Consider the following 57,671-nt stretch of genomic DNA (forward strand, 5'->3'; position numbering starts at 1 on the left):
TTGGCTAATATCATCATTAGTCTTATCACACCAGCTCAGAAAATCTCGAAGGAAGAATCACTGCGCTTACTAGAAGAAGAAAGGTCGATGGTGGATGAAGGAACAACACTCCCCCATGATCAAACCTTTACACAATAGGAGGATATCAATGGATCACACACCCTATATTGTTATTGATGAAAGCATTCTGTTGAAAAATATCAGAAAAATGAGTGAATTAGCAAAAGTAAATAATATTCACTTAAGACCACATATTAAAACCCATAAGATTCCCCACATTGCTAAATTACAGTTAGCTGAAGGGGCTGTCGGAATTACGGTGGCGAAAATTTCAGAGGCCAAAGTCATGGCGAGTTATGGAATTGATGATATCTTTATTGCCTATCCGGTTGTAACTCCTTCAAAAGCTGAGGAACTGCTTAAACTCAATCAACAGCTTTCTAACTTAATCGTTGGCGTGGATAGTCTAGATGGGGCTCAAGTTCTCAATAAATGTGCAGAGAAGCATCAGCAAAAACTACAAGTTCGATTAGAAATAGATACTGGGCTGGAACGGACAGGAGTTCAGTATCAAGAAGCTACTTCGTTAGCCAAACAAATTGTAGAACTAGAATCGCTCACACTGCAAGGGATCTTCACCTTTAAAGGAGCGGTTTACAAAGGCGAAGCAACAACAGATACTACTTTAGCTGGTCAAGAAGAAGGGCAACTAATGATTGAGGTAGCCAAACAAATCCGAGAAGCAGGGATTCATATTGAAGACATCAGCGTTGGCTCTACTCCAACCGCTGCTTCAGTCGCTGCCGTCAAAGGAATTACCGAAATTCGCCCAGGCACCTATGTATTTAATGACGCCATGCAAGTCAAATTAGGGGTTAGCGATTGGAAAGATTGTGCGGCCCATGTTGTAAGTACTATTGTTAGTCGTCCATCTGAACATCGTGCCGTGATGGACGGTGGTAGCAAAACCTTTGCTACGGATGTGCAGCCCAATTTCGCCCCGTTACATTTGAAAGGATTCGGTTCTATTCAGGAATATCCTGAAGCTGAATTTGTTCGCATGAATGAAGAACATGGTGTGATTAACACCAGTGATTCAAACCTAAAAATAGGAGATCAAGTAAGAGTGATTCCAAATCATATCTGCAGTACGATTAATCTTCATAACTATGTTTATCTGAAAAAAGAAAATAATGAATACCAAAAGCTATTGATTGAAGCAAGGGGAATGATCCAGTAAGGAGTGAAGTCTAAATGCTAGATACAATCATCAAAAATGGAAGAATCATAGATGGAACAGGCAACCCTTGGTTTTATGGAGATGTAGGCATCAAGGGGGGAAAAATTGTTACGGTTGGACACTCTACTGAGGAGGCAGGCGAGATTATCCATGCCAATGGCAGTATAGTGTCTCCTGGGTTTATTGATGGTCATTGTCACTCTGATCTCATGATTCTCGATTTTCCAGAGAGTGAAATTAAACTACAGCAGGGTGTCACAACGGAAGTAGTTGGAAACTGCGGGCTTTCCCCCGTTCCAGTCAATCCATTATACAAGGAAGAACTCCAAAATTATGTTGAGCCTGTCTTAGGTAAAGCGAATAAAGAGTGGAAATGGCAAACCATCAGTGACTATTTCAATGAGCTCGATCAAAGTCTAATTTCTGAAAATGTTGCCTCCTATGTCGCCCATGGTTCCTTACGTATTGCGGTTATGGGATTTGATAACCGCCCTCCTACTAGAGAAGAAATGGATGAAATGAAATATATTTTGGAAGAAGGCATGAAAGCCGGAGCTATTGGACTTTCAATCGGGCTCCTGTATTCACCAGGAAGCTATTCAGCCAAAGAAGAAATTGCTGAATTATGTAAGGTTGTAACCAAGTATAACGGGCTTTTTTCCACTCACATAAGAGGCGAAGGCAATAATTTACTTCCTTCCGTTAAAGAAGTTTTGTGGATTGCTGAAAAAGCAAATGTCCCTCTTCATATTAGTCATTTAAAAGCCGCAGGTAAACGAAACTGGGGCAAAGTCATGGAAGCGATGGAATTAATTGAAAAAGCACGGAGTAACGGAATGGATGTCACCTGTGATGTCTACCCGTATTCTGCAGGCTCTACCATGCTAACGACCTTACTTCCACCATGGGCCTTAGAGGGCGGATTAACAGCCGTTTTAAACAGATTAAGGGATCGCCACGAAAGAAGTAAAATCAAACAGGAGCTTGTTCAAGAGCAAGATGAATGGGATAATCTTGTCGTTTCAACGGGTTGGGATAGCGTCATTCTATCTTCTGTGAAATCTCCTGCTTTAAAGAAATATGAAGGTCAATCCATTCTCTCTATTAGCAGTGAAAACGGAAAAGACCCTGTTGATCAAGCATTTGATTTATTTATCGAAGAGAACGGAAACATCGGGATTGTCTTTTTCCACATGGATGAACAAGATGTACAGCAAGTGATGAAGTACCAAAACTCTCTGATTGCTTCTGATAGTTTAACCTGTTATACAGGGAAACCCCATCCAAGATTGTTTGGGACTTTTCCAAGGGTATTTTCTAAGTATGTAAAACAAGAAAAAATCCTTTCCATTGAAGATGCTGTTAGAAAAATGACTTCCTTCCCCGCTAAAAGATTTGGGTTAGGAAACCGTGGGCTCTTAGCGGAGAGTTACGCTGCCGATATCGTTGTCTTTGATATTGAACAAATCGAGGATAAAGCGACGTATGAAGACCCATCAAGGTATCCTGAAGGAATTCAATATGTCTTTGTAAATGGAAAATTAACAACCAAAAAGAAGCAGCATACAGCCCAAAAATGTGGCTGCTTTCTAAGAAACACTCCATCAACAATTCTTACGAGGTGATAACATGATAAATGTAGAAGCGAAATTAACTGAATTAGGGATTGTCATTCCGGAAGCCCCTAAACCCGGCGCCGTATATGTTCCTGCTAAAACCGTCGGCAACCTTGTCTATACTTCTGGTCAAGATTGCCGAATCGATGGCAAGCTTCTTTACGAAGGAAAAGTAGGAAGTGATTTAACCGTCGAACAGGGATATGAGGCAGCTAGACAAACCATGATTAATTGCTTAGCTGTATTACGAGCTGAACTAGGTGATTTAAGCAGGGTCAAACAAGTAGTAAAACTACTAGCCTTTGTTAACTCTGCACCAGGATTTGTTGAACAACCTTATGTAATCAATGGAGCATCTGAGTTACTTGAAGAAATCTTTGGAGAAAAAGGTCAGCATGCTCGCTCGGCCATTGCCGCAAACGAGCTGCCATTTAACACGCCTGTTGAAATTGAAATGATTGTGGAATTTGAATAATTCAAAAAGAGAGCTGATCAGCTCTCTTTTTTATATCCCAATCTCTCAGATATCTGATGGGAAGTATCGAGAAGGTAAGTCTTATAGTGATGATGTTCAATTCCCTCTTTAATACGGTCAATAGGACCTGAGATACTAAACCCAGCAATAATTTTATCCGTATAATCGTAAATAGGAGCCGAGATACAGTAGATCCCTTCTTCATGCTCCTCTCGATCATAAGCATACCCATTTAAGCGAATCGATTGAATCTCTTTAAAAAAAGCATCTTTCGAAGTAAGGGTATTCTTTGTAAATCTAGGGAGACCTGCGCTATCGATGATCTCTGTGACTTTTTGATCAGACAATCCTGATAATAGGATTTTCCCTACCCCGGTACAGTGGAGCATGGCCCTTTTCCCAATTTGAGAGTACATACGAATCGTCCGTTTACTCTCTACTTTATCAATATAAACGACCTCATTCCCATCTCGTATACAAACATGGACTACTTCATTTATTCGCTCCGATAATTCCTCTATAAAAGGTCTCGCTATTTTCCTTATATCTAGATGATCGATCATTTTAGCTGAGACTTGTGCTAGTTTCATACTTAGATAGTATCGTTCATTTTCTTGATCTTGATAAACAAAGTCTCGCGAAATCAAGCTATGTAACAATCGATGAACCGTACTTTTCGCTAAATTTAATTCTTTTGAGAGAGCCATCACCCCTAAGCCATTGGGATGTTCTCCTAAAATTTCAATAATAGAAAGGGCTCGGTCAACAGATTGGACGGTCATTAGTTCACACCTCTTCCGATAAAAACGAAATCAATTTTCCGATGATAGTTAGACAACTTTGCTTCCATTATAACAATAAATGTACAAATTATGTATTTCTTATAAGCCTGCGTTTGAATCTTTGAATTTTTTCTTATCCTATTTTCTTATTTTTGTAAAAAAATTCTCTATTTTCAAAAATTTGTTTGTCTACTTTGTGAATATTGGATAAAATAGAATTGTTTCTACTAATTAATTAAGGAGTGAAGCAAATGTCTGTAGATGTGTATCTTAATTTTAATGGTAATTGTCGTGAAGCAGTAGAGTTTTACGCTGAGGTGTTTGGAACTGAAAAGCCGCAAATTATGACCTTTGGAGAAACACCTCCAAGTCCAGAACATCCACTACCAGAAGAAGCAAAGGATTTGGTCATGCACGCTCGTCTCAATATTAGTGGAAGCAATGTCATGTTTTCTGATGTGTTTCCTGGAATGCGTTTTGTTCAAGGAAATAACGTTAGCCTTGCGCTCGTCAGTAAGAACCTGGATGAAGTGAAATCAACCTTCCATAAACTAGCAGAAGGCGGCACGATCGGAATGGAGCTTCAGGAAACCTTCTGGAGCAAATGCTATGGTAATTTGACAGATAAGTTCGGCATTGAATGGCAAGTGAACTATGATGATGGAGAAACAAATGTAATGTAGAGATACATAAAAGGATATGGAACTTTTCTTCTTAAGGAAAAGTTTTATATCCTTTTGTTATTTCCCCCTCTTTTCGTCTCTCTGAAGGCAATGATCATCAACATTGCTATAGAAAACGAACATGATGACAATATGACCATTGTTTTTTACAAAAAGTCACGATAAAAAAACTTTATCAGTCAAATTCACTTATATTTTAGAGGGAAATTAATTTATATCAGCCTAAAATTAAATGATATCAGTCTAAACTTCCAATATATCGACCAATTGACAAAAACCCGTAACATTCGTAACCTCCAAATTCAGCAAAAAAAGTTTGTCAGATAATCTCACATAATTTTTGATATATTCTAATAATATTTATATAATCATATAAAATTAGTACTCTACGTAATAAAATATGACATGGATAAACAATAGGGTTTTTCATTTAAAGTTAAAGAGGTGACGAAGTGTCAACTGATAAACAATCCTATAAAGATAAAAAAGTCATGACCATCGGAATTATCAGTGAAATTACAGGCTTATCCCAGAGAAAAATCCGTTACTATGAGGAAAGGAAATTAATTTTCCCAGAAAGAACAAAGCGAGGCACACGAAAATACTCGTTTTCAGATGTAGAAACACTGATGGAAATTGCCGAACAAATTGAAGACGGCGTCCAGACCTTTGAAATAAAAAAGGAAATGGCCAAAAAACAAACAAGAGATGAACGGAATAAAATGATCCGCGGGCAAATTAATGCACATTTTAATATTAAAAAATAGGATCTCTGCAGTTTTTAGGTCATGCCGACAGTTATTTTTACTCTTATTAAAAAAGTTTAGTAGTGATCAAACATGGTGTACTCCTTTTAGCTGAACGATTTCTAGGTTTCTAAAATGATTGAAAGTTCTGGTTAACTACGTATGGTTTTTAGAAATTGATGTTAAGCTTCTGATTCTCATTTTCTTATTAAGATTGCTCTTCCTAAATGTACTGACCCTATATGATTTTTTTCATTAGAATCAATCATCATAACACGATTCATAAATTGAGCAACGTTACTAACTTCTCACGGCATCAAAGAACTCTTTCGATACCGTCATATTTGCTTTTGCGGATTTTCACGTCACCAAAGAGCTCTTTTGATACCGTCATATTTGTTTTTGTGGAATATCACGGTACCATAGAACTCTTTTCTTACCGCCATTTTTGCTTTTGCGGATTTTCACGGCATCATAAAACTCTTTTCCTACCGCCATTTTCTCTTTCGCATTCACGGCACCATTGAGCTCCTTTCTTACCTCCATTTTCCCTTTTATGGCTTTTCAAGGTATCATAGAAAACTCCAGCTTTGCAATCGTACTATAACTTTAGAACGACAAAAAATAACGGAATTAAGTAATTTGAAATATATAGCAGACACTAAATAAATATTTATTTCATTAAAATTACAAACGCTTACATTTCTGTCGAATAGGCGGATTATATGTTAAAGTTTTAGTAGGATATTAATTTGCAATTATCTGATTTAACTATTTCATTAAAATATTTTAAATCAGTGAAAAAATGCAAACAACCTAGACAAGCAGAAAGTGGGAAACGAAATGCAGGAACAAAAATTAGAGAGAGGTCTAAAGAATAGGCACGTACAGCTCATCGCGATTGGCGGAGCGATTGGAACGGGCTTATTTCTTGGAGCAGGAAAATCTATTCATTTAGCGGGACCATCGATTCTATTTGCCTACATGATTACAGGGGTCATTGCCTTTTTAATCATGCGCGCACTTGGAGAACTGCTATTAACCAATTTGAAATACAATTCATTTGTTGACTTTGTAAAGGACTATGTAGGGAATATGCATGCCTTTATAACTGGGTGGACCTATTGGTTTTGCTGGATTTCCATCGCAATGGCGGACTTGACTGCCGTTGGTCTTTATACACAGTACTGGTTCCCAGAGGTACCCCAATGGATGCCGGGATTAATTGCGTTAGTGGTTCTACTTATTATGAACCTAGCAACGGTAAAGCTTTTTGGAGAAATGGAATTCTGGTTCGCATTGATTAAAGTCATCGCTATTCTAGCCCTTATTGTGATTGGGATTTTCATGATTATTAATGGCTTTTCCACTAATTCAGGCACATCAACTTTTACAAATCTCTGGAGCCATGACGGGATGTTCCCGAATGGGATAAATGGCTTTATCCTCTCATTCCAGATGGTTGTGTTTGCGTTTGTTGGCGTTGAACTTGTCGGACTGACAGCAGGTGAAACGGAAGATCCGGAAAGAGTGATTCCCAAAGCCATCAATAATATCCCGATTCGGATATTAATTTTCTATATTGGTGCCCTTACGGTGATTATGAGTATATATCCATGGAGTGCCATCAATCCATTGGAGAGTCCATTTGTTCAAGTCTTCGTGGCAGTTGGTATCGCGGCAGCCGCTGGAATCGTCAACTTTGTCGTGTTAACATCCGCAGCTTCAGCCTGTAACAGCGCCATTTTTAGTACAAGCCGTATGGTATACTCCCTTGCAAAAGAAAAGAATGCACCGAAATCATTTACAAAGCTTACTTCCCGTAAGGTTCCTTCGAATGCATTGTTCTTTTCAACTGTCGTCATTCTGATTACCGTTGTTTTGAACTATGTGATGCCTGAAGGAGTCTTTACATTGATTACAAGTGTTTCGACCGTTTGCTTCATCTATATTTGGGGAATTACGGTCATCAGTCATTTGAAATACCGGAAGACAAGACCAGATTTAGCAAAGGTGAGCAAATTTAAAATGCCACTTTATCCATTTTCCAATTACTTGATCCTTGCTTTCTTAGCATTCATTCTTGTTGTACTTGCCCTTGCGGAGGATACGCGTGTCTCCCTGTTCATCACTCCAGCTTGGTTTATTTTGCTTATTGTGATTTATAGGTTGAAGAAAACAAAGGTAGAACCTGTGGACCAAGGAGAGATCGTGGAAAATTAAGACGGGCATAAATCTTTCTAAACCGATTGTGTAGTTTTGTCCACTAACTGGAACATACTTAGGAAATAACAAATCCCCTGTCTATTAATATGAGACAGGGGATTTTCTTTATTCAAAAAACCATTACATCTATCGGCATTTATTATATTCTAAGTTTTACATTCTACTATTAAAAGATTTTAGAAGCATCCAGTGGTAATCGTTCTACCTGCTTTAAATACTCAGTCACACGCTTATCCTCTTCAAGGGGGTAATCAAAATGTAAATGATCAGCAACATAGATTGCTGTACTGCGAAACAGATTGACCATCGCAAATAATGCCCTCCACATATCTTCATAACTTCCACGAGGATAAGTGGAAAGAAGCTCCTGCCAATCTTTTTCTGACAGGTACTCTCCAAATATTTACCGCATTTCCCTACGCTAACGGAGTAATCCGTTTCAATCCCTACCTTCCACTCAAGCATTTTAATCAACATTGGTCTGACAAAATTATTAAGATGTTCTTGTGCATAAAGGATTTCTCTTCTCCATAATCCCTTTGCAACATATGTGGTTACCCACCAGAATTCATTGCAGCAATCCTTAAAGAATTCAAAGGATGGTCGAGTCACCCAATAATCCTCATCGGTTGGTGGTGGGACATCTGGAAGACAGCAATCCTTGTCCATTAAAATAATCGTTAGCTTATCCTCTTTACGATACCTCTCTTTTTCCTCAAACGGTACAAGGATTAGGTCAATCCGGTTTCCGTCTTCAAACAACATGAGATAGGAGAACCTCTCTCCTAACTCAGGTGGAAACATCGACATATTCTCAGGAGTTTGCATGATGATTCGTTCACCAAAAACATCTACCCAATTAGGATCTTCAATAAATGAATCCATATCCGTTACAAGGTAAACAATATCGAAATCCTGAAACATATCCTTTGGGACATTCGGATTCGTCCGTGAACCATTTAGTCCTACCGCACGAATTCTGTCATCATTTTTAGCATAAGTCAAAACTAATTCCATCATTTCTTTTTCCGTTCTCATTTCATATCCCTCCCATTTCTAAATATTATTTAACCAACTCGAATAATGATTTAGAAGGGGGAGATCTTGCTCGTGGGATAAAATCTATACGTTATAAGTGATCGAATAATTTTTTCATAATTCCTCCTTACTGTACCATCAACCAGCGTAACTAACGAGATTTCCTTACAATCGGTTTGTACTTTTATAAATCAGTCACCTATAACTTTCAATTCTTTCGATAAGTAATTCATGGTATCGGTTCTTTCTTGTTCATCTTGGTTGTCATATAAAAGTTGTTCGAGGAAATCCCAGATATCCTCCAATTTACGTCTTCCCTTATAAAACTGCAGAGCATCAAGATTGATAACAAAATTTTCTTGGTTTTTCTGATAGATTTTTAAAAATTCATCATAGAATGGCTGGTCAACTAAAAACATTAAATCAGCTTCAACCGGCGCTAGTTTCAGCCCTTCCCAGTCGATCAGAATCAATTGTTGTTCAGATTGCATCAAATTCCAATTATGAAGATCTGTATGGCACAGAACCATTTTCAATTGACTTTTTCTCAAAGATACAGACAGCTTTTCAACGGTATCAACGAGACTAATCATTTGTTCAATGTAAGGGTTAATTAAATCTTTTACGTCATCTGCCATATTTTTATACCCTTTATCCACAGTACCCCTCATTTGCTGCAAAAATGGCACATTAAAATCTTCGGTTATAGCATCCGTTTCTATCGGGATTTCCTCTCTATGTAAATGAAGCTCTGTTATGATTTCTGAAAGTTGATAAACTTGCTCCTTATTCAAAACTTTATCACCAACTGTATCTCCATCAATATATTCATAAAGCAGATAAATCCCTTCATCATCTTCACACATATAATCCCCATTCTTCGTGAAAAGAGATACAGGAATTTTCCCTTTCAAGCTGCTATGTTCACGAAGCCATACCATGATCGGAACATATTTATCTATAAGAGCCGTCCACTTTGGAGTAGACGCTCTGCTTTTTTCATAAACCTTCAAGAAATAAGTATTTGTGTTGTTAAACACTTTATAAGCGAGTGCTGACCAACCGCCCTGCTGTGGTGAAACGTTTATGTTATCTATTTCATAATGATTATTAAGAATCGTTTTTATTCTGTTCATCAAGTCCTCCCACAAAAGCGGTATCTTTACACAAATATTCTAACAAATTGAACTACATGACACTACCGAAAGGTCTATTTAAAACATATTTAAATTCAATATTACTATCAGGATAATATTTTACTTTTATAAGTATTTCACTGGAACAACATATCGGTTCTTGCCCGTCAAATTATACTTAATTTTTATCGGCTTAATTATTTGTGAATTCTGAATAAAATCCCTTTAATAGTTCTTGTTTAACGAACTCATACTTATAAATGAATACATATTTTGTTTAAAAAACTTTGACATCCTGATCAAAATAGTGTAAATTACCCAATGGGCGAACATTTATTATTTGAACAAACTATAATATTCGTGTTTAGGGGTGTAATGATGGAGAATGTATTTGATTATGAAGATATTCAATTGATTCCAGCAAAATGTGTGGTAAATAGCCGTTCTGAATGTGATACAACTGTGACTCTAGGCGGACATAAGTTTAAGCTTCCTGTGGTGCCTGCCAATATGCAGACGATTATAGATGAAAAGATTGCCGTGTACTTAGCGGAAAATGATTACTTCTACATTATGCACCGTTTTGAACCAGAGAAGCGTATTTCTTTTATTAATGATATGAAATCACGTGGATTAATTGCCTCTATTAGTGTAGGAGTTAAAGAGGAAGAGTATGGTTTCGTGAAACAATTAGCAGAAGAACAGCTTTCTCCAGAATTTATTACGATTGATATTGCACATGGTCATTCCAATGCCGTAATCAACATGATTCAGCATATTAAGAAACATTTACCTGATAGCTTTGTTATTGCAGGAAATGTTGGAACTCCAGAAGCCGTAAGAGAATTAGAAAATGCTGGTGCCGATGCAACAAAAGTGGGCATTGGACCAGGAAAAGTTTGTATTACGAAAATTAAAACTGGATTTGGTACAGGTGGCTGGCAATTAGCAGCCCTAAGATGGTGTGCAAAAGCTGCAAGTAAGCCAATTATTGCTGACGGCGGGATTCGTACACATGGTGATGTCGCAAAATCGATTCGATTTGGTGCAACGATGGTCATGATTGGTTCATTATTTGCTGGACACGAAGAATCTCCTGGTGAAACGATTGAGAAAGATGGCAAACTCTATAAAGAATACTTTGGTTCTGCTTCAGAATTCCAAAAAGGTGAAAAGAAGAATGTAGAAGGCAAAAAAATGTTTGTCGAGCACAAAGGTTCTTTAGAAGATACATTGCAGGAAATGGAACAAGATCTTCAATCCTCTATTTCATACGCTGGAGGAACCAAATTAGAAGCCATCCGTAATGTAGATTATGTTGTTGTGAAGAATTCTATTTTTAATGGTGATAAAGTCTATTAAGAAATTCTTTATTGATTTTTATAGTTAGATGAGCGGGATTCTATTTCTTGCTCATCTTTTTGTTTGAATGAGACTCATTTCTCTAGTTTTTCCTAGCTAAAAAATGGTCATAAACCAAAGCCTTAATAGAGTTATATGAGGTCGTGGAAAATCGCAGTGAAAATGACATCAATTTTCCTGGAATCAATTGTCTGAAGGTCTCCTCCCCATTTAATGACGTTTACTTTTTTAATAAACTTTTTCCGTCACCTTTAATACCTCAATCCCTATGCCTTTTTTGGTCAAATAAAATTTATTGTAGGATTTTTACAAATCGCCTAAGTTCCCTCTTATAACAAAAAATAAACGATTTCCCCATTCAAACTTGTCCCTCTCTTCATAAGATACCTTAATAGCAGAAAAAGGTTCGACCATGAATGGAGAAAGTGTTGATAAATGGGATACAGATTTAGAAATGGGTTAGCATTTTGTTAGCTTTTCATTCTCCTCATTGTCGTAACAAGCAGATTTCATCTTAAAACGACAAATAGGAAGAGGAGCATGAATGATGATTTTTATTAATAACAAAAAAATAGCCAGGGAGAGTCTTAATAGACCAACTTCTAAACAGACTTCTTTTTTAAGCGAAGAGGAATTACAATCGATTGATCGTTGGCTGTCCAAAATGGGGCAAAATATATTCGAGAGTACAAGTCAAATCGCAAGTAATGCTAAAAAGACAATGGGGTTAAAATACAAAATCATTGGCCACGGAGTCTTCCGCATTGTCTATGATCTCAATAATGGATATGTGTTAAAGGTAGCCATCCGTAGGAAAGGGCTTGGCTGCAATGAAACTGAAATGAAAACATACAGAAACAGTCCCACACATTTACGGAAACACCTCTGCCCAGTGAAAGAATACGGGCATGGCTGGATTATTATGAAAAAAATGGACCGTCTATCACCTATGATGGAAAAAAGTCATAAACATAAGATCTCAGAAATAAAAAGTGAATTTTTGCAACATGGAATCATACCCAAAGATATAAAAGAGGAAAATATCGCATTATCCAATGAAGGAGAAATCATTGTCATTGATTATGGACATTTTAGAGAAGAGGTGCGTTGGGGGTTTTGGTAAAAAACTTCTTGACCATATTGGCACTGCCAAAGAAGTCCCATTTATAATCAAAAGGAAAGAAATTTTCGATAGTCTTCGAAATTCCAACTACCTTTGAAACCTTACAGTACTTGTGTACTAAATTCAGTAAGCAATGTAGCTACCTAATGTATGCATTACAAGCATGACTTACATTTATTTCTACCATACTCCCGTTATCGATAATAGTATTAAAAATAAATCAAATTCATATAATACATTTAAAAAATCCATTATGATTGACATTATTTTTCCATGAGTTCCACCGACGAACTCCTTCAGTTAAATTTTAATGACGATAATTGCACGTTCTTTGTGCTTGTTTCGCATTTGGTATTGATTCTCAAATATTTAACCATAGGTATACCGAAAAAATCATCCACTTTTTTGCACACCACAAAGTAAAGTAAACGAAACAACCATTATCCTCAAAAAATAGTAGTTACTTTATCAATTGCTTCCTATAATTTTTACTATTATTACTATACATTCGCTTGGCATTTTTTCATAGTAGCGAATTTTTTTTGATGAAGGGATTTATCTAACAAAAAAGAACAAAAGAAATTGAAGATGACATTCATAAAAGGACATTAGATTTAATAAGGGCTTTTCAAGATAAAAATATAGACCCATTGCAATTAGGGTTACTTACAAAAAGGGCATTTTCACAAACTTATCAAGGAAATGAGTGGGAGGAAGCATGGCCGCAATATAACATTAATTTAAAAATTGACTTAAATATTAAAGATTATGGAACTTACCAGCAAAGGGAAACTGAAGGAGAAGAAGTATTCTGAGTTAATCTGACTAACATTTAAGTTCAGTTTGTCTAGACGATCGTGTACTTTTAATAAGAGTATGATAATTAGCTCGTTTTATATTCGAACTAACCGAACAATCTTTCTATAATAAGGGGAAAAAATAGATATTTGATTGTCCAATAACATTGATTAAATTATTTTGAAATCAAACTATTTCTAATCTTTTAGAAGTATTCTATTTTCTAACGAAAAAGACGCGTTCCTAAAGAAACTCGCTGATTATGGAAGATCAATTATATTTTCTATTAAATAATAAGCACTAGTTAGTTGGAAAGGTAACTATATTTTATCTCACTAAGAATTCCAATTGTGGTGTTTTCACATTTAGAGAAGGTGGGTTTTTAATTTCTTACCTTTTTAATAAACCCAAGAGGCCTTTAAACGCAAATGTGAGCCTCTAAGGCTTTTTACTTTTTCAAAAATTAAGATATGGTGAACCATTTGGCTAAAATCTATTAGAATAGGGTGTATGTTTTCCTGGAATAAGGAATCCTCCTTGATAGACAAAAGATCTAGTCTGTAATAATACTGTCTAAAATTACGTATCCCTATTCTCTCGATTCAGTTTAAGGAAGTGAAGGAATACTTTGGCTTTTCAAAGTATGGATAGGCAGAATGACATCAACTTTCGTTCCTTTCCCCACTTCACTTTCAATACATATTTGTCCTCCATGCGCTTCCATTATTTTGTAACAAATCATTAATCCTAAGCCGACTCCTTCTTCTTTAATACTATAAAAAGGTTCTCCGATATATGGCATTCGTTCTTTTGGAATCCCGCATCCTTGATCGATAATGCTAACGCATACTTGATGCTCATCAGATTTTTTGACTTGAATCAAAACTTCTCCGCCCTGCGGCATCGATTCAATGGCATTTTTCAAAATATTGATAAACACTTGTTTTAATTGGTTCCGCTCAAATGGAACGTATGGAATACCCGATTCGAACTCCGTTTTAATTTGGACATTGTTAATATTCACTTGAGGTTGGAATAAGAGGGTGACCTGTTCAATTATCATATACATATCATTAGGTTGAACCTTTACTGCCTGTGGCTTGGCTGCCGCCATAAATTCATTTGTAATGCCTTCTATCCGACTAATCTCTGATAATACCACATCTATATAACGATGGTGGCTCTCATGTTCCGTAGATTTTAGTAATTGAATAAACCCTTTCATTACGGTTAAAGGATTGTTCACTTCATGGGCGATGGCAGTGGCTAAATGCCCTACAACAGCAAGTTTCTCCGATTTTCGTAATAATTCTTCTGTTTTTAACCGGTCAGTGATATCTCGAGAGGTGGCCAGGAAAACTTCCTTCCCACCTAAGTTAAAACGTTGGAAACTAAGCTCCACATTCATTTTTTTACCAGATTTAAAAACATATTCGTCTTGTAAAGTGAAAGATCGTTGCCCTCCTCTAATTTTTTCCATAAATCTTATATATTGCCTAGAATCTTGCGGAACAACATCGGTAAGAGGCATCGAGAGAAGTTCTTCCCTGCTGTACCCAAATCGTTCACACCCAACCGGATTTATTTCAATAAATCGGGGAGATCGATCGCCATCCAATTCTACTAAGTATACCGCATCAGGTGTCTGTTCAAATAGAACACGGTATTTCATTTCACTTTCTTTCAATGCTTCTTCCATTAATTTATGCTCCGTAATATCCCTTAAGATGGATACGAAAGCGGTCACATTTCCCTTCGCATTTACAATCGGGGAAACGAAGCTGCTAACATCAATGAGACTTCCATCTTTTCGTTGCCTAATCGTTTCAAACGACATTACATGCCTGTTATTCAATATTTTTTGAAGGATTTCAGTATACTGGTCAACTAAAAAATCGGGAATAATAGGTTTTTTACTTCCTATTACTTCTTGTTCAGTCCAGCCAAATACTTCTTCAAAAGCTTTATTCACTTTTATGACATTATGTTTTAAGTCAAAAATAATAATTGAATCCATGGTATTTTTAAGGAATAAGTTCAATTGTTGTTTGGTCGATTGCAGATCTTCTTCCATTTGCTTATTTTCGGTAATGTCTTTTACAATTCCATAAACTCCAACAATCTCATTGTCTATAAAAATAGGAAAATTTTTTACTTTTATATCGATAGGGTATCCATTTTTGTGCTTGATCGCCACCACATATTCCTGCGGCTTTCCTTTCATTGTTTTTTCGAAATATTTCATTCCATTTTCCAGATATTCTGGAAGAATTAGTGATGGAAGCGATATTTCTTGAAGTTCTTTAACCGAATAACCAATCATTCTTTCCAAAGCCGGATTCGCATCCAATAAATTTGCCTGTAAATCACAAGAAAAGATTCCATCAGGATTATGCTCAAAAAGAGATTTATAAAAATCCGGCAATTTTATCGATCGTTTTTCCACCACTTGTTTCTTGTCATTAAGAGTGCGGTGTATTCCCTTCCTAGTAAAACTATTTATACTTAAGGAAGAAGGAAGCGTTCCATCTATCATACTTGGGAAGGAAGAATTTGAAGCAAAAGATATGTCATTAAAACTTGTTAAAGTCGGAGGAATAACATGAACAATCGAACCGATAGGCATTCCTCCATAGATATATGGCGTCAGCTCAAAACGCCACATTCCATTTAAATGTCCATATTCCCAATGCATCCTTGTCGTTGAGGATAATGAAAAAGAAGGAGTGCCGATCAAGAAATGGTTCGAATCAATTAACCCTTGCTCATATAATAAAGGAGATGCTTTCATCACCCTCCCTCCCCGATCTAAAACAGCTAAACAGGACTTTGACTGCAAAGAAATATTTTTGCTTTTGTAATATTCAAGCAGTTTAAACCGTTCCCCCTTTAACTGCCTCAGCAGCATCTCATTTACATCTCGTGCAGCTGAAGATACGACTGATAAAACATGAGGATGGTTGACTACCCATAGCCCTGCCATATTAATGACTCCCAAAATTTTTTGGGTAGCTGGATCACGGATAGGCGTAGCTGAACATGTCCACTTTTGTAACTCTTGACAAAAGTGTTCTCCAGCAAACACTTGAATCGGAGAACCCGTGACGATTGCTGTTCCGATTGCATTCGTACCTGCATTATTTTCTGCCCAAGACGAACCAGCGACCAAATTCATATCTTCAGCCTTTAGCATTAAAGACAAATCTCCGTCTAAATAAACGATATCGCCGGAAGAGTTGGTAAACGTTATCAAATGGCCAGAATCCATATACATATTCTTTAATTTCGTAAGTACCGGTTTTAAAGTATGAAATAAAGGATCCGTTGATACATATTCCATAATTTCTTCTTCACTGAGGTTAATGGAAGTCTTACTTTGAAGTGGACTGATTCCCTGCTTCAAACAACGCTGCCAAGAATCATACATGATAGGGCGGATTATCGTGGATGTGTTATGATTAGAAATAAATTTTTCCCACTCTTGTTGAAGCTTCTGCTTTTCTACTTTCGGGCAAGTATACTGATCCAGAGCTATTAGGTTATTTATTATCATAGCAATCCCTCCAAAGATATAATTGTAGTTGCGGATTCTTTTTCCTTCGAAATTTCTCGAATGATTATATTCTGAATTAATTGATTATTATTGGAGGGCTGAGCCCATTTTAACAGAATGTTGATCTTTATAAATCATATTTCCTATAATGTACGAAGGGGCTAACTTTTTTACGTAGGTTTACGCTAAAAATGTTGGCGGACCCCATAAACAGCTAGATAATGATAACAACTATTAAAGGTATTATTTTTTATTTATTATATCCCTTAGGATATTAGGACTACGTTAACGTCTAATTTACTATTACTATATATTAGTAAGGGAGTCTTATTAGTAAAAATGATATCATATTCCTTTTATTGTGAACAGTCGAAATATTCAGTCTATTATACAACAAGGATATTTTCTAAGTATCCTTTGGAAAATCCAGTTTATTTCGAAATCGTAAGACCTTATTAATCGATATTGGAATAAGTTTTACTATTTTAATCTTCTTAGTTATAATTTCGTATTTAAAACCTTGGGGAAAAGGAACAAAAATAGAAAAAAAGCAAAACCCTTCTAAAACACATAGTTAAGAGCGTTTACATTTTCATAATATGGCCGTTATATAAATAAATCGAGAAGGAGGGGATGCCCCCCTCCTTCTCGATTATTAGTTCTGTAGAAATGATTCCTTAAAAATTTCAAGTAGATATTCAAGTGTAATGGGATCACTGTAAGTGGATGCTTTCGTATTGATTTCAATAACACGGTTATTTTTCACCGCTGGTAGATTTTTCCATATTTCAGTTTCCAAGAATGAACTATCACCGTCTGGGTTTTTGCTAAAGACAATGTAATCTCCGGCAAACTCAGGAAGAACTTCTAATGATAGTGCATAGTAGCCTGGTTTTTGCGCCATTTTTTCCACTTTTTTAGGCATTTTCAAATCCATTGCTTGATACAAAATTTCGGTTCCGCGTGCCCATTTATCACCAAATACGTAAAGCTGCTTAGCATCATTCTCAATCACAGAAACGGTTGCATCTTCGCCAATTTTTGCTCGAATAGCTTCTCCTGTAGCTTCAGCACGCATTTTAAAGTCATCAACCCATTCTTTTGCTTCCTTTTCTTTATTTAAGAGTTTTCCGATTTCAAGTTGCTGTGATAAATAATCTAATTTTCCCCATGTAAAGGCAACTGTAGGAGCAATTTCATTTAATTTCTCAATATTTTTCATTTCAGACCCCACAATGATTAAGTCTGGATTTAGTTCAATGATTTTCTCCAAGCTTTCATCTGAAACCACTTCAATTCCCTTTAATTTCTTTTTAAAAAGGGGATTCATATTCGTCCATTCATCTACCCCAACAATCTTTCCGCCTAAAGAAATAACATTAGGGGCATTCGAGAGTGCAACAATCCTTTTGGGTTCTGCAGGAACTTCAATTGGACCCGTTTCAGATTGGTAGGTAATGGTTCCCGATTTGTTTTCGTCTGTAGCAGTATTGTTCTCTTTATCTGTTGTTGTTTTGCTACCGCAAGCACTAATAATTAACAACATTAGCATAAATGGAATTAGTAGTTTTTTCACTTTGTTTTCTCCTTTAAATAGAATTTATACATTTTAGTTTTTTCTCGGACCTCGACTGAAAACTGCATCAATATGAAATCCTTTTGAGTATGTCTTGCTAAATTATTTCATCATTAGTTCCCTGTTTCATAATTTCTTCTTTACAAAAAGAAAAATTACAATTGAACCGATAATGGTGGTAATTTTTTTATCCTGAAATCCCTCTATATTAATCTTTCGTAATTAAACGTTCTCCATTATCATAATCTAGCTCTATGTATATAGGCGAACCATTACCTAACCTCCTCTTATGAAAACAGGCATCTCTAATGATAATGATTATCAGTATCGATTAATACTATATAACTACCTTTTCCTACTGTCAATACGTTTATTGTGTAACTTTTATATTTATTTTTCTTTTTTAATACTTATTTTTTCACATGAGCAATACAAAAAGGATCCTACATATTAGACATGAATGGAGGATCCTTTTAAATCTTTGCAAAAAAAAACCGGCCTATTTTTGAAGAATGATGCAACATTACAGATTTTGCGAAAAGAAAAGCCCATTACGGTTTCGTTAGCGTTATCAAGCTTTTCAATAGGATAAAACCATATCCCTAAACTTTCCGGGATACCATTTATTAATTACTCTTTATTAAAGCATTATCTAATTCACGTACTTTATCATATGCCTGTAACAAGTGCTCAGGGACCAATGTTCTCCCGTAATCCCAAGCATTCGTTTCTATTTCAGCTTTAAGCTTTTCTATTTCTTCATCATCACCATACTTTAGAGTCCTTAAATCATGTTTGTTTTTCTTAAAATCTAAGTAATACCCAATCACATGATAAAGAATCAATTTAACAAAATTTTCATCGGTCTCTCTCATTCTAATTTTACTGATATAACCGTTAACTTGAAGATAATTAAATTTTATAGTATTTGTCGATACGTTATAACTCATTGGTACCGTAAGATTATTATTAAATTCATAGAGAATATTTAAATTGTGCTTATCTAATGTATCTGTAATGATCTTCTCAATATTCCATGTATAAAGCATTTTACAATCACTTCCCTTAAAGTTTAAAAACACCTGTCAGTTTCCTTTAATATGAATCTAGCACTACTTTGGTCTTCCCCACTATCAAAATTAGAATATGGCATTAAATAAGAGCTCATTTAAAACTATTCAAGTTTGTATCTTGAATATCCTTCTATTCTTTCACAATGAATTTTGATCAAACTATTATAATTTATCAAGACATAAAAAAATAGGGGTAATACATATTAGTATGAAATATGTATTACCCTTTTTTAATTTCTTGTTTTACTCAGTAAGGTAGATAAATTGGAGAATTACAAACTTATTGAGGGTACAAAACCTAAATACCTTCCGAAAGTAACGACTTCTTTTAGATGAACGGTGCAATTTAAGAGTATCGCAGTCAACCCAAAGTTTAAATGACCGATGCTTTATCCATTTTATTTATTTCAAATATGAGGATTCCACCATTTTGAACTAATGGTACCTATCCCCCTAAGCAATAAATCATTATCGCACTAAAGGTCAGGCACCCGTATCATTATTCGTTTAAATAGGCCCATGCAAATTGAGCATAAAGTTCTGCACCTGTAGCGAGTCCATCCTCATCAACATTGAATTTGCCGTGATGATGAGCCCATTCTGTATCTTTTTCAGGATTTCCTGCTCCAACTAAAGCAAAGCTCCCAGGTACTTCATCTAAATAGAAGCTGAAATCTTCACCGCCCATTGTTGGTTTTTCATCATAAATGACCTCTTCACCAAATGCTTCTGAGGCTACTTTTTGTACTAGTTTCGCACTATATCCATCATTGATGACAGCTTGAGTACCACGGATATAATCCACCTCTGCCACCGCGCCATATATATTGGCAACATTTTCTGCATAAACTTGAAGTTGTTTATCAATATGATCGCGCGTTTCAGGATCAAAACAACGAACTGTTCCTTCAATCACAGCATTTTCCGCAATCACATTGAAGCGCGTTCCCACGACCATTTTTCCAACGGTTACAACAGCAGGGTGTTGCGGATCGATGGTTCTTGATACTACGGATTGGACATTCATCACAAAGGAAGAAGCCACAATAGCTGCATCAATACAATCTTGCGGCATTGCCCCATGTCCACCTCTTCCTTTGAAAGTCACGGTGAAAATATCTGCTGAAGCAAACGAAGGACCTGGTGAACAAGCGACTTTGTGGGTCGGCATTTGGGACCATATATGGAGTCCAAATGCATGATCAACTCCTTCAACTGCTCCTTGTTTGACCATTTCTTTTGCACCTGTACCAACTTCTTCAGCTGGTTGGAAAATAAGACGTACATTGCCCGGTAACTCATCTTTTATATCATTTAGTGCTTTTGCTGCAATCAATAGCATTGCCGTATGGGCATCGTGACCACATGCATGCATTTTTCCTTCTTCTTTTGAAGCATATGACAAATCTTTATTTAATTCGACTACAGATAAGGCATCCATATCGGCTCTTAACGCTACAGTCTTACCAGCTTTCCCGCCTTTAATCTCTGCAATGACACCTGTTGGTTCTGTTTTCCGATGTGAAATTCCTAAATTATTTAGATATTCACTAACAAATGCAGATGTATTGACTTCTTCCCATGATAATTCCGGTTCACTATGAAGTTTTCTCCGGATTTCAGTTAATTCTTCCCCATATTTTTGTATAGCTTCTTTCATTTTTTCATTGATCACTTTGCTTCGACCTCCGTTAAGGACTTTGCTGCTTCGTAAAATATCTGTACGCCCTTTGCCAGATCCATGGCATCTGACCACTCTTCCGGACAATGACTTCGTCCATCTTTACTTGGGACAAAAATCATTCCTACATCGGTCACATCAGAAAAAACCATTGCATCATGACCTGCACCGCTATTAATGGAACAATATGGAACACCTAATTCTGTACTCTTTTCTTTTAGTAAAGCGACCATTTCATTGTTCATACCTTTTGGCTTCATATATAATGGCTGTTCAACAGATATTCGGTATCCTTGTTCTTGATAGGAATGAATCAACCCCTTTATTTTTGCGATGACATTGCTGATTGGTTCTTCCTGACTTGAACGGATATCGACGGAAAATTCCACTTTATTTGGGATAACATTCGCTCCATTTGGAAGAACATGTAGGCGACCTGTAGTAATGACTGTCCCATTTTCTTCTTCAATTGCAAGACCTGGGAATTGAGAAATAATATTGGCCGCAGCAATTAATGCATCTGTACGGCGGTCCATAGGAGTTGTTCCTGCATGTCCAGCTTTTCCTTCAATGGTTACTTCTAATTGTGTCAATCCAACGATTGCTTCTACTACACCAATGGGAATATCCTTCTCTTCGAGGATCGGCCCCTGTTCAATATGCAATTCAAGGAACGATTTTATCGTATTAGGATCTCTCCTTTTCGGAAGCGACGAATTTAATCCGATTTTCTCCATCGCTTCTACCGTTGTCACACCATCTTTGTCTTTTAATCTCTTAAAATCTTCTTCACTAAGCGAACCTACCATCCCTCTTGATCCCATAAGTCCTCCACCAAATCGAGCACCCTCTTCTTCAATAAGAGCAACAATTTCTAATGGATATTTAGGTGTTAGTTGATTCTCGGCAAAAAGAGCCGCCACTTCAAGTGCCACAATTACACCTGCTGGGCCATCAAATGAGCCGCCATTTGGAACGGAATCAAAATGGGAGCCGATTAGTACACTTGGGGCATCTTTTAAAGTACCTTCAAGTTTACCAAAAATATTGCCTAAACCATCTTCCCTAATTGTTAGACCATATTCTTTCATTTTTTCTTTAATATAATTACGTGCAAGTAAATCTTCGTTACTATACGTTAACCGTGTAGTCCCTTTACCAGGTGTCGACGTAAATTCACTTAAATCATTTATTTGCTTCTCAATACGTTCCTTAAGATTCAATTCGATCCCCTCCTAATTTATCGTTAATTACCGAGTAGTAAGACACCCATTTCAAAGGCTGAGTCATTTCAAGAAGCCTAAGTGGGGTGCCCCCCCCCAAAGATGGTTTCACATTATAGGAGTTGTACAAATACACCCGCTAAAATAACCGATACGATTGTAACTGATATAAATCCACCAACAAGCATCGGAGGCAGCATATGGCTTAATAATGCTTCCTTTTCTTTTTCATCTTTTGTTAATGAATTGACGACTTCATTAGTAATAATATAATCCGCTGGAAAACCATATAACGCTGTTAGAGATACTGCGAACGCCATTTCTTTACTGACTTTTAATACTCTCCCTACAATGAACGAAAAGATATACATACCGATAACGGCTAAGATGATGCAAACAACGAGTGGATAAAGGATGTCCATCATCATATTCGGTGTTGCATTTTTTAATCCATCAAAAATGAAGAGCATAAGGAGCATGATAGCTAATCCAAAACCATTTGCTTTTTGAAGAGGATGTTTTTCCAAGAAACCAATACTTTTTGCAATCACTCCAAATAGTAAGCATAGTACAAAGGCGTTAATGGAGACTACTGGAGCTAATATAGTTGATACAAGGTATGCGAAAAAAGCGACAACCGCAATTCGGAAAAATGTAAAGTACTCAGTATTATATTTTCCAGGAAGGTTTTTAAACAGCTTAAGCTCTGTCATGCCTTCTGCAGCGGATGAATGTGAATCATCCTTCTTTTCCAATTGGCCATTACGATATTGATCTAGAAGCTTCTTCCCTTCCTTTTTCAAGAAAATAGATGTTAAAGGATATCCAGCAAAGCCTTGCATCACATAAATAACAATGGCAAAAACAGATAAACTCGTTAATCCTGCATTGGCAGCACCTTCTGACATAATTAATGCAGATACCATACCGCCCACTAAAGGAGGAATCGCTACAAGGATTGTCTCTAAATCAAAAATTAGGGTACCAATTCCGAATAATACAGCTACAATTCCAAGGATACCTGAAAGAGAGATGACAATGGTTTTCCATTGTCTTATCAATTCTTTAACCGAAAGTAATGTTCCCATGTTGACAATGATCAGGTACATCACCATCGTTGCGACAACCGGCGGAACACCTGCTATTGAAACAATATCTTGTGGGAAGAATGTCCAATATCCAATTAAAAATAGGATCGCACAAATAAAAACGGAAGGTACCCATGCCTTTGTTCGGACGGCTACAAAATCCCCGATAAATAAAATAAGAAGTACAATAACTAGAGCTAACATTTGAGACATTTGAGTGCCCTCTCTTTCATTTTAATATTATTTCGATATAATACCACCTTATTTTTCGAATTGAAAGTATTTTTTAATAATTTTGTAAACACACATTATTCCAATTACTTTTCACTTAACTTCGGAATGTATGCTAGTAATAAACACAGGTGGGACAATTTACCGATGTAACCAGTAGCTGATTATTAATTTAAAGTTACGTTGTTGGAACGTGAAAATTTTAGTGTTTCTAAAAAAAAGCCCTGCAGAGATTTCTCTCTGCAGGGCTCCATTTCCTCTTTCCTAATGAAACAACCCAGACTCTTTCGATTTCTTCATCAAGGCTTTTGTCTTCTTACTTAACGGACCTTTCAGGAAGGTTCCGATCAACAATGCAATGAGACCAAAAATCATGAGAAACATGAGATCTCTATAAACTCTCTCCCAAACAATCCCTCCAACTGCTTCTCTCATTAAATCAATCGCATAAGAGAATGGTAAGAACGGGTGAATGCTTTGGAAAAATTCGGGGAGTAATGCAACAGGATAAGTTCCTCCTGCACCAGCAATTTGTAGCACAAGTAGCACAATTGCCATTGCCTTTCCAACGTCCCCAAATACCGAAACTAATGTATAAACCACCAGGATGAATACCAAACTGCTCACCAATCCAAACAAGATAAACCACACTGGTTCTGCGATATCAACCCCCATTATGAAGATATCTCCTACTGTCACTACCAATGTTTGAACAAACCCGATGCTAATAAAAGTGAAAAGCTTCCCAAAGTAAATTTGCTTTTCTGTAAAACCTTCTGAACGATGAATACCTGTAGCCAGCAAGGAAATTAACAATAGTCCACCAACCCATATCGCCAGTACGGTATAAAAAGGAGTCATGCCTGTTCCATAGTTTGCAATTGGAAATAAGCTGTTCTTATTGAGTTTTACAGGCTCCTCAAAGAATCCCTTCTCGGCTTCTGGATCATTTTGCAGCAACTCAATGATTTCATTAATGTCGGTTTCCCCTTGGATTTCTCGAATCCGGTCGGCCAATTGATTAATTTTATCGTTGACGTATGGAAATTCAGCTAATATATGCTTGAGCGTTTCTTCCCCTTCTCCCAAGTTACCCTCTGTATTTGAAAGGATTTTTTCCACTTCTGGGAGAGTAGACTGGATTTCAATCAAAATTCCTCTAGCGTCACCCAACGTTTTCTTGGCATTCGCCACTTCTTGTCTGACAGTAGGCTCTATGTTTTCATTATATTCTTTGACAAATGCATCAATTTCATTGGCCGTTTTTGCTGATCTTTCTTGAAGTTGAGCGATCAAACCATCTACTTCCTGTTGTTTGTCAGAAAGGAACGTATTGATCCTTTGACCCCCTTGTTGGATTGACTGCAATTCTTTCTTCAATACGGCTAATTGTTCAAGAGCCTGATCGATTTGCTCCTGATTCTGATTTGTACCTTGTTCATTGTTATTTTGCTCCTGAAGCTGCTTAAGTGCAGCCTCTACTGCCTCTATGTTCTTCATTGAACTGGCTATTTGCTCATTAATCTGTTCACTAATTTGCTGTCCCTGGTTCAAATTGATATTAGATGTTTGCACATTGCTGATAAATTCGTTTACTTTCGTTGCCATACTCTGTACTTCCTCTAAATCCTTTTGTACTTGAGGTGCAATTTGATTTAGTCGATTCTCAGCCTTTTTCAAAAACGTTGTGGTTTCATCTATTGTCTGCAATCCCTCACCTGTTACACGCTTGGCATCAGGAACAAGTGCTTGTGCGTCATCAATGATGTTTTGGGCATTTTGCGCGTCTGCCAAGGACTCATTTAATAAGGTCTGAATTTCAGGTAGCTTATCTTCCATTTGAAACACATACTCTTCGAACTTCTTAATATCAGGAAGATCCTTTTCAATCTCTAATCCTAATTCATTAAATTTATCAAAAATTGTACCGTTCACCGTTGAGATAAAGTTGCTTGTAATTTTGTCGACGATCCCGCCTGCACCCGATTCTGTGATTTTAGGTGCAATGGCATTGATTTTTTCATTCACATAATACTCAACCTTCGCCTTCTCCGGGCGATCCTTCATGACGGTCCCTAACTTCTTGGAGAAATTCTCAGGAATCACGATGACAGCAAAATAGTCTCCGTATTCAACCTTATCCATCGCTTCTTTACGATCAACAAACTGCCAATCCATGTCATCGTTCTTCTTTAGTTCTTTGACAATCTCATCACCTATATGGATTTCCTTATCACGTACAGTGGCCCCGGTATCTTCATTCACAATTCCCACCGGAAGCTGATCTGTTTGACTATAAGGATCCCAGGACGCTTCAATATTAAACCAAGCATACAAAGAAGGTAATAACGTCAAGCCCCCAATCAATATTGCTGCAACCCAATTCGTAAAAATGTTCTTAATATCTTTTGTAAAAATGCTCCACATATTGTTCATCCCGTTCTTTTTGTTTTGTTGTTAGATTTTGGATCTTTCTTCATTTTATTCAAGATTTAAGTATAACATTGTAGAACAGGATTTTTAAATTTTACTTACTTCGTATTTCATTTAGACTGTTTTTTGTAATCATTGTTGTTATTTGAAAAGGAGTTAAAAGTTAACTCATATCCATTCCACCGTTCACAGGGATATAAGCACCATTTATATGGGGATTCCATTCAGCTACTATCCCTAAAATTGCACCAGCAATATCCTCAGGTTTAGCCAAGCGTTGTAATGGTGTTAAGCTTCTAAGCATTTCATGGGCTTCTGGTGGTTGATTTTTCGTTGCATCTGTTAAAACTAAACCGGGAGAAATAACATTCGTTGCAATATTTTTAGGTCCTAATTCCTGCGCCAAATACTTCGCAAATGAAGCAACAGCTGCTTTCGCTGTCCCATGTGCAATAAATCCTTGTGATGGAGTACGAGATAATCCACTGGAAATCAATACAATTTTCCCTTCACCTTGCTTTTCCATATGCGGGACAACCTCCTGGCATAGATGGAAAGCGGCACCCATTTCATTGTTTAACTTGTTAGAAAACTCTTCCCAATTCATTTCCATAAATGACTTCATAGCAAAATGAATATTGGCGTTGTTTATTAAAATATCAATCTTTCCAAACTCGCTAACAGACTGATCCACTAACTTTTTAACATCTTCCGTCTTCCTTACATCAGCTTGTACAATTTTCCCCCTTCGTCCTAATGCTTCTACCTCAGCAAAGAACGTTCAAAGCATCTTCTTTAGAACTATAATAATTGATGACAATATCAGCTCCCGCTTTGGCAAATAAAATAGCGGTAGCTGCACCAATCCCTCTACTTCCACCTGTTACAACTGCGACCTTATTATGTAATGGCTGCATCATTCGACCCCCACTCTTTTGTAATCAATATACAATAATCATCTCCTATTTTTCATACATTCTGTTTATAGGGCAAATAAAAAAAGAATGTGCAATAGGTGACATTACACACTCTTATGATTGTCTAATTTATCATTTCGTTTCATTCATGCTTGATCATGATGCCTCTTTAAGAATAATCGTAAGCACTGTCCCCCATTTCTCTTTACTCTTGATCTTCATTTCCCCGTTGTTATCGCTAATAAGTTTAAAGCATATGGTGAGCCCTATCCCGGTACCTTTTTCTTTGCTTGTATAGAAAGGCTCTCCGATTCGAGAAAGACGTTTTTTCGATATCCCTTCTCCATTATCGATCACGCGGATACGGATGTTCTCTTCATGATAGTGATCTAGTATAATCTTCACTTTACCCTCTTTAGGGATCGCTTCTAAACTGTTTTTTATCACATTGATGATCACTTGCTTAAGGTGGGCTTTCTCCATTAAAACATGGGTAGAAGTTTTCAATCGATTCACTAAGACAATTTCTTTATTCTGTTCCATGGCCATAGCTTCAAATAGAAGATTTATATTTTTCATTTCTTCAGCAAGATTCACACGAGTATGCAATTGTGCCTTATGTTCCTTCGCTTCAGGTTTTGCTAAAATCAATAATTCTTTTAGTACTTGATTGATTCGATCAATTTCTTCTAATACTAGATTTTCAAATTCGGATTGGGAGCTTCTCTCTTTTAGAAGCTGAATAAATCCTCTTATAGTCGTCAAAGGATTACGGATCTCATGGGCAACACTTGCTGCCATTTCGCCAATTACTTTTAATTTCTCGGAAGACAGTAATAATTGCTCATTTTGTTTTTGTTCTGTCACATCAAGACCAAAGAAAAGGGTATAGGCTTCTCCTGGGTATTCAGGTAATTCTTTGTAACCCCATTGAACAAAGTGAACCTCACCTTTTGAATCTATGAACTTCTGAATTCCTTCATAGTCAGATTCGATCATTTGTGTTTGAGATAATAATTCAGTAAACTCCTGACCAAGTAACTCCTCTCTATTGGCGGATAATAAGTCACAAAACGAATCATTCACTTTGACGATATGGTTTAGGCTATTTTTCACTAAGAGATAGTTGGGATTAATATTCATAATCGCTTCCAATAACTCACTTTGCCTTGTTAACTGACGATTGATTCTATTAATTTTATTCGATTGCATTTGAAAGAATCCTAGAAATAATATGACCGCAACCAATATAGAATTGAAACTAGAAAGATATAAAGGAATAAAGACAAAACCGCTTAGAACGCCATTTGTAAAAATTAACACGGCTGCCCCAACCAATTTACAGTAAAAAGATTTATAATAATGCGCTTGCAGCTTCAAAGTAACAGCTAAAAGAAGAAAGGTATTGATGAATACAAATAAAACACTAACAATAAAAGTAGAATTTAAAACACCATAAACAGGGAGCCAGTGTGATGGTGATAATGGTGTTTCTAAAACCATCGTAAACGACATGACCCCGAGCTTGGTAAAATTAATCAAATATACAGTAAGGCTATAAATGACTAAGATAAAAAGTCCTATTCGATTAAAAAAAAGTTTAAACCCCTTTATTTGAGGATTTTCACGAATAAGATGGTATGGAAAAAAATACATTAAAGGCATAATAAAGATCGGTCCCATTCGAAACAATCGAAACAGAAAATCAATGGTAGCCAAACTTAATAATTCGTCCGCGTAAAGAATAGCAATATCAATTTGCCAAAAGGATAGCATCAAAAGAAAAAGCGATAAGGCTTTTGATAAAGGAGTCTTTGAAAAAAACAAAATGGAAATGGCAATGATGAAAGGAATGATCGAAATCGCTAGTAATAAAATAAATTCCATTTTACTTCCCTCCTTTTGAGATCAATGTACAGCTATTACTCCCTCCATAACCCTGAGATGTAATTAGCACGCTTTGAACTTCTTTTCGTAATAGTGATTCTGTAATTGGTAATCCTGGATAATTCGTTTTTTTAGAATTTATAGTAGGGGGAATAAAATGGTTCTCCATGCTAACCAAACTAGAAATGACTTGAAACATTCCTGATGCCCCCATTGAATGGCCTACCATCCCTTTTATAGAAGTAATCGGAACCTTATACTTATTAAATCGTTTTTCATAGATATAGGCTTCGATATCATCATTTTTCTTAATCCCAAGCCCTTGACTGTTGATATACGTAGGGATTTCAGACCCGATACATTCATCCACGGCTTTTAATAAGGAACCACCTGACGGATCTGTTTGATAGGGAGAAAGTGCGTCTTGGGTCATTGATGTTTTCCTAACCACTCCTAAAACCTTTGCTCCCCTTTGCGAAGCAATGTCTTGACGTTCAACGATCAAAACACCGGCTCCTTCTGACATCGTAAATCCTTCACCACCGGAAAAAGGCCCATAGGGTACTTCCCCATCTTTTAAAACCTGTAAAACTTTTAATGGTAAAAACCCTTTCATTAATGTTTCACAAACAGTCGCATCGGTTCCCCCAACTATACAAATGTCCACCTGGTTTGACTTTAGAAGAATGTCCGCCAATTGTAAAGCATCCAATCCTGATGTACAGCTATTTGCCAAGGTAAAAGACATCCCGTTCAATTGGAATGCTGCACAAACACTGGAAGACAAAGAGTAGGCATTCATATTACCAATTGTAAAGGGAGATGCTCGCCTATGCTTGTCTAGCTTTCTTGTATGGTCGATGACTTCCGAAGTGACACCTCCAGAAGAACCAATAACTACAGCTACACGGTAGTCTTCTAATTTTACCATAGCCATTTGAATAGCATCTTGGCAGGCATGCAGCAAGAATTGTACCGCTTTTGGATACCTTTTGCCGTTTGGTAACGACGTAACCCTGATATCCTCCTCCTTCACTCTTCCTACATACAAGGTTTTGTCATGGAAAGTTTCTTCTTGTAAAACATCCTCTCCTATTTTAAGAATCTCGGTAAATCGTTCTATGGTTGAAAATTTTGGTCCTATAATTCCACTGCCTGTGATAACTGTTTCCATAAACCAAATCCCCTAACTATTGGTGTAAAAACATTCTTCTGATTCTGGTCTGATTCTATTTTACTATAAAAAAAGCGAAGCAATTTGCCTAACATGAAATCTTAGACTCATACTTTTAGATAAATAAAAAACTTTCTTGTTCTAGATGATTGCAAAGGAGATAACGTATAGAAAAATACTGCATTAAAAAAACGCCTTCCTTCTGTCAATTTTACAAAAGATTGGCGTTTTTCTTGTATTCATCATTTCCCCTTGACTAATTGGGGATAAGGGAATATTCCCATCACAATGATCCCTTTTTTTCTTTTTGAAACCAAGCCTCTAACAGCTTCTGCTCTCTTTCTCGAGAGACCCCCGCTTTTCGTTCTTTATCTTGTCTCGTTTTTTCCCATTGATATACATCATAAATGGTCTCTTCAATAGGTTGAAATGTAAGACCTCCGTTAACAGCTTTTTCTATACTAATAGAAAAACTACCTTTCCATGGTTCGATTTCTCCCTCTAACGGGAAGTGTTCAGGAACCCAAAGAGGCATCTCTGTCCATGGCTGAACTTTTTGCTCCTGAAAAAATTCTTCTTCTCCCCATACAAATTCGACATCGCTGGATGTGACCGCTTTACAGGTGTTTAATAGCTCTTCCATAGTCAATGCATCACTCGGGCCTGTTACATTGAAGGATCCACCTTGTCTGTTTTCAGCCATATTGAACACCCATATGGCGATATCTTTTACGTTAATCAATTGAACAGGGCGATTTGGACGTCCCGGCACTAATACTTTTCCGCCTTGTGCAACACGCTGAACCCAATACGGAAGCCGATCCGTATAGTCAAACGGTCCAACTAGCTGCCCCGCTCTTACATGCAAAACACGTCCTGGCCACTGCTTCTCCGCTTCTGCTTCACATAATACCTTCAAAGCTCCATAATACTCGTAAGGAGAAACCATCCCTTCCTCAACGTCTTTCAATTTATTCGGTGGCATGGATTGTAAAGGGTAGTCCTCGGTAATATTGAGTGGAACCCAATCTTTATAAACAGAGATGCTTGAGATGAATGTATAATGCTCAATGTTATCCCCGAGTACTGCAGCAATTTTTTTGATTTGATGGGGAGCAAATCCACATGTATCCATGACAACGTCCCATTTTCTATTTTCTAGTTGTGAAACATCACTGTCTCTATTGCCGATAAGCTGCTCCACTTCAGGAAACGCCTCTTTATTATTACCGCGATTAAACAAAGTGACTTCATGCCCTCTTTTCAAGGATTCTTCTACCAAAGCTTTCCCTAAAAAACGAGTACCTCCTAATATAAGAACATTCATTGTTTTCCCCCATTCCATTTAATAGTCTATAAAAATACTTTTAATGTTAAACGGTTTTCCTTTGTAAAAAGTTACGGGGTGTTTGAGAAATTTTTGTTTTTTATTTCTATATCAGGTATTGGCTGATGGTTCAAAAAGTCTACTTTTACTCTGACAAATGGATTCGTTTCTTCAAGGTAAGGAAAATGGGCACTTTTACTTTTAAAAAGGAGCTGTCCTAAGCAACTTCTTTTACTATTGAACTCAATATTTCAGTTAAAACAACAATTTTATATTTAAGATTAAAGTAATGATCTCTTGATTATAATTAACTTTTTTCATAGTGATTTTCTCCGGTTCTTACCGTCTCCCTGGTTTTCCTCTTCCACAAGAATCTCTTGTTCCTCATGAAATTCCACTTCCGTCTGTCCAGTGATTTCGTCAAATGGCGTGTAGTAGGGAGTTACACTTCTTTTCTTTACAAAAATTTTATAAAAACCAACTAGAACCAATATCACTATAACGGTCGGAAACCCTATTGCCATTAAACCCATCGGATTCATCTTTTTTACCCCTTTTTTAGTTCTCAATAACCTAATATTTCTTTTAAAATACGATCGACCCAGGGATTGGTTTCGGTATTTTTAAAATCACTTAGTACAATATGACCTTCTAAAATGATAGCTCTAAGATATTTCCATCTGGATCTATGACATAACAAACTGATTGTTCTGGCCTACTTCTAAATTGATAGTTTCGTGTTTCTAAAAGCCGATAATAATAGAATAGTTGAACTGGATTTGAATCCTTTAATGCTTTTGATAAACCACTGATGATTTTGTGATTAGATACATCCCTATTTGTTGAAGGTTTAACTGCGGGGGATTCAAGCTTTTTCCTCGCTCGATGAAGAGCTGTTTTAATGGATTCATTGCTTATTCTAAGCATGGATGCAATCTCTTTGGAGGAATAGCCAAAGACATCTTTTAATGTTAAAAGCATGGCTTGCTTTAAAGGTAATGTAGTAACTAGAATTTCGATTAAACTATCGTATTCTATAAAATCTTGTGATCCACTATTCGTCTCTTCATCAAATAAATAGAACTCTCTACTTTTTCTTTTTTCGTCAATGAAAAGGTTTTTGGCAACCTGAAAGAGAAATGAAGTGGAGAATAAGCGGTCGGGTTCTAACTTTTTTAGCTTGTATACTTTTACCATCGTTTCTTGTACAAGATCTTCTGCTAACCAGGTAGAACGAGATAACTTTATGCAATATCTATATAGTTTATTAATGGTTTCTTCTATATTTTCAAATACCAAATTTCATCCCACCCAAAAAAATAAAATTATATGTAACTTTTTATCCATTATATTCGTTATACCAAAGAATACAAATAGTAAGGAGAGATGACATGTTTAAAGTAGGAAGTATTTTTATCCCTGTCACCAATATGGAGAAATCAATGGCTTGGTATGAAAAGAATCTAGGTGTTAAGATGATTGATCAGTGGGATGAAGGAGCAGGTTTTTACTTTCCAAATAGTTCAACCCAGATGGCATTAGTTCAGGTTCAAAATCCACAACCCACTGAATTTGTCATCAAAGGAAATAAAAAAAATGTCTATTTCAATTTCCTAGTCGAGGATATCGAAGAAGTCTATGATCACCTAAATAACAATGGAGTCGTGACAACTGAAATTGAAGATTTCGGCGGGATGAAAGGATTTGATTTTTTCGATTTAGATGAAAATCCTTTTAGTGTGGTAAATGAAGACAAAAGTTCCCCTTATTATCGTGAAAATGTGAGGAGATTGCAGGGGAATATATCTATATAATACAAAAAATGCTAAGTAATTCCGATAACGTGAAGAAAAATTACGCCCCATAAAAAAACAAGTAAAATAAAATATAATCATCACACAAAAAAAGCTTGGGAAAACCCAAGCTTTTGGCCATTAATATGTAGTTCTTGTTGAATCAAAGACCCCTCTAGCTTAATAACGAACATTTAGCACTTCGATTAATTCTATGATTTCATCATCGTCACCTGGTTCAACGTACACTCGCTCTGTATTTTCTATAATATCTGTGTAGAAGTTTTCACCAGCAGGGTAACGGCCATCCCAACGTAAAGGAACGTTGTATACATTAATCGTGCCATCCCCATTACCACTATAAGTTACTGATCCATCTACTAAGCGAGGACCTGCTAACTGGATAACATCTTCTGGATAGCTGGCACTGGTGTCATCGTTAGGATTGATTGGTTGGCCAGCAGGAATATGCCGAACATTTAATTCATCTATCTCTTGATTCGGTCCAAGTTGCAGCCAAACACGAGCGTATTCAATTTGTTCACTAGAAAACTGGGATAGTGTTTCTTTGTCTTCCTTATCGCCTACATTTGAGTCACTATTTTCAGATGTGGAACTATGCGAATCACTATTAACAGATTCTTCTGTAGAGTTGTCATTTGCATCATCATTGTCCGATTCCTCTAACTCACTTGTTGACGTACTTTCATCTGTTTCGGTTGTATCTTCTTCTATTGAAACAGAACTGTTTTCTGAAGAATCCGTTGTGGATTCCTCGTTTGTGTTGCCAACACATCCTACTAGCATAAATAAAGCAATAGTAAAATAAAGAAAGTTTGTCAGCTTTTTCAATCGTCAAACCATTCCTTTCATTATTTTAATAAGTATCCTAGTATTCCTAAAGCAATTGAAAGTATGGGAAAACCGACTAAAATTATTAAAATGATGTCCATTCCCCCTTCTCCTTCTTGTGAGTTTTAACTTTTTTACTATACTCAAATAAACAATCCCCCAATTAATCATTCTTCAGTTACAATTATTTCAAAATTTGTCATTTTACTCAATCATTTATTCCAATAAAAACGACACTTTCCTTTTTACTAGAAAAGTGTCTCAGTTTTTTTTGTTCGGTATATTCTTCTTGATTCTCCCGGGCGGAAAATGCTTTACTTCAATTTCTTTCTCCTCATCCACTGTGTTGCAGCCCATTTAGATCCATTCATTACTGGTGCCCCGCCATGTAAGGTTAAATCGTTTAAAGTCTGGTCGTCATAGAAATATTCGAAATACACCGCCATCCCCTTTTGTGGTGACACGGAAAATTTCAGTTTAGGAAAGAATGTTTCCCCACCTTCCTCTACGTCATTTAAGTACATGACGAGCGTACTAATTCTGGGATTGCTTACTGGCTTATTGACTGATGAGAAGAAATCAAAATGAGCTTTATACTCTTGACCGATTTTATAATTAAGGATTTGAAGACCTTCTCCATGTTCAACCGGTATATTCATGATATGTGATAGTCTCTTTTCAATTTTAGACACAAAGTCATTTTCATTTTCCTGAAAAAACATACTGCTACTTGTTCTAAGGTCATCTACATCACGTGTATTTCCAATCTTCGAACGCTGCATTCTATCTTTTGATAACCTAATGAGCTCATCACATTCTTCATTGCTTAAAACATTTCCTAAAACGACTATTAGTGGTTCTTCAAATCTAGCAATTATGTTTATTTCCCTATCTTCTGTTTTTATTTTATTTCCAATATGGTGAAATATTGTTTGTTCTTTAACTGTTAATTCATTAACATCCATTTTCAACTTTCATCAACCTCTTTAAATATTTATAATATTGCGAATTTTAAACCTATGGGAAGCATTCGATAGGTTGATCGGTTCTTCCAATTTGAGTAGCGATATAACGAAAGTAACTACTGTCTTTATATTAAGTTTTTTTCTCCTCCTGTATGTCAAAATGGATATCGTAATTTATTTTTACTGAGTTAATTTTACCTCTTGAATGTCAAAAAAAGAAGAGTTTTTTTCACCCTCCTATCACTTATATATTTAACAGTCTACTTTACTAAGAGTTATTTTTTTTTACACCAATCGCCCCCGATTGTTGAAATTCAATCATTATTTGAATGATCTTCAACGATCCGAGAAAAATGATAAACATTGAGCAATATGAACAATTCTTTGAATAACAAATTCAACTTCCTGATTGTCTTTAATTACGAATAAATGGTCAGCTTCACCTTCTACTGGATCAATCACATCTTCATTTAGAGCCTGTTGTCGAGTAAGCACTTCCTCAAAATTAGAAGCACTCCTAAGTATATTCGTACTACGCTGACTATTAGTAACTCGATCTCGAAGAACATGATCTGGGATATCAAAATGGACAAGGATTCGGATAAATTCATTTTTATGAAATAACTGTTTCAGCAGATACAACCGGCCATTTCGATTTCGATTTGAATTACAAATAATAAGGTGAAAATTAGTCTGTTCTATAGCATAATCGACAATTAGCTGAGAAATGGCATGCTTGAGAGTATTAGGTCCACGTTTTGGTTGCAGGGTAGTATAAAAGGTGTTTATAAATTCAGCGTGGTTATCTTGGTCCATCACAAGAGAGTTGCTTAACTCTTGTTCTAAAAGTCTAGCAAATGTAGTTTTCCCACTATGGGTTTTACCCACTGTAATAATCACTAACCTTTTCATGACTGCAACTCCTTTCAATTAACCTATAAAATTAACTTTTTCCGCTCTTAATAGAAGCTATCATTCTAAACAAATGGAGACCATAATTATATGAGATTAAGTAAACAAAAAAGAAATATTAACCCTATATATTTATTAAATGAACTTGTAATCTTTTTCCCTGTTGAACTGTTTTTGATATCAAATGTTAGAAACAACAGTAATACAATAATTAAAGAATTAGTAATAAATTCTTTGGATGAAGATACTCCACTAGTCAATCCTAAAAGTAATACTAAACTCATTATTACTAGTAAGGAAATCGTAATATATTCTGGTTTGAACTTCTTAATTATATACAAAATACACAGCTCCCTATTTTAATTACTAATCTATTCAACTTCGACTACAACTTAATTGCCTTACTTCCTAATTACAATTATTTCAAAATTTGTCATTTAACACAATCTTTCATTACATAAAACAAGACACTTTCTTTGTTTTAGAAAAGTGCCTAGGTTTTAATCATCCTAATTATCTACTTAACTTGTCTTCTCAGCAGAAAATTAAAAATCATGTCCATTAGAGTAAATGATATGTCTAGAACCCCACTATTTTAAACGGCTCTATGATGAACATTTTTTCTGCTATTCTACATGATTTTGTCCTTCAACCAAAATGAGGACCTCAATAGAACCGATTGACGACCTGAAAATCCATATAGCCCATAATGAGGACCTCAATAGAGACGATTGATGCCCTGAAAATCCAAATAACGGTTTTATGAAGAAATTTTCTCTCTTTCCTACAGATCTTTGTGTAAATGAAAAGAACTAAAACGGAAGCAGGCTCTTACCTTCCTTGAAGAATAGAATTCTGGTGAAAAGCACTCTAAGACCAACACTCTAAACCTTAGAAGTTATCAACAAAATGAATTCTATCCTGAGCATTAAAAAATGACTGACTATTGAATTTAATAATCCTAAAGATGTAAATAAACAACCGCAATAACGAAAATGATCGCAAAGATACTGGTAAAGGCTAATGAGTACTTACGAGAAATATTTGCTTCCTCAATATCTCTCCAATTGATAGGTTTAATCCCACTCAGCCAAAACACTAATATGGCAGATAAAAAAATCGCATTAATATTGATTAAAAGTAATAATAGTGGCGTTATCACTCCCTGCCAATTACCAGCCCCGATCATCATCCCCAACACAACCGTTGGCGGCAATACAGTCAGGGAGACCATCACTCCAACCAACTGCCCTTGTGAACGTTTCACAAATGATAAAGCTCCCGCGGCTCCTGCAGCGATGGCAACGACAATATCTATTATTTGAACACTAGTTTGGGAAATAAACTCATTGCTGTTCACTGGCAGATCAAAGTAAAACCCGAATAAAACAGAGATCATGAAGGGAATCGATAGTCCGAAAAGCGATGTTAGGATCGATTGCCGTGCGAGCTTTTGATCGCCTAGTATAGAAGCAAATGAAATCCCAAGGATAGGACCGATTGACGGGTCAATGACATTTGCTCCTATGACTAAACCTGGACTATTTTGAATAATACCGACTGTAGCTACAATCGCGGCAAAAATAGTAAACCAAGTAAAACTAGCGTTAATTTCCCCTGAGGAATGAACGATTGAATATAGTTCATGTTTGCTAGCTCGTTCCATTTCGGCTTCTTTATTTTTTTGATTATTTTCATTGTATTCACTAGGGACATAGGCTTTTATAGAGGATAACATCGCTTGAAAACCACGATTTTCATGAGACACTTTTTCTAAGTAATTTAATATCCTTTCAGAATCTTCTTTTTCCACTAAAATTCGAACCCATGACTCATTTTCTTTTACATTGGACTTCCAATAGGAAATATGAGGGAATTCTTGCAAGAGAATATTTAGATATTCAAAATCATTAGGTGAGTAAATATCAATCAATTGTAACTCCATATTTACTATCCTCCAGGATCCATCGTCACAATATGATTTATTATTCACCTTTTTAAAAGTTATCATGCAGTTGGTAAAAGTACACCCGATTTTTTAAAAACATATGAGTTGAAAATTAAGGAATGAAACATTCAATCAAAAATCTTTCTCGGCACTAAAAAAGCGCCCTGTTATAACAGAAACGCCTTTTCGATAAAAGTATAAATGTTATTTGCCTTCCTCATAATTCTTAAAAGTTATTCCATCATGATAGTAAAGTTCAGAGCCTATATACACACTTCTTCTTTCTTTCAATAGCTGAATCAGTTCTTCACTTTTAATTCGATTCATATTCTTATACCAGATTCCTTGTGGATACAGAACTGCAATCGGACCATGTTTACATTGTCCATTACACAAGGTTTTCGTTGTATGAATCTCCCTTTGCAGTTCTAAGTCTTTCAATTCTCCTCTAATGGTCTCCGTGACCTCTTCTGCCCCATTTTTTGTGCAGGTTTTCCCGTTGCAAATCAATAGATGTTTGCTGAACCCATCTAAGTTCATTAAAAATTCCCCTTTATTTGACTTCTATCACAAATGGATAACTATTGACTTTCCCATCAAATTTAAATTCTCCCCATAGTTTGTAGATTCCAGGCTGATCAAATTTTGTTTCAAAGACTGTCTGTTCTTCTGAGGCAGGGTGAACATGAACAAATTTCTCACCCTTTTCATCCAAAATAACCACATGACCTAGAGCCCCCAGATAAGGATCTAGAGTATTCCCTTTCGTATCAAAACTTAACGTGACGTCATTGTTTACTTTTAGTTCTGTAGTGGTTAATTCAACTGCCTTGTCATTGATGGTTTTGGTTAGGGTAGTATCAGCTTTTAGTGAAGGCTCCTTATGTTCACCATGACTTTCCTCCACTTGCAATTCAAATGGGCTTACCTGATAGGCTAGACTTTTTGGTTTAATATCAACAAACACTTTATATGAGTTTTCAGGAAGGTTGAATTTTTCCGTATACACCCCGTTTCCTTTGTCCTTAGGATGTAAATGAAAGTAATCCTTCAGATCGGCGCTGACAATGATGAGATGCATAATTTTTTCATGTGAAATTTCAAGCTCTGGTGGATTTTGATTTTCATCCTTCAAATCAATGGTTATCACCCCATCTTCATAAGCTACATTTGTGGCTACTTCGCTTTTTAATGGAGTTCCATGATCTGAATGCTCTGAGCCTTGAGTACCATGATCATCATTGTCCGCTTCTTGAGTAGTACGGTCATCAGTATGATTGTTCGCACTATTCACATTGGCATATACGGAATATCCACCAATGACCAGCCCGAGATACACAATGGCTGAAATCGTCCAGATCCATATGTTTTTTGGTTTCATAAGTACACTCCTTTTTATCCTTTTAATTTAATCCTTTGTAATCTGAGTGCGTTTAAAACAACAGAAACGGAGCTAAATGCCATTGCTACTCCTGCAAGCCATGGTGCCAGGAAGCCTAGTGCTGCAATTGGGACTCCCACAGCATTATACGCAAAGGCCCAAAATAGATTTTGCTTGATATTTCGAATCGTCATTTTACTCATGAAGATGGCATCGGCAATACTAGTTAAGTCTCCTCTGATTAAGGTGATATCAGCAGCCTCCATTGCGACATCCGTCCCTGTACCGATGGCCATTCCAATATCTGCCGTAGCTAGCGCTGGTGCATCATTAATACCGTCGCCGACCATCGCTACGATCTTTCCAGCCTTTTGAAGCTTACTCACTTCATCAGCCTTCCCTTCCGGCAGGACTTCTGCAATCACATGATCAATTCCAACTTCATTGGCAATCGCTTGGGCTGTCTGCTTGTTATCACCTGTGATCATCACAACCTCAAGACCCATATTTTTTAACCTTTCAATGGCTTTTAAAGAGGTTTCTTTAATGGTATCTGCGACAGCAATCACTCCTGCAAATTGCTGATCAATGGCGACTAGCATTGCGGTCTTCCCTTGTTTTTCTAAGCTTTCCTTCTTAGGTAATATGTCTTCAACATCAATGTTGTTTTTCTCCATAAGTCGGCGTGTTCCGATCAGAAGGGATTTCCCTTCCACTATAGATTCAATTCCAAACCCAGGAATCGCTTCAAAATGCTCGGAGCTGCCCAGTTCAATCCCTTTTTCTTTAATTCCTTCAACAATGGCTTCCGCTAAAGGATGCTCAGAATTTCTTTCCGCAGCACCAACTAGCTTTAAAAATTCGTTTTCTTCAAATCCATGTGCAAGAATCACATCTGTTAGTGTTGGTTTTCCATTTGTGACAGTTCCAGTTTTATCAAGGATCACTGTATCCAGGCGATGAGTTGTTTCGAGATGCTCCCCGCCTTTAAACAAAACTCCATATTCAGCCGCACGACCAGAACCTGCCATAATCGATGTAGGAGTAGCAAGACCAAGTGCACATGGACATGCGATCACTAATACAGCAATTAACTTTTCAAGAGCAACGGCAAACTCGCCAGGACTTATAACAAAGTACCAAACTAGAAATGTCACAATTGCTATTCCCACTACAATTGGGACAAAGATTCCTGAGATCACATCGGCTAAGCGTTGGATTGGCGCTTTTGATCCTTGAGCTTCCTCAACTACCTTTATGATTTGAGCTAATGCTGTATCCTTTCCAACCTTTGTCGCTTTGACCTTTAAAAATCCGTTCTTGTTAATGGTTGATCCTATCACTAAATCTCCCACTGTTTTATCGACAGGAATACTTTCCCCTGTAATCATCGACTCGTCTAAAGCGGATCTTCCTTCGAAAATTACTCCATCAACCGGTACCTTTTCTCCTGGTTTGACATATACGATATCACCTTCGATGACCTCTTCAATGGGTACATTCATTTCTTGCCCGTCTCTTAAAACGGTGGCTGTTTTTGCTTGTAGGCCCATAAGCTTTTTAATGGCTTCGGAAGAGCGTCCTTTTGCTTTTGCTTCAAATAATTTCCCTAATATAATAAGGGTAATTAACACGGCACTTGTTTCAAAATATAACTCCACCATATGCGTATCAGAGCCTATGGATAATATACTTAAGTAGATGCTATAGAAATAAGCTGCTGAGGTACCAAGCGCCACCAGCACATCCATGTTGGCACTTTTATTCCTTAATGCTTTATAAGCACCTACATAAAATTGCCCACCCACTAAAAATTGAACGGGAGTGGCAAGCGCGAGTTGAACCCAAGGATTCATGAACATCTCTGGGAGCCAAATAAAAGAGGTAAATTCAAAATGGCTGACCATTGCCCAAAGCAAAGGAATCGATAATATAGCCGAGAAAATAAACTTCCCTTTTTGCTTTTCGATTTCTTTTTGTCGATGATCCACCTTTTCGCCTTTCGCTTCTTGCTTTTGCTCTAAACGATAGCCCAATTTTTTAATCGATTCCTTCATTTCTGGAACCGATACTTCACCAGGGTTATATTCTACAAGGGCAGACTCTAAGGCAAAGTTTACTGTCGCGGTTTGAACTCCATCTAACTTATTTAAACGTTTTTCAATTTTATTTGCACACGCTGCACATGTCATCCCGCTTATATCGAATTCAGCTTTTTCACTCATGACTTGGTATCCTAACGACTGCACTTTTTCCTTTAACTGATTGACATTTGCTTTAGACGGATCAAAGGTAACTTTTGATTTTTCTAAAGCAAAATTTACGCTCGCTTCCTCAACACCTTCTACTTTTTTTAGACCTTTTTCTATTCTCACTGCACAAGCAGCGCATGTCATTCCAGCTATTTGAAGTGTTGTTTCTTTTTTATCGCTCATATTCTTACACTCCTATCTCCATATACATTGGAGGGGTATATTTTTTGGGGAATAAAACGTGCTGGCAAAACAGCACGTTTTTCCAGTATATTGGTGACAGCGTTAATCTTTAGCAGTTTACTCTACTACATCATACCCTTGATCTTCTATCATATTAGTAATATTCTTTAATGAAACTACTTTCGAATCAAATGATACATCCACTTTTTCATCCTTTAAGTGAACCTTCACTGACTGAACTCCATTTACCTTTCCAACGTTTTCTTCAATCGAATTTACGCAATGCCCACATGACATCCCTTTAACAGTTAGTTTTACATTTTCCATTGTAATCTCTCCTTATTCATTATTTTACTATACCCCCGTATAGTATTTTTAAGTGATAAAGAAATCGTGCTATCATTTGCACGTTCTTTACGGATTTATTCGACATCGTACCCTTGGTCATCAATTGTTTCTTTAATCTTATCAAGAGTCACTTCATTTGGATTAAATTCAACATCAACTGTTCCCGAGTCTAAGTTTACTTTGACAGCGGTAACGCCTGATAATTCACCTACACTGCCTTCAATTGAATTTACACAATGACCACATGACATACCGCTTACGTTTAAAGTTAATTTTTCCATTAGCTTTAGACTCCTTTATTTTTTCATTAATTTTTGAATCGTGACCATTACTTCATCTAAAATCTCCGTATCTCCTTCTTGAATCTTTTCTAAGACACATGTCTTCATATGTCCTTCAAGTAAAAGACGTGCTACACTATTTAAAGCGGATTGAGTTGCAGATATTTGAGTGATGACATCATCACAATACGTATCTTTTTCAATTAATCCTTTAATTCCTCGAATTTGTCCTTCAATTCGATTTAATCTCGTTGTTAAGTTATTCTTCACTTTATCTGAGTGATGGCTTTTTCTTTCATCGGATGAACAGCATTGATCGATTTCAACGATTTTATCAAGACCTTCTGAATTCATCGACATTGCCTCACCTCCTTAATAACATAATACTATACCCATCTAGGGTATGTGAAGAGTTTTTTATAAAAAATTTAAAAATAGATCAGATGTCCTGAAATCTACAAATTACAAATACTATTTGTGAGTGTATTCCATTCATCCTAACTATACATTATAATAACTTTCCCTAAAAAGGGTTTGTCTTATAAGTCCATTTTTTTACTATCAGACGCTCATTTGATTTTAGATGTTTTAATAAATAACGTTTTGAATTTTGAATTCTCAGGATTTTCCCCTTTTGGAATACCTCATTTACTACAACTACACCCAATATGTTGTTCTTTAGCACTAAATTTTAATAAAATATATCATTCATTCTTTGTATTCCCTAAAGAATTCATACGATTGATCATTCTAGCATAGAATGGATCACTATTTTCCTTTTCGTGAATGTGGTAATGCACAAGATTTCAAATTTATGCACATGTTTGTATGTAGGGGAAAAGATCAAACTTAACATTCTGTAGTACTAATAAAAATAAAAGGCTGTCCTAAAATCAAGGAGTCTGGAACGATCACTTCAATCTATAGTCAAACATGTCGTTCCTTTTCCCTTTTTGGACAACCCTAAACTTTGCTAACCTTATTTAGGTGATAGCTCACTTTCTGTTACCCATTTATGATTTTTCACATCTTCTCTATCAGTAGTCGGAGTAAAATTAATCATGTAAACAGTCGTTTGTTCTGCTGAATCAATTTCAGCGGTTGCCCCATCCATCCCTTCCATATGAGAGGCATTAATGCTTACTTCTGTTCCAGGTTTTAGCGGCTCGTCACCAGCGTCTGGAATTTCTTCATGAATCACCCATTTATGATTCTCTACTCTCACTCCGCCATTTGTAGGAGTATACGAAATGGCATAGGCTGTAGTGTCATAGGCACCCACAATCGTTGCTTCAGCACCCTTCATCCCTTCCATATGACCTGTTTCAATGATCGCTTTACTTCCAACTTTATAGGTTGGGTTTTCTGCTTCTTTTAGCCCTTCCGGAACTTCCCCTGAGCTGGAATGGTCCATATCACCATGATCCATCCCTTCCATATTTTTCTTATTCCCCTCTTTTTCTGTTTCTTCAGTGGTTTCCTTGTTTGCAGTGTCATCTGTGTTTGTATCATTTTCGTTAGCGCAAGCTCCCAATACTAAGAAAAGAGCTGCCAATATTGATAAGAGTACTGGTTTTTTTAGCATGTAAAAATCCTCCTTTGACGTTTGGCTCTATCATAACAAGAAAATTTGCAGAAAATATGGAGTAAGCTTTGTTCAGAAAAAAACAGAGCACTTCTGCTCTGTTTCCCTATTAGATCACATTTTATTCTCATTTATTCTTTTTCCCTTTACAAAAAACACCATTTCTCCCTATTCAATAGAATCCCCTCTTAGCAGAAACACTAAAACCAAACTATTCATTCATTTGTAAAGTCCTTTTCAATCGGCTATTTTTCTGCTGAAAATTTCTATTTACAAGAAAGATCCCTATAATAATAAACAAGCCTCCAACTATGATGGAAGGATATAATTTCTCCCCTAGTAGTAACCATCCCGTTAATACACCGAAGAAAGGGGCCAAAAATAAAAAGGCACTCGTCTTTCCTGGATCACCCTTTTGTAAAAGATAATACCAGACAGCGAATTGGACAATGGATGACATAATACTTAACCATAATAATATGAACAAGGAATTACGGGTCAAAATGAATTCTGGATTTTCGAGAGTAAAACTGCCAAGCAAAAGGAGTAATCCACCAAAAAGCATCTGATAAGCGGATAGGACCCACGTATCGAATAACAAACCCCATTTTTTCACTAATAATGTTGATATCGCCCAAAAAACAGCAGAAAGGAATCCAAAAAGAATGCCAATCTTAAATTCAATTTGCGCCCCCATTGTAATGCTTACTCCTACTAATCCTAAAAGTACACCTACCCATTGATAAAGTTGATAGCGGGTCTTTAAAAAAATGGTACCAAATACGACAACAAGTAACGGGTTTGTGAATGTAAGAATGGAGGATTCACTAGCTGTAATGGTCCGTAGACTCAAGAAAATACACCCCATCACACCAGCTGTTTGAAAAGCACCTATAATAAGAATCTTTATCCAGTTTCCTTTAGATATTGGATGGGGTCTTTTAAAAACGTAGACAATGACTGCCATTAGGGCTCCTGCGAATGTAAAGCGTAATGCCGCTAATAACAACGGGGATGAATAAATCAAACCTATTTTCCCGACAGCAAAAGAAGAACCCATTAGAAATGTTGTCAAAAGGAGCAGTAGTGTAAATTTGAACTTATTCATTTTTTTGTCTCCCTACCTATTGTAATGAACTATCTTTAATGATTATACCGCCAGGATATTTCAACTTTAATCGAAGTATGGAATTCTGGTGAGATAGATTGATTCAAATAAGTGATGGATCCAACTTGACTAACAGGTATAAGAATGCAATAAAAGCAACACGCGGGACTTTCTTGCTCCATTCTAGGTCATAGGAGTAATGACCAGGTGATTGGGAAAAATAAAAGCTATAACAGAATTGCTAGTAAGAAACTCAAAAAAAGGAGAAAAAAATGAACAAGAAGCAAACAGAGAATAAACCAAAAAGAAATTTTAAAAAGTCTGAAGACAATCTTTATGGAATCGATGCTGAGACAAGCCTACAGTCAGTCCATTTCGCAACAACTGAAAACTCTTATTTAAACGAACATTTCCAAGAAGAGTCTGATAACTAAAAATAGGTTTATACATCTGTATCCTATTGATACTCTCTGATATTGGTTGATTCTTATTTAAAACCATTTACAAAATAGCCGATAATCTCTAAATCCAATTCGTTTAAACTTCTTTGCAAACGCTTAGCCATTTCTCTAATAATGACTTCCTGGTTTCCCTCTTACTTTTTGGTAAGGTCAGCTGAGCATTTTAAAAGAATAAGAAAAGACCTAAATTCATTTTGGGTTAATGGCGCAACGTGCCTGAGTTCCTTTGTTGGGTACTAATCATTATTAATACGTAATAGCGGTTCACAAGCCTATTGGATAAACTCAATAAATTTAGATACACAAATCCTGTTAAACCTTTGAGGTTTCTTAACCAACCATAAGTTTCTTTTCATGTGTATGTCTTGTATTTTCATTTCATGTAAAAGGCCCTGTTCTAATTCCCTAGCGACAGTCAACCTCGGTAGAACACTAATTCCAAGTCCCGCCTCTACGGCACTTTTTATCGCTTGCGTACTGCTAATCTCCATATAGCTTTCGATTTTATCTAACACTCCATACTCCCTTAACATGTTTTCGACAATCAGTCGTGTACCTGATATGGATTCCCGCCAAATCATTCTTTCATTGGCCAATTCTTCAATGTTGATGTCATTTCTGTCTCTCCACGGGTGGTCAGACGGGTATACGAGAATCAACTCATCGTCAGCAAATTTCTCGATTATAAACTCATTGTTTTCAACAATTCCTTCAACTAGGGCCAAATCGATCACATCGTTTGATAGGTTTTCTAAAATACTAGGGGTATTTTTAATGGTCAATGTAACATGGATCTCGGGGGCTTGTTTTTTAAAACGACCCAGTAAGCTCGGCAAAAAATATTCACCAATTGTTAAAGATGCTCCTACCCTGAGGTTAGCATGAAACTCCCCTGTTGCCCGCTGAATCACTTCTTTAGAATGGTTAAAGTCATTGACAATAGCTTTTGCGAAAGGATACAGCATTTTACCTGTTTCTGTTACCATCATTTTCCCGTCCGCTCGATCGAATAACAATGTATCATAATAGCTTTCCAACTGTTGAATCTGTCTCGTTACGGCTGGTTGAGAGACAAAGCTTAATCTTGCTGCCTGGCTGATACTGCCTTCATCTACTACTAAACAAAACATTTTCATGCTTTCTATGTTCAATGAAAGGACCTCCAATAACTGAAATACTTATTCCCATATTACCATATAGATGGGTCAGAAAAATTCTCCTCCAGTATAACGATCGGTTATACCCTATGCATTTGTTGCAGTTCAATTCCCCTCTCTTATCTGATAACTTAGTAGAAAGAGAAACTATTAAGGTACAAAATGTTATAGCAAATTTATAAACGAAAATTATAGAAAGAAGGAAAAAAAGTGAAGGAAGAATGGAAAAGACTGCTTCAACTATTTTGGACATTTTTTAAAATAGCTCCTGTCACATTCGGAGGAGGATTTGCGATGATCCCGTTAATCGAAAAGGAAGTGGTGGAGAAGAGAAAATGGTTAAAGAGTGAAGAAGTTACCGATGTATTTGCCTTATCCCAATCTGTGCCTGGAGGCGTCGCGATTAACTCCGCCACCTTTATCGGCCAACGAATTGGAGGGATAAAGGGAGCCATAGCTGCGGTGATTGGCGTTTCATTCCCTACTTTTTTAATTGTTCTCACCCTGGGTATTTCCTATTTTGTCTTTCATGATCATCCAAAGATAGAAGCAGCCTTCCTATCGATTAGAGCTTCCATAGTGGCCATCATTGCTTATGCAGCAATCAAAATTGCCAAAACGGCCATAGTCGACAAATCGACTTTCGCCATAATGATTATAGGGATTCCTGCCCTCTTCTTCATCCACCCAATTATTGCATTATTAACAGGGGCTTTTACAGGAATCATTACAATCTCTATTAAAAAGAAATTAGGTTATAAAGCCAAAAAAGATAGGAAAGAAAAAAAGAAAAAAGATGAAAACGAGCCCGTGTATTACTCAGGCACAGGAGTATAGGATATTAAGATAATTTTTTATGAAAGCAAAGGTGAAAGTGATGGAACTATGGGAGTTGTTTAGCACATTCTTTATCATCGGCCTAGTATCGTTCGGAGGAGGATATGCCATGATTCCCGTAATAGAAAACGAAGTCTCCCAACACGGGTGGATGACAATCCAACAATTTACCGATGTCATCGCTATTGCGGGGATGTCGCCTGGTCCGATCGCCACCAATAGTGCCATTTTAGTTGGATATTCAACAGCCGGAATAACAGGAGCCATCATATCTGCTCTTGGAATCTTGCTCCCATCTCTCCTACTTGTAATCGGGGTAGCGACTTTCTTTGTCAAATTGCATCATTATCCAATTGTAAAATCCATATTTTATGGGCTAAGACCTATCGTCACTAGTTTAATCATCTATGCCGCAATTACTTTCTCCCTTTCAAATAACCTGATAAGTTTAAAGGTTTCCTGGCATTCCGTTAGCTTAATCCTAATCTTTGGAATATCCTTATTTGTCCTATTGAGATTACGATGGCATCCTGTTTATGTCATTGTACTTTCTGGGTTAGTCGGAATTGCCCTCTATTGATAAAATATGAAGTTGGGTGGGTTCGTAATCCTTTTAACTATTGCGTATACTCCTTTTCTTCCATCCGTTCCAAAATCATACGGAAGCCACTATTTTCTTTATCTAAACACTTTTTCACCCGCGATACCATGCTTGATCGCGCGTTGGTTTCTGCTTCAATCATTTCATACGTGTCCCCGTCTAAAATCCTTTTCGCTGCTCCAAGTCTTTGCTCAAAAGCTTCCAATTCCCTATCAGTACATAAATCACATAGAAACTCTACGCATTCTTCCAGTGTATTTAATGAAAGCATCGCTTTATACAACTGCTCCCGGTTCGCTTTTTTTCCATCAATTTTCATACCACTCTCTCCCCTATTGATTAATTTTATAATATTCTGAATCGTATTCGTCATTATAAAATGAAAAACATTATTTTGCAAAACTTATATGAACACGTTTGTATTTGGGGTATTTTTTAAAACTTATTTGCTTCTATCTACCTATTATTCAAAAAAGAAATCACCTCTTCAATAATAAAGTAACCACTAATTTATACTAATACCTTGACAAACGAACAAAAAAAACGTGTTTTGAAAAAAGTTTGATCAAAACACGCTCTAAATTTATTCAATTGATTAGTTTTAAATAAAAGTTTGTATCTGTTCATCACAATGGTCATGCATTTGTATCCAACATCGCAGGCATATTGATTTCTTTCACACATGAAGCATTCGAAAGATTAGTTATAGCCTTTACCAATGAAACGATATCCTGAACAGGTATTCTCGTTCCTTTATAAGTAGTTAATGTCTTTTCTAAACCTTCTTCATAAGGGATTGTTGCTGCGATATTTCCTGGGTTTATACATGTAACACCTATCGCATATTTCCTTAAATTCTCGCGCAAGGAATTACCAATGCCACGCAGCCCGAATTTAGAAGCGACATACGTTACTTGTTTACTTTCGTTGTTTTCAATGCCATCAGCAGATCCTATCAAAATAATCTTAGCATTCTCCGATCTTTTAAGATTTGGTAGCAATCTTTGAGTGCAAAGAATCGTAGACGTTGTATTTACATTGATGATGTTTGCCATATCTTTTGGATCATCTTTCTCAAAATCATAATGGTCTTGATACCCTTCTTTTTCCCATATCCCTGCATTATAGATGAGTACATCGATCGGTTCATCTTTTATCCCATCGGCAATACAATTAATTGAAGAACTCAACAACGATAAGTCCGCCTCAATCCAAGATCTATGGACTCCATCATTTAGTGTCAAAGTTACAGGACGGCTCCTAGAAACCATCCAAACATGATCTCCTTTCTCGGGTAGCCCTTTTACGAATGCATCACCTAACCCTTTGCTTGCACCTACTATAACAAAATTCATCTTGTCTTCCCCCTTATTAACAAAAAGTAAGTAACAACCTCTTAAACTACTCAAATGATAACGTCTATTATTAAGCTAAACTTCAAGTAAAATACTGATGTTTCACTACAACTTTAGACTGACAATCTTATATTTTTACATTTAAAGCAACCAATTATTGACGAAATTTGATTAACCCTTATAATTCTTGCATCTATCATTTAATACTTGTATATTCAAATTTATACATATATTTAAAGTTAAAGAATACCAAAACAATTCATGTCAAAAGAGTGATTCAATTGAATTCTAAAAATGAACCGATCCATCCACGTTACGATAACATGAGAATTGCTTATTTTATTATTGTTGTTATCATCATACTATTAGGCTTAGCCTCTAGAAAATACAGTCCTCTACTTCCATTATTTGCAGCTCAGCACGCCGGGGATATGCTATGGTCCATGATGATCTATTTCGGTTTCCGTTTCTTCCTACTGCGTACAAGCCTGCTCACAGCCATTTGGCTCAGCTTTTTGCTATGCTTCGGTATAGAATTCAGTCAACTGTATCAAGAAGACTGGATTAATCAGATTCGAGAAACATTGCTTGGAGCATTGGTCCTGGGTAAAGGTTTTCTTGCTGTAGATCTGATTCGATATACAGCAGGCATTATCATGGCCGCTACTTTGGATAAAGTAATACTTATCTTTACTTTTCGGAGATAAACTGTTAGCTCCTGAAATAAGTGGTGTCCCTAACCAATGAGTCAGGAGCCACAACTTCAGTGTATAGAAGAAACTCTCATGATATCTTCTAATATATGGCTATGCATTTTGGAGCCGGCCCCCTACTGATCTTCCTTATTTATCCATCAATCTATTTGATTACATTTTCTTTTCCTCTTCAGTTCCAGGATAGAAAGAATCCAAATTCTATTATGACTAAACACTTTGTACTCATTTTTTTCCTAATTATCCCACTAATATTTCCCGCCCACTACTGACAATAATATCTATAAAAAGATAAGGGTGTTAAAAGAAATGGAAAAATTTATGATTAAGGGACTATTTACGTTGTGTATTTTAGGTTTCCCCTTTCTAGTTAAAAAACCAAAATTAAAAGAAATGTTAATTGTCTTTTTCTCAAAAGGGATATTATCAACTCTCATCGATGCTTATGTAGTGAATACGAATAAAATTAAGTACCCTGTACGTCCATTCCCCAAAATTTTCAGCACAAATATTCTTTACGATATGTTATTTTTTCCACTTCTAAGTGTTATATGGATTAAGCAATCCTATCACGATAATTTACCAAAAATTTTATTAAAAAGTCTTACTTGGAGTATCCCTATGAGTTTCCTTCAGTGGTACTTAGAACGAAACAGTAGGTTATTTAAATGGAAAAAGTGGTCTATATTTCATACCTTTGGAAGTATAAGTTTTACTTTACTAACAATAAGAGGTTTACATGGCTTGGTGAAAAGAATAGATGAAAATTAGATTCCAACAGAATTAAAAGACAAAATTTACATACTATCAGCAGAATGTAAGACTCTATCGTTTCTTATAAAAACCTCTACATCAGTTCTCAACTTGTATCAAAAAAATCGAGTGTAAACCCTATATGATTTTCACTCGATATCCTTTATTTTTTTGAAACGGTATAGCCCAAAACGCTCTTTTATATCGCTTTTTTAATAATTCATACTGACGAATAACTTCCTGTGCGATCTCACAGATTTCATCTAGGCCGCTGACTCCCTTAAGTACATTAGCTATCCCATTTTGCCTTTCAAGTATGCTAACAGAATAAATGGCAAACACTACGGTTAAATCTTTTAAATTGGGAGCTGTTTAAATGGTCTTGTTCGGGGTACTCCTAATGATTTTGGTTGGTATGTTGATTCTACAGAAGATCAATAAACTAAAAAAGCTAGAAATCGCTGCCATTTGGCTCTTCATTCCAAGCTTGATTCATGACATTGCCATTGGATTATCAAACTTAAAAATAATAGAATTAACTAAAAATATTGAAATGCACTCATCCTTTATAGTAGGTAAAACCTTACTCATCCCAGTAATCATCCTAATGTTTATTAATGCGAGTGTTGGTCGCCCATCTGTGACGATTAAAATCATGATTTCTCTATTCTCCGCTGCCATCCTACTATTTGTCGAATATTCTTTTGAATGGGCAGGTGTCATCACCCATAAAAATGTTAGCCTTTGGTCTTCGTATCTCTTTTGGTTATTAACCATACTCTTATTGTTAGGGCTTCGGCAATTTTTCAACATCTTATTGCAAAGGAGATCTAAACATATTGTTTAAAATACCTATCGATTTTGATGAAAATGAGTGGTTTATTCTTCTCGTTTTAACTTCAATGATCGTTTTTTATATCATCATGCCCAAAAAATTACCAGGTACTTTGACTTTACTCATGATGCTTTTTTATGCATTTTTGGGAAGAATCGCAGATTTTATCCTTGCCTTTGATTATCCCTTTAATTTATATGACACAATGGATACATCCAGCTATGATTTATTTGATTTCATCACCTATTCAACCGTTTATCCACTATACGGTTTCTTTTTCGCCAATTTTTATTATAGCTGGAATTTAAAAGGGTTCTATAGGGTTGTATATATTATTGTATGGGTTTTAATGTCCCTTTTTTTTGAATACATAGCTATTTACTTTCAAGTATTTCATTTTAATGGTTGGAATCTGTTTTATTCATTCATTGTGTATGTGGTGGTATTTATACTAATCGTCCTATATTTAGAGCTCACCATTAAATGGTATAAACAAGAGACGCTCAGAGGCTCTTAGGTTGTTCTACTGTCAATCAAAATAAGCAATCAATGTTCAAGGTATGGCGATCATCTTTCCAATCAGTTAACTTTTACTAACTATTCTAATGAACCTTTCCAAAGCTTGAGCTACCATCTTCTTCATTAGTCCTCGTAACAAAATAAGCAACACCCTTTAGTGCAGGGATTGTGTTTCCCATAGCAATGTAAGGTTCCCTACAAATCTAAAACATTTGCTTTAACATCAGTAGTGTATTCCATATCCCATTGAGTAAAGTTTGTTTAAGAGCCTATCCCCCTTATCATTAGATAATGTACCTTACTAGCATGAAATGAAGTAAATAAATTGAACTAATTCCCTCCTATACTTTAGTAATAGAAGTAAAAAGAGACAATGATTGAAATAAGAGAATGATTTCATTAAAATACCTTATAGTATCTAAATAAACTAGTATATCAATCGACATCAATTCATATGGAAAGTAACTATCCATACTGTCTTTTCAAACAGCATATCTAGTCATAAAGGGAAGAGATCCTAATGCAAAACGAAGAACACCGAACAACACAGAAACAGAATTTGTCAAAAATTTTGGCACAAACGGTTAAGACCGGGATTATTAAATCAAATTTGATCCCGATGTTTGCTGGATTGACATTGTGTTTATATACCTATCAGATAAGCCTGTTTGAGAAAATCCCTGAAATACTATTCGCTTTGATTGGTTCAATTTTAGTAATGGGGGCAGCTGGAGCATTTAATAACCTGTATGATCGAGACATTGATTCTATCATGGAGAGGACCAAATACAGACCTACTGTGACAGGGGAAATAAAACCTAAAACTGTATTATGGCTCGGGATTTTCATGACGATCTTTGGAATAGCAGCACTTGCATTAGCCACTCCTCTAGCAGCACTTCTAGGGTTTTTAGGTTTGTTTTTTTATGTTGTCCCGTATACGATGTGGAGTAAAAGGAGAACCATTTATAATACCGAGATCGGAAGCATTTCTGGAGCAATGCCTCCTCTCATAGGATGGGCGGCTATTTATCCTGACATCACACACCCTGCTATTCTTGGCCTTTTTGTGATTACGGTGATTTGGCAGATGCCTCATTTCTATGCGATAGCTATTCGCAAGCATGATGAATATAAGGCTGCGAATGTTCCGATGCTTCCAGTCATTAAAGGCGTAAAAAGAACTTATTTACAAACAAATATTTATCTAATTGTTTTAATTGCCATCAGCTTTCTATTGGGATCCTTAAGCCTTGGCCTTATGTTAGTAGCACTTCTTCTAAGTGTTATCTGGCTGATATTAAGTATTTTTGGATACAAAAGGATGGATTCAGAGAAATGGGCAAAATCAATGTTTGTTTTTTCCCTTTTTCATATGACTGTCTTATTCTCGACGATCATTATCTATTCGCTTATGGGGATCTTTTTTAAATTTTGATAGTTGTGAGCATCGACTAAAATCCAGATTTCTATTTCCCGGATAATATCAAAAAACCCTCTGATAAAAATTTAACGGATTTACTTGAGAGGTGTAAAATGGGAAAAATCAAGGGAAATAACTAACCTATTCCCCAAGTTATTCACTCTTAACTCTCTGGAAAATTCTAATATGTTTTCTCAAGAGAGTATGAAGAGCATTCCACATACTCTTGATTGATTCCGTTTTTATAATCCTTAGAAAGACCTTTCTTCAACTTTCCTATGTGGCTTTGGCCTTCATCGGTAATGAGAGGACCTTTTTTGACGGTCAATGAAATAAACCCGCTAACAAAAAATCAAAGTGATTTTTTGTTAGCCAAATGCTTCTTGCCCTATGTCTAAGAAAATAAATAATAGGATTCAATATACTAAACCCTACAATCGCTAGGAACAGATAAGTGGAGACGGCATCTCCACCTAAACCAACCTCGTCAACAATGATGCCACTATAAAAAAGAACTTGGGCAGATACCAATATGGATATAATAGATAGGCTCAAGACCTGAATGCCGCTAATAAACATATTTTTGGCTCGAGGAAGAATGACTATGAAAAATAAAATCAATGATACTATTAAAAACGTAATAAAAATGGGTCTTAATAGCGTAAATACTCCTAAGATTTCGAACGATTCAGATGTATACTTGGATCCTCCTATTTTTCATTATAGATCCATTCATTTTTTGACTTACACCAGAAATGTTCACACTTCTCCATTAGTCTTTATTTTCATTATCCGATAACAATTTATCTACCTTTTCCTCTATTCGATTTAACCGCTTATTTCTTCTACTAAATACAAATAAGGTTAAAATAAGTACCACAGGGATACCAATGACAATTAGAAGCATAGTTAGTTGGAAAATTAGATCACCTATATTAAATCCGCCAATAGTTGATGCTAAGATAAACATACCCATTTCCCTCCCCTTCAACATTACCATAATAATCCATATATTTTATTTTACAGGCATCTATTCAAAAAGGACAGTCTCTTATTCAAGTATACTTTATTTTAAGTTCAAAGGAACCAGCTTTAGCATCAAAAATAGAAGTACAATTTAACAAATTAACTCAACTGAAATCGGAGAAATAACCTCAATTTCTAATTTTTCTATAAATAAAAAGCCCTTCTCGAATTAGAAGGGACTTTTCAAAGCTTTTGAAATGACCGATATCCTTTCACATTAACACCATTTAGGTTTACATGGCGGGCGTGGTTTACAATGATGTTGCATTGGTTGTTGATCTACACAATAATGTTTATGTGTTGCTTGGTTTACCACCGACTGTGTGTGAGGATACGAATGCATATATTTGTAGTTAGTCTGATTAACATGTGTTGTATGGCTTGGATGAACCATCGGTACGACGACATCTTGACCTGTAAACTGAGTATTTTGTTTTACAGGGCTATATTGTGCGGGCATCGTTTGAGTCGGCTTCTGCTGGGCAGGGCTCACTTGTGGATAACCACAGTTGGCACCAGGATAACCTGGCATTTGTTGCTGTCCCATTACTGGCTTTTGTTCTTTCCCCATAATTGGCTTTTGATATTCATGTCTCATTTTAACTACTCCTTTCTTCTTTATACCTTATGATATGTAGGACAAGTACCTAGTGTGTGGACAGGAACCTAACTGATGAAATGGAACGAGCCCTTTTAATAAATTTGGATTTTTAAGAAAGAAGAATTTATTGATTAAATCCGCTTTTTTACTCTACTTATGAATGACTTTTTAGAGATCTTTAACAAAATGCAGCTTCAGCCTAATGTGATTTTTTTAAAACCTTTGAATAAATTTGAGGAGCTATATTTTTATTTGTCACCTCTATGATGGCAACTTCTTTTATCTTCCCATGAATGGTGTCATTTCTTGTTAAACAGTAATGAAAGGCCTCTGATAATTTATTAGTGGATAATCTATTTGCTAACGTACAGTGAGGGATCCATTTGCCTGGTAAGTACAATGAATTTGGATTGTCATTGAACTCTTTAAAATATTGATGATGCTGAGAATGAAATTCCAGCAGTTCTTTCGTTACCGTTGGGGAGAAAAATAATGTCCCTGAATTTAAAAACGTCCCTAGTGTCTGAAAGGTTATCTCAATTTCTGACTTATCAACATAAAACAATTCCATATGGTCGCTATATTCTAAATAGTTTAGGTTTTCATAGCTTGCTATAGTTATATGTGGCCTTCTATCTTCTATTTCTTCTGCATAAAAGGAAATAGACTTTTCACTTAACTCTCTCCAAATATCTTTAATGATTTGCTCTGTTTTTTCATCGAATAATGCTATTACACCGTACATTTTTTAGCCACCTTTATCAACTTTCTCCTTCAACAATTCTTCGTAATTCTATAATATTTAATTACCAATTATCCCAAATATAAACTTGAATTTTTTACAATTCTTCTTCATTCTTTTTAAACCCTCTTTTGAATCGATGATCACCACGGTTTTACTTATACAAATTTATTGGTCTATTAATCCCTTTTCCTCATATACACTACCACCTTCCAACTTGGTTTTCGTTCTAAACAACCAATTTTTTTCAATCTAAAATTCTATGTGTTTCAGTAATAAATCCCCCATGATCATCTATATATCAACTAATCCGTCCATTTATAAAGAAGAAGGGGCTGTCTGATAAGTCAATTCTTCTACTATCAGACAGTTCATTTTACTATTTTAAAATTTCTGGATTTGCCCTTTTCGGACAGCCCTATTTTCTACTACAACTTACTTAATATGTTTTGCTTCTGTGCTAACTTTCATTTAAAATGTCTCTCTTTCTTTGTTTTTCCCTTGTGAATTTATACGATTAATCATTCTAGCATAAGGAGAACCATCATTTTCCCCAACTTGAATGTGGTAATGCACAACTTTTTGATTTATTGCACGAGAATGATTGGGGAGTGCACAAGGATCTAAATTCATGCACAACAATGCCTAGTAAATGCACAAGGGTTTCAAATTTATGAACATGTTAAAACATAGGTACACTTCAAAAAAGACCCAGGAACCATTACGTCAATAGTAGAAGAAAACCTCAGGAGTATCTTCTATTTATAGACGAACATGTGGTTCCTGTTCCCTATTTGAACAGCCTCTATCCATTTTAAACAAATAAACGTCTACTGTTCATAGCATAAAGTGCGCAAGCCATAACTAATATTTCTGAACTCATTAATAAGCTCTCTACCTTTACTATATCTGCTAATGGTCCAAACAAGACCATTCCTAATGGCAAGGCACATGAATTTGAGATTTGCACAAGGCTAAACATTCTGCCATGCATAGAAGGCTCTACTTTTTCTTGTAATAAGACCGTTATCGGAGCATTGAAGCAAGGCATTGTTATCCCAATCAAAAAGTTAAACAGCAAGTACACTAAAAATACTGGTGCGACACCTAGTCCAACCATTAGCAATCCATAAAGAGTACAAGCTAATGTCGTTGTATGCATTCGATTACGAAAGCCTCCCCAAGCGGCAATCACTATCCCCCCGACAGCAGCTCCTGCGCTGAAGGTCATCTCGCTTGCCGTCAGTTTCCATACTTCTGCACCGAAGGAACGGCTCACCATCAAAGGCGTTAAAAAAGCTGAGGGACTAATTAAAATCATCACGATAATAAGAAAAATAAGCAGTCTTTTTATGAACGTATTTTCTTTTAGATAGACAAATCCTTGTTTAATGTCGTACAGTTTGGACTTATGCTCACTTTCTTTAGCAGAATGTGTTGGCACGGCTATAGTAAGCATAATACTTATCCCTATGATGGCAGTGATAACATCAATCAAAAACGTTGTTTCAATCGTTGTAATGGAGAGGATAGCCCCACTTGCTCCCGGAGAAAGAAACATGATTAGAGAGGTAATGCTGCTGTTCAATCCATTCACTTTCATAAGTTTGTCTTTTGGAACAATCTGAGGAATCAAAGCATTTACAGCCGGT

Annotated in this window: 54 protein-coding genes and 3 pseudogenes (2 of these 57 running past the window's edge); 19 read left to right on the forward strand and 38 right to left on the reverse strand. The window is 36.2% G+C overall.

Translation table 11 applies throughout. The features are described 5' to 3' along the window. The 4 genes in view from JOC86_RS19500 to JOC86_RS19515 are tightly spaced (at most 14 nt apart) and all read left to right on the forward strand, a layout consistent with a single transcriptional unit that may run on beyond the window. Positions 1-138, forward strand: the 3' portion of a protein-coding gene (locus tag JOC86_RS19500; RefSeq protein ID WP_205174605.1) for a sodium:solute symporter family protein. It extends 1,350 nt beyond the left edge of the window; the window shows 138 of its 1,488 coding nt (coding positions 1,351-1,488); its start codon lies beyond the left edge, outside the window; its stop codon occupies positions 136-138. Positions 139-148: 10 nt separating this feature from the next. Then, a complete protein-coding gene (locus tag JOC86_RS19505) occupies positions 149-1,240 on the forward strand; it encodes an alanine racemase (protein ID WP_205174606.1) in 1,092 nt (363 codons plus the stop codon). 14 nt (positions 1,241-1,254) lie between these two features. Further along, on the forward strand, positions 1,255-2,865 hold the full coding sequence (locus tag JOC86_RS19510; protein ID WP_205174607.1) for an N-acyl-D-amino-acid deacylase family protein: 1,611 nt from the start codon (positions 1,255-1,257) through the stop codon (positions 2,863-2,865). A gap of 4 nt (positions 2,866-2,869) precedes the next feature. After that, positions 2,870-3,331: a RidA family protein gene (locus JOC86_RS19515; RefSeq protein WP_205174608.1), complete on the forward strand. Its 462-nt coding sequence runs from the start codon at positions 2,870-2,872 to the stop codon at positions 3,329-3,331. Positions 3,332-3,348: 17 nt separating this feature from the next. Here JOC86_RS19515 and JOC86_RS19520 read toward each other — a convergent pair whose 3' ends face one another. Next, positions 3,349-4,113 (reverse strand): IclR family transcriptional regulator, encoded by a 765-nt coding sequence (locus JOC86_RS19520; RefSeq protein ID WP_205174609.1) that lies wholly within the window; start codon positions 4,111-4,113, stop codon positions 3,349-3,351. Positions 4,114-4,364: 251 nt separating this feature from the next. On the opposite strand from JOC86_RS19520, the gene JOC86_RS19525 reads away from it, so the two are divergent. Beyond that, positions 4,365-4,796 carry a VOC family protein gene (locus JOC86_RS19525; RefSeq protein ID WP_205174610.1) on the forward strand — a complete coding sequence of 144 codons (432 nt, stop codon included), beginning with the start codon at positions 4,365-4,367 and terminating at the stop codon, positions 4,794-4,796. A 491-nt stretch (positions 4,797-5,287) separates the two neighbouring features. Next, positions 5,288-5,563 carry a MerR family transcriptional regulator gene (locus JOC86_RS19530; protein WP_239587736.1) on the forward strand — a complete coding sequence of 92 codons (276 nt, stop codon included), beginning with the start codon at positions 5,288-5,290 and terminating at the stop codon, positions 5,561-5,563. A 369-nt stretch (positions 5,564-5,932) separates the two neighbouring features. On the opposite strand, the gene JOC86_RS19535 is transcribed toward JOC86_RS19530, so the two are convergent. Then, positions 5,933-6,088 (reverse strand): hypothetical protein, encoded by a 156-nt coding sequence (locus tag JOC86_RS19535; RefSeq protein WP_205174612.1) that lies wholly within the window; start codon positions 6,086-6,088, stop codon positions 5,933-5,935. A 297-nt stretch (positions 6,089-6,385) separates the two neighbouring features. Between JOC86_RS19535 and JOC86_RS19540 the strand changes: the two genes are divergently transcribed. Then, complete coding sequence (locus tag JOC86_RS19540) at positions 6,386-7,765, forward strand: amino acid permease (RefSeq protein WP_205174613.1); 1,380 nt, start codon at positions 6,386-6,388, stop codon at positions 7,763-7,765. Positions 7,766-8,030: 265 nt separating this feature from the next. On the opposite strand, the pseudogene JOC86_RS19545 reads toward JOC86_RS19540, so the two are convergent. Next, positions 8,031-8,806: pseudogene (locus JOC86_RS19545) on the reverse strand (aminoglycoside 6-adenylyltransferase); the annotation flags it as partial. A gap of 191 nt (positions 8,807-8,997) precedes the next feature. Beyond that, positions 8,998-9,942 (reverse strand): aminoglycoside phosphotransferase family protein, encoded by a 945-nt coding sequence (locus JOC86_RS19550; protein WP_205174614.1) that lies wholly within the window; start codon positions 9,940-9,942, stop codon positions 8,998-9,000. 378 nt (positions 9,943-10,320) lie between these two features. Between JOC86_RS19550 and guaC the strand changes: the two genes are divergently transcribed. The 3 genes from guaC (at position 10,321) to JOC86_RS19565 (ending at position 13,242) form a co-directional block, all read left to right on the forward strand. Then, a complete protein-coding gene (guaC, locus tag JOC86_RS19555) occupies positions 10,321-11,304 on the forward strand; it encodes a GMP reductase (protein ID WP_205174615.1) in 984 nt (327 codons plus the stop codon). 544 nt (positions 11,305-11,848) lie between these two features. Further along, on the forward strand, positions 11,849-12,427 hold the full coding sequence (locus tag JOC86_RS19560; RefSeq protein WP_205174616.1) for a protein kinase family protein: 579 nt from the start codon (positions 11,849-11,851) through the stop codon (positions 12,425-12,427). Positions 12,428-13,008: 581 nt separating this feature from the next. Then, the gene (locus tag JOC86_RS19565; protein ID WP_205174726.1) at positions 13,009-13,242 is read left to right on the forward strand and encodes a Ger(x)C family spore germination C-terminal domain-containing protein; all 234 of its coding nucleotides are present in this window, start codon (positions 13,009-13,011) and stop codon (positions 13,240-13,242) included. A gap of 590 nt (positions 13,243-13,832) precedes the next feature. On the opposite strand, the gene JOC86_RS19570 is transcribed toward JOC86_RS19565, so the two are convergent. The 14 genes and pseudogenes from JOC86_RS19570 to JOC86_RS19630 all read right to left on the reverse strand — a co-directional run bounded on the left by JOC86_RS19570 (position 13,833) and on the right by JOC86_RS19630 (position 32,687). After that, positions 13,833-16,778, reverse strand: a complete 2,946-nt coding sequence (locus JOC86_RS19570; RefSeq protein WP_205174617.1) for a PAS domain S-box protein — start codon at positions 16,776-16,778, stop codon at positions 13,833-13,835. 655 nt (positions 16,779-17,433) lie between these two features. Beyond that, positions 17,434-18,354 (reverse strand): ABC transporter substrate-binding protein, encoded by a 921-nt coding sequence (locus JOC86_RS19575; protein WP_205174618.1) that lies wholly within the window; start codon positions 18,352-18,354, stop codon positions 17,434-17,436. A gap of 626 nt (positions 18,355-18,980) precedes the next feature. Continuing rightward, positions 18,981-19,403 carry a hypothetical protein gene (locus JOC86_RS19580; RefSeq protein ID WP_205174619.1) on the reverse strand — a complete coding sequence of 141 codons (423 nt, stop codon included), beginning with the start codon at positions 19,401-19,403 and terminating at the stop codon, positions 18,981-18,983. 523 nt (positions 19,404-19,926) lie between these two features. After that, positions 19,927-21,087: an amidohydrolase gene (locus JOC86_RS19585; protein WP_239587738.1), complete on the reverse strand. Its 1,161-nt coding sequence runs from the start codon at positions 21,085-21,087 to the stop codon at positions 19,927-19,929. An 11-nt stretch (positions 21,088-21,098) separates the two neighbouring features. Beyond that, complete coding sequence (locus JOC86_RS19590) at positions 21,099-22,337, reverse strand: allantoate amidohydrolase (protein ID WP_205174727.1); 1,239 nt, start codon at positions 22,335-22,337, stop codon at positions 21,099-21,101. Between the two features lie 107 nt (positions 22,338-22,444). Next, entirely contained in the window at positions 22,445-23,632 is a 1,188-nt protein-coding gene (locus tag JOC86_RS19595; protein ID WP_205174621.1) for a hypothetical protein, read from the reverse strand. Positions 23,633-23,914: 282 nt separating this feature from the next. Further along, a complete protein-coding gene (locus JOC86_RS19600) occupies positions 23,915-26,077 on the reverse strand; it encodes a YhgE/Pip domain-containing protein (protein ID WP_205174622.1) in 2,163 nt (720 codons plus the stop codon). Positions 26,078-26,246: 169 nt separating this feature from the next. Then, a pseudogene (locus tag JOC86_RS19605) lies at positions 26,247-26,831 on the reverse strand (SDR family NAD(P)-dependent oxidoreductase); the annotation flags it as partial. A 19-nt stretch (positions 26,832-26,850) separates the two neighbouring features. Next, the gene (locus JOC86_RS25070; protein WP_275583416.1) at positions 26,851-27,000 is read right to left on the reverse strand and encodes an SDR family NAD(P)-dependent oxidoreductase; all 150 of its coding nucleotides are present in this window, start codon (positions 26,998-27,000) and stop codon (positions 26,851-26,853) included. 156 nt (positions 27,001-27,156) lie between these two features. Further along, entirely contained in the window at positions 27,157-28,887 is a 1,731-nt protein-coding gene (locus JOC86_RS19610; RefSeq protein ID WP_205174623.1) for an ATP-binding protein, read from the reverse strand. Position 28,888: 1 nt separating this feature from the next. Further along, positions 28,889-30,061, reverse strand: coding sequence for a beta-ketoacyl synthase N-terminal-like domain-containing protein (locus tag JOC86_RS19615; RefSeq protein WP_205174624.1), 1,173 nt, complete (start codon positions 30,059-30,061; stop codon positions 28,889-28,891). A 283-nt stretch (positions 30,062-30,344) separates the two neighbouring features. Then, entirely contained in the window at positions 30,345-31,388 is a 1,044-nt protein-coding gene (locus JOC86_RS19620) for an SDR family oxidoreductase (protein WP_205174625.1), read from the reverse strand. 317 nt (positions 31,389-31,705) lie between these two features. Next, entirely contained in the window at positions 31,706-31,930 is a 225-nt protein-coding gene (locus tag JOC86_RS19625; RefSeq protein ID WP_205174626.1) for a DUF3951 domain-containing protein, read from the reverse strand. Between the two features lie 109 nt (positions 31,931-32,039). Next, the gene (locus JOC86_RS19630; RefSeq protein ID WP_205174627.1) at positions 32,040-32,687 is read right to left on the reverse strand and encodes an RNA polymerase sigma factor; all 648 of its coding nucleotides are present in this window, start codon (positions 32,685-32,687) and stop codon (positions 32,040-32,042) included. Positions 32,688-32,779: 92 nt separating this feature from the next. Between JOC86_RS19630 and JOC86_RS19635 the strand changes: the two genes are divergently transcribed. After that, positions 32,780-33,202 (forward strand): VOC family protein, encoded by a 423-nt coding sequence (locus JOC86_RS19635; protein ID WP_205174628.1) that lies wholly within the window; start codon positions 32,780-32,782, stop codon positions 33,200-33,202. A 159-nt stretch (positions 33,203-33,361) separates the two neighbouring features. Here the strand turns inward: JOC86_RS19635 and JOC86_RS19640 are convergent, their stop codons facing one another. From JOC86_RS19640 to JOC86_RS19695, 12 genes are all read right to left on the reverse strand, one after another. Continuing rightward, the gene (locus JOC86_RS19640) at positions 33,362-34,033 is read right to left on the reverse strand and encodes a hypothetical protein (protein ID WP_239587714.1); all 672 of its coding nucleotides are present in this window, start codon (positions 34,031-34,033) and stop codon (positions 33,362-33,364) included. Between the two features lie 314 nt (positions 34,034-34,347). Next, positions 34,348-34,998 (reverse strand): 2OG-Fe(II) oxygenase, encoded by a 651-nt coding sequence (locus JOC86_RS19645; protein ID WP_205174729.1) that lies wholly within the window; start codon positions 34,996-34,998, stop codon positions 34,348-34,350. Between the two features lie 336 nt (positions 34,999-35,334). After that, positions 35,335-35,910: an AAA family ATPase gene (locus JOC86_RS19650; protein WP_205174629.1), complete on the reverse strand. Its 576-nt coding sequence runs from the start codon at positions 35,908-35,910 to the stop codon at positions 35,335-35,337. A 961-nt stretch (positions 35,911-36,871) separates the two neighbouring features. Beyond that, a complete protein-coding gene (locus JOC86_RS19655; protein WP_205174630.1) occupies positions 36,872-37,855 on the reverse strand; it encodes a TIGR00341 family protein in 984 nt (327 codons plus the stop codon). A gap of 207 nt (positions 37,856-38,062) precedes the next feature. Continuing rightward, complete coding sequence (locus JOC86_RS19660) at positions 38,063-38,398, reverse strand: (2Fe-2S) ferredoxin domain-containing protein (protein ID WP_205174631.1); 336 nt, start codon at positions 38,396-38,398, stop codon at positions 38,063-38,065. A 13-nt stretch (positions 38,399-38,411) separates the two neighbouring features. Further along, complete coding sequence (locus tag JOC86_RS19665) at positions 38,412-39,239, reverse strand: hypothetical protein (protein WP_205174632.1); 828 nt, start codon at positions 39,237-39,239, stop codon at positions 38,412-38,414. 14 nt (positions 39,240-39,253) lie between these two features. Then, on the reverse strand, positions 39,254-41,674 hold the full coding sequence (locus tag JOC86_RS19670; protein ID WP_205174633.1) for a heavy metal translocating P-type ATPase: 2,421 nt from the start codon (positions 41,672-41,674) through the stop codon (positions 39,254-39,256). A 117-nt stretch (positions 41,675-41,791) separates the two neighbouring features. After that, complete coding sequence (gene copZ / locus JOC86_RS19675) at positions 41,792-42,001, reverse strand: copper chaperone CopZ (RefSeq protein WP_205174634.1); 210 nt, start codon at positions 41,999-42,001, stop codon at positions 41,792-41,794. 95 nt (positions 42,002-42,096) lie between these two features. Next, entirely contained in the window at positions 42,097-42,303 is a 207-nt protein-coding gene (gene copZ / locus JOC86_RS19680; protein ID WP_205174635.1) for a copper chaperone CopZ, read from the reverse strand. Positions 42,304-42,318: 15 nt separating this feature from the next. Beyond that, positions 42,319-42,657, reverse strand: a complete 339-nt coding sequence (locus JOC86_RS19685; protein WP_239587739.1) for a metal-sensitive transcriptional regulator — start codon at positions 42,655-42,657, stop codon at positions 42,319-42,321. A 625-nt stretch (positions 42,658-43,282) separates the two neighbouring features. Then, complete coding sequence (locus JOC86_RS19690; RefSeq protein WP_205174637.1) at positions 43,283-43,888, reverse strand: YdhK family protein; 606 nt, start codon at positions 43,886-43,888, stop codon at positions 43,283-43,285. Positions 43,889-44,099: 211 nt separating this feature from the next. Continuing rightward, positions 44,100-44,996 (reverse strand): DMT family transporter, encoded by an 897-nt coding sequence (locus JOC86_RS19695; RefSeq protein ID WP_205174638.1) that lies wholly within the window; start codon positions 44,994-44,996, stop codon positions 44,100-44,102. Positions 44,997-45,268: 272 nt separating this feature from the next. Between JOC86_RS19695 and JOC86_RS19700 the strand changes: the two genes are divergently transcribed. After that, positions 45,269-45,430: a hypothetical protein gene (locus tag JOC86_RS19700; RefSeq protein ID WP_205174639.1), complete on the forward strand. Its 162-nt coding sequence runs from the start codon at positions 45,269-45,271 to the stop codon at positions 45,428-45,430. Between the two features lie 299 nt (positions 45,431-45,729). Here JOC86_RS19700 and JOC86_RS19705 read toward each other — a convergent pair whose 3' ends face one another. Then, positions 45,730-46,608 (reverse strand): LysR family transcriptional regulator, encoded by an 879-nt coding sequence (locus JOC86_RS19705; protein ID WP_205174640.1) that lies wholly within the window; start codon positions 46,606-46,608, stop codon positions 45,730-45,732. Between the two features lie 216 nt (positions 46,609-46,824). On the opposite strand from JOC86_RS19705, the gene JOC86_RS19710 reads away from it, so the two are divergent. Together JOC86_RS19710 and JOC86_RS19715 are read left to right on the forward strand one after the other, a co-directional pair. Further along, positions 46,825-47,451, forward strand: a complete 627-nt coding sequence (locus JOC86_RS19710) for a chromate transporter (protein WP_205174641.1) — start codon at positions 46,825-46,827, stop codon at positions 47,449-47,451. Positions 47,452-47,470: 19 nt separating this feature from the next. After that, the gene (locus tag JOC86_RS19715) at positions 47,471-48,031 is read left to right on the forward strand and encodes a chromate transporter (RefSeq protein WP_239587715.1); all 561 of its coding nucleotides are present in this window, start codon (positions 47,471-47,473) and stop codon (positions 48,029-48,031) included. A gap of 37 nt (positions 48,032-48,068) precedes the next feature. Here the strand turns inward: JOC86_RS19715 and JOC86_RS19720 are convergent, their stop codons facing one another. Beyond that, complete coding sequence (locus JOC86_RS19720; protein ID WP_205174642.1) at positions 48,069-48,371, reverse strand: YerC/YecD family TrpR-related protein; 303 nt, start codon at positions 48,369-48,371, stop codon at positions 48,069-48,071. A 316-nt stretch (positions 48,372-48,687) separates the two neighbouring features. Continuing rightward, positions 48,688-49,407: an SDR family NAD(P)-dependent oxidoreductase gene (locus JOC86_RS19725; RefSeq protein ID WP_205174643.1), complete on the reverse strand. Its 720-nt coding sequence runs from the start codon at positions 49,405-49,407 to the stop codon at positions 48,688-48,690. Positions 49,408-49,679: 272 nt separating this feature from the next. Here JOC86_RS19725 and JOC86_RS19730 point away from each other — a divergent pair, with 272 nt between their 5' ends. The 5 genes from JOC86_RS19730 (at position 49,680) to cyoE (ending at position 53,665) form a co-directional block, all read left to right on the forward strand. Beyond that, entirely contained in the window at positions 49,680-50,114 is a 435-nt protein-coding gene (locus tag JOC86_RS19730) for a ribosomal maturation YjgA family protein (protein WP_419096117.1), read from the forward strand. A gap of 315 nt (positions 50,115-50,429) precedes the next feature. After that, positions 50,430-50,891: a CBO0543 family protein gene (locus JOC86_RS19735; protein ID WP_205174644.1), complete on the forward strand. Its 462-nt coding sequence runs from the start codon at positions 50,430-50,432 to the stop codon at positions 50,889-50,891. Between the two features lie 358 nt (positions 50,892-51,249). Continuing rightward, positions 51,250-51,720, forward strand: coding sequence for a hypothetical protein (locus JOC86_RS19740; RefSeq protein ID WP_205174645.1), 471 nt, complete (start codon positions 51,250-51,252; stop codon positions 51,718-51,720). Beyond that, positions 51,713-52,225, forward strand: a complete 513-nt coding sequence (locus JOC86_RS19745) for a hypothetical protein (protein ID WP_205174646.1) — start codon at positions 51,713-51,715, stop codon at positions 52,223-52,225. The genes JOC86_RS19740 and JOC86_RS19745 overlap by 8 nt, the downstream gene beginning before the upstream one ends. 522 nt (positions 52,226-52,747) lie before the next feature. After that, complete coding sequence (gene cyoE / locus JOC86_RS19750; protein ID WP_205174647.1) at positions 52,748-53,665, forward strand: heme o synthase; 918 nt, start codon at positions 52,748-52,750, stop codon at positions 53,663-53,665. 757 nt (positions 53,666-54,422) lie between these two features. Here cyoE and JOC86_RS19755 read toward each other — a convergent pair. The 5 genes and pseudogenes from JOC86_RS19755 to JOC86_RS19775 all read right to left on the reverse strand — a co-directional run. Beyond that, the gene (locus JOC86_RS19755) at positions 54,423-54,650 is read right to left on the reverse strand and encodes a hypothetical protein (RefSeq protein ID WP_239587716.1); all 228 of its coding nucleotides are present in this window, start codon (positions 54,648-54,650) and stop codon (positions 54,423-54,425) included. 243 nt (positions 54,651-54,893) lie between these two features. Beyond that, on the reverse strand, positions 54,894-55,274 hold the full coding sequence (locus JOC86_RS19760; protein WP_239587717.1) for a CotD family spore coat protein: 381 nt from the start codon (positions 55,272-55,274) through the stop codon (positions 54,894-54,896). Positions 55,275-55,476: 202 nt separating this feature from the next. Further along, on the reverse strand, positions 55,477-56,022 hold the full coding sequence (locus JOC86_RS19765; protein WP_205174648.1) for a 2'-5' RNA ligase family protein: 546 nt from the start codon (positions 56,020-56,022) through the stop codon (positions 55,477-55,479). A 57-nt stretch (positions 56,023-56,079) separates the two neighbouring features. Continuing rightward, entirely contained in the window at positions 56,080-56,169 is a 90-nt protein-coding gene (locus JOC86_RS24790; protein ID WP_338021790.1) for a DUF3977 family protein, read from the reverse strand. 664 nt (positions 56,170-56,833) lie between these two features. After that, a pseudogene (locus JOC86_RS19775) lies at positions 56,834-57,671 on the reverse strand (MFS transporter) (it continues 362 nt past the right edge of the window).

This window comes from Rossellomorea pakistanensis (genome assembly GCF_016908495.1).
Taxonomy (GTDB): Bacteria; Bacillota; Bacilli; order Bacillales; family Bacillaceae_B; genus Rossellomorea; species Rossellomorea pakistanensis.

Excerpts from the sequence above, each read along its gene's own strand:
- JOC86_RS19505 (WP_205174606.1), top strand. The coding sequence starts at position 149 with ATGGATCACACACCCTATATTGTTATTGATGAAAGCATTCTGTTGAAA.
- JOC86_RS19510 (WP_205174607.1), top strand. The coding sequence starts at position 1,255 with ATGCTAGATACAATCATCAAAAATGGAAGAATCATAGATGGAACAGGC.
- JOC86_RS19515 (WP_205174608.1), top strand. The coding sequence starts at position 2,870 with ATGATAAATGTAGAAGCGAAATTAACTGAATTAGGGATTGTCATTCCG.
- JOC86_RS19520 (WP_205174609.1), bottom strand. The coding sequence starts at position 4,113 with ATGACCGTCCAATCTGTTGACCGAGCCCTTTCTATTATTGAAATTTTA.
- JOC86_RS19525 (WP_205174610.1), top strand. The coding sequence starts at position 4,365 with ATGTCTGTAGATGTGTATCTTAATTTTAATGGTAATTGTCGTGAAGCA.
- JOC86_RS19530 (WP_239587736.1), top strand. The coding sequence starts at position 5,288 with ATGACCATCGGAATTATCAGTGAAATTACAGGCTTATCCCAGAGAAAA.
- JOC86_RS19535 (WP_205174612.1), bottom strand. The coding sequence starts at position 6,088 with ATGGAGGTAAGAAAGGAGCTCAATGGTGCCGTGAATGCGAAAGAGAAA.
- JOC86_RS19540 (WP_205174613.1), top strand. The coding sequence starts at position 6,386 with ATGCAGGAACAAAAATTAGAGAGAGGTCTAAAGAATAGGCACGTACAG.
- JOC86_RS19550 (WP_205174614.1), bottom strand. The coding sequence starts at position 9,942 with ATGAACAGAATAAAAACGATTCTTAATAATCATTATGAAATAGATAAC.
- guaC (WP_205174615.1), top strand. The coding sequence starts at position 10,321 with ATGGAGAATGTATTTGATTATGAAGATATTCAATTGATTCCAGCAAAA.
- JOC86_RS19560 (WP_205174616.1), top strand. The coding sequence starts at position 11,849 with ATGATGATTTTTATTAATAACAAAAAAATAGCCAGGGAGAGTCTTAAT.
- JOC86_RS19570 (WP_205174617.1), bottom strand. The coding sequence starts at position 16,778 with ATGATAATAAATAACCTAATAGCTCTGGATCAGTATACTTGCCCGAAA.
- JOC86_RS19580 (WP_205174619.1), bottom strand. The coding sequence starts at position 19,403 with ATGCTTTATACATGGAATATTGAGAAGATCATTACAGATACATTAGAT.
- JOC86_RS19585 (WP_239587738.1), bottom strand. The coding sequence starts at position 21,087 with ATGAAAGAAGCTATACAAAAATATGGGGAAGAATTAACTGAAATCCGG.
- JOC86_RS19595 (WP_205174621.1), bottom strand. The coding sequence starts at position 23,632 with ATGTCTCAAATGTTAGCTCTAGTTATTGTACTTCTTATTTTATTTATC.
- JOC86_RS19600 (WP_205174622.1), bottom strand. The coding sequence starts at position 26,077 with ATGTGGAGCATTTTTACAAAAGATATTAAGAACATTTTTACGAATTGG.
- JOC86_RS25070 (WP_275583416.1), bottom strand. The coding sequence starts at position 27,000 with ATGCAGCCATTACATAATAAGGTCGCAGTTGTAACAGGTGGAAGTAGA.
- JOC86_RS19610 (WP_205174623.1), bottom strand. The coding sequence starts at position 28,887 with ATGGAATTTATTTTATTACTAGCGATTTCGATCATTCCTTTCATCATT.
- JOC86_RS19615 (WP_205174624.1), bottom strand. The coding sequence starts at position 30,061 with ATGGAAACAGTTATCACAGGCAGTGGAATTATAGGACCAAAATTTTCA.
- JOC86_RS19620 (WP_205174625.1), bottom strand. The coding sequence starts at position 31,388 with ATGAATGTTCTTATATTAGGAGGTACTCGTTTTTTAGGGAAAGCTTTG.
- JOC86_RS19625 (WP_205174626.1), bottom strand. The coding sequence starts at position 31,930 with ATGAATCCGATGGGTTTAATGGCAATAGGGTTTCCGACCGTTATAGTG.
- JOC86_RS19635 (WP_205174628.1), top strand. The coding sequence starts at position 32,780 with ATGTTTAAAGTAGGAAGTATTTTTATCCCTGTCACCAATATGGAGAAA.
- JOC86_RS19645 (WP_205174729.1), bottom strand. The coding sequence starts at position 34,998 with ATGGATGTTAATGAATTAACAGTTAAAGAACAAACAATATTTCACCAT.
- JOC86_RS19650 (WP_205174629.1), bottom strand. The coding sequence starts at position 35,910 with ATGAAAAGGTTAGTGATTATTACAGTGGGTAAAACCCATAGTGGGAAA.
- JOC86_RS19655 (WP_205174630.1), bottom strand. The coding sequence starts at position 37,855 with ATGGAGTTACAATTGATTGATATTTACTCACCTAATGATTTTGAATAT.
- JOC86_RS19660 (WP_205174631.1), bottom strand. The coding sequence starts at position 38,398 with ATGAACTTAGATGGGTTCAGCAAACATCTATTGATTTGCAACGGGAAA.
- JOC86_RS19665 (WP_205174632.1), bottom strand. The coding sequence starts at position 39,239 with ATGAAACCAAAAAACATATGGATCTGGACGATTTCAGCCATTGTGTAT.
- JOC86_RS19670 (WP_205174633.1), bottom strand. The coding sequence starts at position 41,674 with ATGAGCGATAAAAAAGAAACAACACTTCAAATAGCTGGAATGACATGC.
- copZ (WP_205174634.1), bottom strand. The coding sequence starts at position 42,001 with ATGGAAAATGTAAAACTAACTGTTAAAGGGATGTCATGTGGGCATTGC.
- copZ (WP_205174635.1), bottom strand. The coding sequence starts at position 42,303 with ATGGAAAAATTAACTTTAAACGTAAGCGGTATGTCATGTGGTCATTGT.
- JOC86_RS19685 (WP_239587739.1), bottom strand. The coding sequence starts at position 42,657 with ATGAATTCAGAAGGTCTTGATAAAATCGTTGAAATCGATCAATGCTGT.
- JOC86_RS19690 (WP_205174637.1), bottom strand. The coding sequence starts at position 43,888 with ATGCTAAAAAAACCAGTACTCTTATCAATATTGGCAGCTCTTTTCTTA.
- JOC86_RS19695 (WP_205174638.1), bottom strand. The coding sequence starts at position 44,996 with ATGAATAAGTTCAAATTTACACTACTGCTCCTTTTGACAACATTTCTA.
- JOC86_RS19700 (WP_205174639.1), top strand. The coding sequence starts at position 45,269 with ATGAACAAGAAGCAAACAGAGAATAAACCAAAAAGAAATTTTAAAAAG.
- JOC86_RS19715 (WP_239587715.1), top strand. The coding sequence starts at position 47,471 with ATGAAAGCAAAGGTGAAAGTGATGGAACTATGGGAGTTGTTTAGCACA.
- JOC86_RS19720 (WP_205174642.1), bottom strand. The coding sequence starts at position 48,371 with ATGAAAATTGATGGAAAAAAAGCGAACCGGGAGCAGTTGTATAAAGCG.
- JOC86_RS19725 (WP_205174643.1), bottom strand. The coding sequence starts at position 49,407 with ATGAATTTTGTTATAGTAGGTGCAAGCAAAGGGTTAGGTGATGCATTC.
- JOC86_RS19735 (WP_205174644.1), top strand. The coding sequence starts at position 50,430 with ATGGAAAAATTTATGATTAAGGGACTATTTACGTTGTGTATTTTAGGT.
- JOC86_RS19740 (WP_205174645.1), top strand. The coding sequence starts at position 51,250 with ATGGTCTTGTTCGGGGTACTCCTAATGATTTTGGTTGGTATGTTGATT.
- cyoE (WP_205174647.1), top strand. The coding sequence starts at position 52,748 with ATGCAAAACGAAGAACACCGAACAACACAGAAACAGAATTTGTCAAAA.
- JOC86_RS19755 (WP_239587716.1), bottom strand. The coding sequence starts at position 54,650 with ATGGTAATGTTGAAGGGGAGGGAAATGGGTATGTTTATCTTAGCATCA.
- JOC86_RS19760 (WP_239587717.1), bottom strand. The coding sequence starts at position 55,274 with ATGAGACATGAATATCAAAAGCCAATTATGGGGAAAGAACAAAAGCCA.
- JOC86_RS19765 (WP_205174648.1), bottom strand. The coding sequence starts at position 56,022 with ATGTACGGTGTAATAGCATTATTCGATGAAAAAACAGAGCAAATCATT.